The organism is Mesorhizobium captivum, assembly GCF_033977165.1.
GTDB classification, from domain to species: Bacteria; Pseudomonadota; Alphaproteobacteria; order Rhizobiales; family Rhizobiaceae; genus Mesorhizobium; species Mesorhizobium captivum.
Window position 1 is genome coordinate 1 of the sequence record NZ_JAVIJB010000050.1, and the last position, 44,399, is coordinate 44,399.

Below are 44,399 nucleotides of genomic sequence, written 5' to 3' on the forward strand. Positions count from 1 at the left end.
CTGCGCTGCAGCTGCGGAGGGTGGACCGGGCATTTCTCCCCGTATAGTGACGGGGAGAAAGGGCTGGCCGCAGCCTTGGCGCTGTTCTTGCAACGCTGGAGATTGGCGAAGTCGTCCATGAGAGCGCCCCTCTCCCCGTCACTATACGGGGAGAGGATGCCGGCAGGCAGGTGAGGGGCAGCGCAAGCGTCTAAAAAGATGCCAATCTCGCCCCGCTCTGAGTCACCCCCAAATGAACAACGCCACCAGTCCGAGCCCGCCGACCACCAGGCGCCACCAGCCGAACAGCGAGTAGCCCTTGCGCGAGACGAAATCGAGCAGGAAGCGCACCACGAACAGCGCGGTGACGAAGGCGGCGACGAAACCGACGGCGATGATCGGCAGATCGGCCGAGGTCAGCACGTTGCGGTTCTTGAACAGGTCGAAGGCGAAAGCGCCGACCATGGTCGGCATCGCCAGGAAGAAGGAGAACTCCGCCGCCGCGCGCTTGTCGACGCCTAGAAGCAGCGCGCCGACGATGGTCGAGCCGGAGCGCGAGGTGCCGGGGATCAGCGACAGGCACTGGAACAGTCCGATCTGCAGATAGAGCCTGGTCGGGAAGCGCTCGACATCGCGATAGACCGGCTTCAGGTTCATGCGGTCGACGGCGAGCAGCACCACGCCGCCGATGATCAGCATGATGCAGATCAGCCGCGGCGATTCGAACAGGAAGGTCTTGATGAAGTCATGCGCCAGCGCGCCGATGACCGCTGCCGGCAGGAAGGCGATCAGGATGCCGATGACGAAGTGCCTGGTCAGCCGGTCATAGGGCAGTTCGAGCACCATCTTCCACAGGCGGCGGAAATAGACGCTCAGAATCGCCAGGATCGCGCCGAGCTGGATCAGGATCTCGAAGGCCTTGCCGGTCGAATGGAAGCCGAGGAAATGGCCGGCGAGCAGGATGTGGCCGGTCGAGGAGACCGGGATGAACTCGGTCAGGCCCTCCAGCAGCCCAAGCAGCAGCGCTTCGACGATGGTCTGGCTTTCCATGGCAACCTCAGGATTTCGGGGACGACTGGAGACAACGGCTTGCTTGTCACGGCGCGGAAGTCCCCCTATAGGTCGCAACACCGTGACGGCCGCATGACGGGCCGCCAAGACTTACCGGCGCTGACACCGATTCGCCAGTGCGCCCTATCATCGCGGAACCATGCTGACGCTTTTCCACCATCCGATGTTCGCCACCTGCCGGTTCGTGCGTCTCGCTTTCGGCGAGTATGGCGAGGAATTGGCGCTGATCGAGGAAAAGCCGTGGACGCGGCGTAAGGAGTTTTTGGCGCTGAACCCGGCCGGCACGCTGCCGATCCTGCTTGCCGAGGGCGACGTGCCGATCGTCGGCGCCATGGTGATCGCCGAATATCTCGATGAGACCCGCGGGGTGCTCAAGCGCGACAAGCGGCTGTTCGCCGAGGACCCGATGCAGCGCGCCGAAATCCGCCGGCTGACCGACTGGTATCTCAGCAAGGCCGAAAGCGAGGTCACCCGCCACCTGGTGCGCGAGCGCGTGCTGAAGCCGGTCATGCCGGAGACGGCAGGCGGCGGCTCGCCCGATTCGGCGGCGATCCGCGCCGCGCGCGCCAATATCCGCCAGCACATGAAATACACCAACTGGCTCGCCGGCACGCGCCATTGGCTGGCCGGCAACAAGGTGACCTATGCCGACCTCGCCGCAGCGGCGACGCTTTCGGTGCTCGACTATCTCGGTGAGATCGACTGGCGCGAGCACTCGGCAGCCCGCGAATGGTACACACGCGTGAAATCACGGCCGTCGTTCCGGCCGCTGCTCACCGACCGGGTACGCGGCCTGTCGCCGGTATCACATTATGCGGACCTCGACTTCTGAAAACTTACGCGCGCTGATCGACGCGGAGGCGCGGCGCGCCGGCTTCGATGCGGTCGCCGTGACCAGGCCCGGCGCGATCCCGCTGGCGCCCGCACGCCTGGCGGAATTCGTCGCCGACGGTTTTCACGGCTCGATGGACTGGATCGCCGAGACCATCGAGCGGCGAGCCGAGCCCTCGACGCTGTGGCCGGAGGTGCGCTCGATCATCGTTCTGGCGATGAATTACGGCCCGGATCGCGATCCGCGCGACGTCCTCGAAAAGCGCGATCGCGGCGCGATCTCGGTCTATGCGCAAAATCGCGACTATCACGACGTGATGAAGGGCCGGCTGAAGGAGATCGCCGGCAAGATCGTCGCGCGCGCCGGGGGCGACGTCAAAGTGTTTGTCGATACGGCGCCGGTGATGGAAAAGCCGCTGGCCGAAGCCGCCGGCCTCGGCTGGCAGGGCAAGCATACCAATCTGGTCAGCCGCGCGCACGGCTCGTGGCTGTTCCTCGGCACGATCTTCACGACGGCCGAGCTCGAGCCGGACAAAGCTGAAATCGACCATTGCGGCTCCTGCCGCGCCTGTCTCGATGTGTGCCCGACCGATGCTTTCCCCGCGCCCTACCGGCTCGATGCGCGGCGCTGCATCTCCTACCTCACCATCGAGAACAAGGGGCCGATCCCGCACGAATTCCGCGAGAAGATCGGCAACCGCATCTATGGCTGCGACGATTGCCTCGCCGTCTGTCCATGGAACAAGTTCGCCAGCGTTGCCTCGGAAGCCAAGCTTGCCGCGCGCGCCGATCTGCGCGAGCCGTCGCTTTCGGAACTCTTGCTCCTCGACGACGCGGCGTTCCGCGCCTTCTTCTCGGGCTCGCCGATCAAGCGCATCGGCCGCGACCGTTTCGTCCGCAACGTGCTGATCGCCGCCGGCAATTCGAGCGATGCCTCGCTGACGCCGATCGTGCAAGGCCTGCTCGACGACGGCTCGCCGCTGGTGCGGGGTGCGGCGGTATGGGCACTTTCGCGACTGATGCCTCGGCGCGATCTTGCCAAGCTCGCGGCATCGGCCTTGAAGGCCGAAGGCAATGCTGCGGTGCGCAACGAATGGTTTTTGGCGCTGCCGGATTCTGCGAAGGAGCGTTGAAGAGGTTCATTGATGGGCGAAAGACGCTTCTTCATTTTCGGCGCCGGCTATTCCGGCAGGGCCTTCGCGCAGGCCAACGGGCAGGGCGCGCCGATCCTGGGCACGACCCGCGCGCCGGAGAAGTTCGAGGTGTTGCGGCAGGCGGGCATCGGGCCGTTGCGCTTTGATGGTTCGCTGACGCCCGAAATCAGCGACGTGCTTCGGCAAACGACGCATCTCATCGTCTCGGTCGCCCCGGGCGAGGCCGGCGATCCGGTGCTCAACGCCGCCGGCGAGACGATCCGGGCAAGGATGCCGGCGCTGGAATGGATCGGCTATCTCTCCACCGTCGGCGTCTATGGCGACCATGGCGGCGCCTGGGTGGATGAGGGCGCCGAATGCAGACCGGTATCGAAGCGCTCGATGATGCGGGTGGCGGCCGAAAAGGACTGGCTGAGGCTCGGCCGGGAGATCGGAAAACCGGTGGCGATCCTGCGGCTCTCCGGCATTTACGGCCCGGGCCGCAACGCATTGGTCAATCTCGAGGACGGCACCGCGAGGCGGCTGGTCAAGAAGGATCAGGTGTTCAACCGCATCCATTGCGACGATATCGCCGGCGCTCTGTGGCACCTGGCCGGGAACAATCTCGGCGGCATCTTCAACGTCACCGACGACGAGCCGGCGCCGCCGCAGGATGTCGTCGTCTATGCCGCCCAATTGATGGGCGTGGAGGCGCCGCCGGAAATTCCCTTCGAGACCGCCCAACTTTCGCCCATGGCGCGTTCCTTCTATGGCGAGAACAAGCGCGTCGCCAACACGGCGATCAAGGCGGCCGGCTACAGCTTCCGCTTCCCGAATTACCGGGTGGCGCTGGAGCGGATGTGGGCCGACGGCAACTGGCGGGACGGAGAACCGCGCAGCCCGATGAAACGCTCGTGATCGAAGGATGACGTGCGCCGTGCTATGATTCGCCTGAGCGCCGCATGGGTGACTGGAGAGGGACCCTGATGACGATCCGATCGCTGCCCGACAGGAAGCCGTTCCTGACCGCCGCGTTTGCGCTGGTGACTTTAGCCGCGCTGGCGGCGGCCGCGATCTCGGCAGAACCCCGTGCAAAAGACCTGTTCGGCGCCAGGAAACTTCCGGCGGTGGCGCCGGCGCAATCCTTCGGCTTCTATTCCAAAGGCTGCTTCACCGGCGGCGTCGCTCTGCCGATGGACGGTCCGAACTGGGAAGTGATGCGGCCCTCGCGCAACCGCCGCTGGGGCCATCCGGCGATGATCGCGCTGATCGAGAAGCTCGCCCGCGATGCTCGCGCGGATGGCTGGCCGGGTCTTTTGATCGGCGACGTTTCGCAGCCGCGCGGCGGTCCGATGATGACCGGGCATGCCTCGCACCAGATCGGCCTCGATGCCGACATCTGGCTGACGCCGATGCCGAGGCGCCCGCTGACGTTTGCCGAGCGCGAGACCATGAGCGCGACGCTGATGGTCGACGAGAAGACGCATCTGGTGAAGGAGGCGCTTTGGACGCCGGCGCATACGCGGCTGTTGAAGCGCGCGGCGAGCTACGCGGAAGTCGAGCGCATCCTCGTCAATCCGGGCATCAAGAAGAAGCTTTGCGACACGGTCACCGGCGACCGTTCCTGGCTGCGCAAGATCCGCCCGTTCTGGGGCCACGACTATCATTTCCACATGCGCATCGGCTGCCAGCCTGGGTCGCCAGACTGCAAGGCACAGGAGGCGACGCCTGACGACGACGGCTGCGGCAAGCCGCTTGCCTGGTGGTTCACCGAGGAGCCCTGGCGACCGAACAAGAACCCGGATGCGCCGAAGGCCCGCGACCTGATGACCATGGCCACCCTGCCGAGGGAGTGCCAGGCGGTGCTTGCCGCGCCGGATGCGCCTTCGCTGGAGGCGGTCACCTATCAGAGCGGCGGCGCGGCAGCGGTGGCGGCCGCGAAGCAGGAACCGACCGAGCCGGCCGAGACGATCTCCAGCGGCAATGCTGTGCTTCCCGCAGCAGCCAGCGCCTTCGCGCCGACGCCGAAAATTGGCATTCCGCTGCCAAGGCCAAGGCCGGGGAACTGAGGCCGGGGGCAATTGCTTCCGCGCTAGGGACAGCCAATTGTCGAGGTCGGCGCTGCCCCTCATCGCCCTGCCGGGCACTTCTCCCCGTATAGTGACGGGGAGAAGGGGCTGACTGCGACGCCGGCTCCCTTCTTGCAATGTCGGCGATTAGCGAAACCGCCGATGAGAGCACCCCTCTCCCCGTCACTATACGGGGAGAGGATGCCGGCAGGCAGGTGAGGGGCAGCGCAAAGGCTGAAAGGTGAGCGAGGGCGACCTCAACGCTGAAGCAAATGCCATGAACCTGAGGCCAAACCGGCTTTCCCTTTGCAAGTCCATGCGCTAGTTCAACGAACAGACAACGGCATATTCGCCCGAACGGGGACGAACAAAGAGCATGGCAGGCGAAGACGACACAGCGCTGCGGTTTCCGGTCCTGATCGGCGATATCGGCGGCACCAATGCGCGCTTCTCGATCGTGCTCGACGCCAATTCGGAAGCGACCGAGCCGCAGATCGTCCAGACGGCCAATTTCGCCACCATCGACGAGGCTATCCAGGCGGCGGTGCTCGATCGCTCGTCGATCCAGCCGCATTCGGCGGTGCTGGCGGTTGCCGGCCCGGTCGACGGCGACGAGATCCGGCTCACCAACTGCCCCTGGGTGGTCAAGCCGCGCCAGATGTTTGCCAATCTCGGCTTGAGCGAGATCGTCGTGCTCAACGATTTCGAGGCGCAGGCGCTGGCGGTCGTGGCGCTCGGCGAAGAGCATATGGAAAAGATCGGCGGCGGCACGCCGGAGCCGAGCGCCGGCCGGGTCGTCCTCGGCCCCGGGACCGGGCTCGGCGTCGCCGGGCTGATCTATGCGCTGCGCCACTGGATACCGGTGCCGGGCGAGGGCGGGCACATGGACATCGGCCCGCGCACGGCGCGCGACTTCGAAGTCTTCCCGCATATCGAAAAGCTCGAGGGCCGCATCTCCGGCGAGCAGATCCTGTGCGGCCGCGGGCTGGTCAACCTCTATCGCGCGGTGGCCAAGGCCGACGCGAAGCCGGCGCCCTTCACCACGCCGGCAGAGGTCACCGCGGCAGCGCTCACCAAATCCGACGCGGTGGCGGAAGAAGCGCTGTCGCTGTTCGTCACCTGCCTCGGCCGCACCGCCGGCGACGTGGCGCTGGTGTTCATGAGCCGGGGCGGCGTGTTTTTGACCGGCGGCATCGCGCAAAAAATCGTGCCGGCGCTGAAAGCCGGCAATTTCCGCGCCGCTTTCGAGGACAAGGCGCCGCATAGCGCGCTGATGCGCGCGATGCCGGTCTATGTCATCACGCACCCGCTGGCCGCGCTTCTCGGCCTCGCCGCCTATGCCAGGACCCCAGCGCTGTTCGGCGTCCAGACCGTGGGACGGCACTGGCGGGCGGCCGTTTGAGGCTACGGGTCCGTGACCTGTTATGAGCCGCGACGAAGTTTCGCCATAGGCAAGCCACGACCGGAGCGCTAAGAGGGGTGCCAAATTGCGGCCCTGCTGCGAAGGCAACCGAAAAATCACGGAACAAACCCCGATTTGAACCAGTCGCTTCAACCTCAAGCGAAGGCCCTGCCGGGCGAGACCTGGGCGATCCTGCGCCGCATCATCGCCGAGAACGGCCGCGAATACCGCTGGGCCTATGTGGTGGCCATCACCTGCTCGCTGGTCGTTTCGGGCACGACGGCCTTCGCCGCCTGGATCATGAGCCCGGTCGTCAACGAGATCTTCTATCAGCGGCGCGGCGATCTGATCTTGCTGATCTGCGCGGGCATCATGGCTTCTTTCGTGTTGCGCGGACTTGCCACCTACGGCCAGGCGGTGACGCTGGCCAGGATCGGCAATAATCTGGTGGCGCGCTACCAGCGCCGAATCTTCGACCATCTTATGAAGCTCGGGGTCGGCTTCTTCACCGACACGCGTTCGGGTCAGCTCGCGGCGCGGGTCAACGAAAACATCAACGGCATCCGCGATCTTCTGTCGATGACGCTGACCTCGATCGCGCGCGACGGGGTGTCGCTGATAGGCCTGATCGGCGTCATGATCTATCAGGACCCGCTGTTGTCGCTGTCCTCGCTGCTGATCGGGCCGCCGTTGATCTGGGCCGTCGTCTACCTGCAGCGCCGGGTGCGGCGCATCTCGCGCGAATCCGTGCAGATCAATTCGCGGCTGATCGGCGCCATGCAGGAAGCGACGCAAGGCATTGCCATCGTCAAGGCCTTCACCATGGAGGAAGAGCTCGCGCGCCGCATCGGCAGTCTTTCCGAGAGCGCCGAGCAGCGTGGCAACAAGATCGCCCGCGTCTCTGAGCGGCTGACGCCGATCTCCGACTTGCTGGCCGGCCTCGCCGTCACCGGCGTCATCGCCTATTCCGGCTACCGCGCGCTGGTGCTCGGTCAGCCGCCGGGCGCGGTCTTCTCCTTCATCACCGCGCTGATCCTCGCCTATGATCCAGCACGGCGGCTGGCGCGCATGCAGGTCGGCATGGAGCGGGCCTTGGTCAATGCGCGCATGATCTACGAGCTGCTCGACCTCGAGCCGCAGCAGGGCGACGCGCCCGGCGCGGCCGAGGCCAGGATCGCCAGCGGCGAGGTGCGCTTCGACAATGTCACATTCAGCTATACCGAAGACATGCCGGTGCTCAGGAACCTGAGCTTCACCGCCGCCGCCGGCAAGGTGACGGCGATCGTCGGCGCCTCCGGTGCCGGCAAGTCGACGCTGGTGGCACTCTTGCAGCGCTTCTACGACGTCGACAGCGGCAGCGTCGTGGTCGACGGCCAGGACATTTCCAAGGTGACCAAGCAGTCGCTGCGCCAATCGATCGCCTATGTTTCGCAGGCGCCCTATCTGTTCGAAGGCACAATCCGCGACAACATTCGCTACGGACGGCTTTCCGCCTCGGACGCCGAGATCGAGCTGGCGGCGAGCCAGGCGGCGGCCGACGACTTCATCCGCCAGCAGCCGCAGGGCTACGACACGCCGGTCGGCGAAAACGGCGTGACGCTGTCGGGCGGCCAGCGCCAGCGCGTCTCGATTGCCCGCGCCATCGTGCGCCAGGCGCCGATCCTTTTGCTCGACGAGGCGACGTCGGCGCTCGACAACGAGGCGGAAGCGCGCGTCCAGGAAGCGCTGACCCATGTCATGGAAGGGCGAACCACCATCGTGATCGCGCACCGGCTGTCGACGGTGGTCAATGCCGACCACATCATCGTGCTGGAAGAAGGGCGGCTGGTCGAGGAAGGTACTCATGCCGCACTGATGGCCGACCCGCACAGCGTCTATGCCCGCTTCCACCGTGTGCAGGGCAAGAAGGGGCTGGGGCTTGTCGACGACGCCAAGCCAATCCAAACTCCGGTCCCGCGCAGTCGCGCGAAGAAGGCCGTCGGGAGAAGCGCATGAGCGAAACGGGCGACATGGGCCTGGTGGTGGTTGGTGCGGCCGGCCGGATGGGCCAGACGCTGATCCGCGCCATCCACACGATTCCGGGTGCAAGAGTAGCCGGCGCCGTTGAACGGCCAGGTTCGCCCTATCTCGGCAAGGATGCCGGCGAGCTCGCCGGCATCGGCATCATCAACGTGCCGATCGTCGACGATCCGCTGCCGGCCTTCGCCAAGGCCGATGGCGTGCTCGATTTCACCGCGCCCAAGGCAAGCGTCGAATTCGCCGGCTACGCCGCGCAGGCGCGCATCGTCCATGTGATCGGCACGACCGGCTGCTCGGCCGACGACGACGCCAAGATCGCGGCTGCGGCGCGCCATGCGACGATCGTCAAATCCGGCAATATGAGCTTAGGCGTCAACCTTCTGGCGGTGCTGGTGGAGCAGGCGGCCCGCGCGCTCGAGCCGCAAGATTTCGACATCGAGATCCTGGAGATGCACCACAAGCACAAGGTCGACGCGCCGTCGGGCACGGCGCTGCTGCTCGGCGAGGCGGCGGCGAAGGGCAGGGAGATCGCGCTCAAGGACAACAGCGTGCGGGTGCGCGACGGCCATACCGGCGTGCGCAAGACCGGCACGATCGGCTTCGCCACGCTGCGCGGCGGCTCGGTGGTCGGCGAGCACAGCGTGATCCTGGCCGGCACCGGCGAGCGCATCACGCTCTCCCACCAGGCCGAGGACCGGGCGATCTTTGCCCGCGGCGCAGTCAAGGCGGCGCTTTGGGCCCGCGCGAAGAAGCCCGGGCTTTATTCCATGCGGGACGTGCTCGGCCTGAGCTGAGGCGGCTCTTATCCAAACCACGTTATCAGGAGCAAACATGTCGGGAACTCTCGTGCTCGTGCGCCACGGCCAGAGCGAATGGAACCTGAAGAACCTGTTCACCGGCTGGCGCGACGTCGACCTGACCGAGCAGGGCAATGCGGAGGCTCTTGCCGCCGGCGAGAAGCTCAAGGCGCGCGGGTTGCAGTTCGATATCGCCTACACTTCGGCGCTGAAGCGGGCGCAGAAGACCTGCCAGCACATCCTCGACGTGGTCGGCCAGAGCAGTCTGAAGACCATCCGCGATCAGGCGCTCAACGAGCGCGACTATGGCGACCTCTCAGGCCTCAACAAGGACGACGCGCGCAAGAAATGGGGCGAGGAGCAGGTGCATATCTGGCGCCGCTCCTACGACGTCGCGCCGCCCGGCGGCGAAAGCCTGAAGGACACCGGCGCGCGCGTGTGGCCCTATTACCTGCACGATGTGCAGCCGCATGTGCTGCGCGGCGAAACGGTGCTGGTCGCCGCCCACGGCAATTCGCTGCGTGCGCTGATCATGGCGCTGGACGGCAAGAGCGGCGAGGAGATCGTCAAGCTGGAGCTCGGCACCGGCGTACCGGTCATCTACAAGCTCAATGCCGATTCGACGGTGGCGAAGAAGGAAGTGCTGGAGGGGTGAGGCAAGCCGGCTCAACCAACGCGCTCCGCAAAAAAGCGCGTTGACACGCTTCGATTGCCCGCTTACATGAGCGCCCACCAGCCCAGATGGCGGAATTGGTAGACGCGCACGGTTCAGGTCCGTGTTCCGCAAGGAGTGGAGGTTCGAGTCCTCTTCTGGGCACCAAATTCCCGTTTCAGACGTTCTGACGCGATGAGCAAAAAGCCCGGATTTTCCGGGCTTTTTTGTGCCCGGCAACTCGTCTCGGGTTGAACCGTTCCTATCTTGTCGCGTTAACCCGAGGTTCCGTGATGCCCAAGCCATTCAAGGAATGGAAGGTTCTGCCGCATGGCAGGCTCACCCCTGTCGACGACAATATTCTGACGGTGACCGGCGACATACCGATGCCCGTCGGCAACATGAAACGGCGCATGACCGTGGTGCGATTGCGCGACCAACGGCTCGTTATATTCAGCGCCATCGCGCTCGACGACGAACAGATGCGCGCGATCGAGGCCTTCGGCCAGCTGGCCTTCCTGATCGTCCCCAATGATCACCACCGGCTCGATGCAAAGCCATGGAAGAACCGCTATCCCGCTCTTCAGGTGATTGCACCGCCGGGCGCGCTTAACAGTGTCGAGAAGGCGGTACATATCGATGCGACACGCGGCGACTTTGGCGATCCCGACGTCAAGCTCATCACCGTCCCCGGAACCCGCGATCGCGAAGCGGCGCTGCAAGTCGACGGACCAAACGGCACGACGCTCGTTCTCAATGACATCGTCGGCAACATCCGCGATGCATCCGGCTTTGCAGGCTGGGCATTGCGCATGATGGGATTTGCCGGTGATGAGCCGCATATACCCTGGCCGGTCAAGCTGGCGATGGTCGGCGACAAGGCGGCACTCGCAGCGCAATTGAGTCGATGGGCGGAACAGCCGGCGCTGAAGCGCATCCTTGTCTCGCATGGCTCCGTCATCGCAGATGACCCGCAGGGGGCGCTGCGCAAGCTGGCAGCGTCGCTCGGATAGCGGTTGGAATTGCGTCAAAAAGTGATGCGCGCCTCTCCTGGGCACCATCCTTCGCTCTTCGAGCTTCGGATGGCAGGCCACCCGGAGTTTTAAGAGCGAAGGGGGGTGTCCTCCGAAGCCTTGGCGAGGGAAGACCGCACGATATGAGCGCCTGATTTCCAGGCTTCGCCAGCTATCCGACCGCACGGCGGGCGGTGATGATCCAGGCACGCGAGTCGAACAGAACGCCCTCGGCCGTCATGTGCGCCTCTAACATATCGCGCAGCCGCCGCGACACCTTACCGGGCGGCTCGGCCGTACGGGCAAGCGCTTCCTTCACCATTTGGAAGCTGCCGAGAGCATCAAACGCGGCCGCGACATTCGGCCCGTAGAAGACCGGCTCATTCACCTCAGTGAAGTCGATGGATATAAATCCGGCCGCGCTGAGAAGATCTGCAGCGACGGCAGGATCCCCGAGTGAGAACGCCATGGGGACATCCCCGGACGGCGTGCTTTCCGGGTTCAGGGCCTGCTGAATGGCTCCTGACCACTCGTTGCGCTCCTGACTCTGCCAGACCATGCACACAAGGCGCGCGCCCGGCCGCATCGCCCGGCCGATATTGGCGAATGCCGCCGCCGGATCGGCAAAGAACATCACTCCGAACCGGCTGATGCAAAGATCGAAACTGGCAGCAGGGAACGGATGGGATTGCGCGTCTCCCTGCTCAAAGGCCACGTTGCGCAGCCCGGCTTCGGCGCAACGCCGCCGCGCAACTTCGAGCATCTCGCCGGACGTATCCACGCCGACCACCTCTCCGTCGACGGCGACGCGTGCCGCCTCGCGGGTCGTTTGTCCCGCACCGCAACCGATGTCCAGCACCCGGTCACGTATCGCGACACCGGCAGCCGCCCCAAGGTGCCGATTGTACCGTGCCAGTTCCAAGTCATAGAAGTCAGCGCATTCCAATGCCATCACCCCGCTTTATCTTGGCTGCCGAAGGACGTTGGCTGCTCTGCCGTTTCCACGACAGCCTTGTAAGCCGTCGCGGCACTGAATTGCACTCTTGGCCGCGGCATCCGATTGTAGCAAGAGCGAAGGGTGAAAAGGGCGAGCCCCTCTTCCGGCCAGGCGTCGAACAAACCGCTTCAAACCTAGCAACCCTGGCGCTACGGTCGCGGCATGGCCGCTTCCGTGAATCGGCGAGGAGACCGTGATGGACGAATGCAGGCATACGGACGGCATCAAGGACGTGACGCCGAGCGCGCTCGGCTGCGAGGAATGCCTGAAGAGCGGATCCTGGTGGGTGCATCTCAGGCTCTGCCGCACCTGCGGCCATGTCGGCTGCTGCGACGACTCGCCCAACCGCCACGCCACCAAGCATTTTCATGCCACCCGGCACCCGGTGATCGAGGGCTACGACCCACCGGAGGGCTGGGGCTGGTGCTACGTCGATGAGGTGTTCATCGACCTCGGCGAGCGCACGACCCCGCAGAACGGCCCGATCCCAAAGTCTGTTTGAGACCGCCTAGTGCAATTCCAGGAAAAGTATGAACGGTTTTCCGCCCGGAATTGCGTAAAAACAAAGAGTTAGCGCGGTTCGGCGTTTCCGTGAAACGGTGACCCGTTCTAGGTTCCTGGCGCGCAAAAAAAGGGTCGCCCGAGGGCGACCCAAAAAGCCCGTGCTGTAACACGTGGGCGGAACTTATTGCGGACATCCAGCGGCTTTCGGGTCCGCAACGCAGTCGGCTATGAGCGAGAACTTGGAGTTCAACGCCGAGCCGAGCGAGGTTGCTCCGACCATGATCGCCAGTGCGATCAGTGCCGCGATCAGGCCGTATTCGATCGCGGTCGCACCGGATTCGTCGTTCTTGAAACGCTTGATTAGATTGAGCATTGGAGGATTCCCTTGTTGCCCGTTAGTGACCTCCGCAACCTATAAAGGAACGATTTTGAATACCTTAATGGAAGCAGTTAAGATTCTGTTACAATCGCTATTTCTGCAATAATGACCGAGTCATATCGAGCACCTATGGCATATTGTAATTAAGTAATGTCTAATATGCAACGCAAACGGTGTCTAGATAGAATGATCGATGACTGACTTTCAGTGAAAGATTTGGTCCTGGCGAATTGCTCTGCACGCAGCCTTTGTCTATACCGCCCTAAAGGCACGTTTGTCGGCATCTACATTCGTTACGGCGCAAATAACGCCCACTATCACTATAATGACAACGTCATTACAGGCACCTACTTTGGACCAATGAAGCACGAAACTCCGGACACGTCGAAGAGAAGCACGCTGAACATGCGCATCAAGCCCGAGGAGCGCGGCTTGATCGACGAAGCCGCGCGGACGCTTGGCAAGACCCGAACGGATTTCATCCTCGATGCCGCCCGGCGCGTGGCCGAGGACACGCTGCTCGACCGCACGCTTATCAAGGTTTCGCCGGAAGCCTATGCGGAATTTCGTGCTCTGCTCGATGTGCCGGCCAAGTCGAACGAGCGACTCTCCGAACTGATGAACGCGTCCTTGCCATGGGAAATTAAGTGACGGTTCAGGCGCCGGTACCGCTGGACCGTACCCACGATCTGTCTTCCTTTTCATCCGGCATTCCGGTGTCGGATGACTGGCTCAAACGCCGGGCGCTCACCAATCAAGACAGCGGCACAACACGCACCTTTGTTGCTTGTCATGGCGACAAGGTCATCGGCTATTACGCGCTCGCCTCGGGCGGCGTCATTGCCGGCAATGTGCCTGGCCGGTTCCGGCGCAATATGCCCGATTCGATTCCAGTCGCCATTCTTGCCCGCCTTGCCATCGACATATCCCGTCAACGCCAGGGCTTGGGCCGAGCGCTGGTTCAGAATGCAGCCCGCCGGGTGATGAATGCGGCCGGGTCGCTCGGCATTCGCGGCATCCTGGTCCATGCGATCTCGGATGAAGCGCGAAGCTTCTACTCGGCAATGGGCTTCGACCCCTCGCCCCTCGATCCTATGACGCTGGTGATCTCCCTCGCCGATCTGCGGGAGGCGATCAGACCAAAGGAATAACCTGCCAGCGAAAGTAGCTGAAGTGGGCAGAGGCCCAACGGCCGACTGCCTATTTCACCGAGCTCGTCACGGTCCGGTCTATTGCCGCGGGATCGCGGTCGTTGCCGGCAAGCGCGCCGATAATCAGAAGGCTGACGATGATCGGGACAAACAAAATGGCGACGCGCGCCTGCACGTAGAAAATGGCGCGCCATTCATTGCGCTTTTCGGGGCTGTCGTTCATCGCGCTCACTCTGTCCTGCCTCCCCGGGGCGGGACATAGTAGCGAAGCGTTAAGCAACCTTTTCCGGAACCGTTAACCCCGACGTATTCGAACGCTCCGAATCCGAAAAATGTTCAGTTTGCGGGCAGCGCGAACAGCCTTCCACCCGCCGGCACGACGTCGTCGACGCCGGCAAGGCGCAGGCAGTGCCAGGCCATGGCGTGGTTGGAGGAGGTGACGGGAATGCCGATCTTCCGTTCCAGCCCCGCCACCGCCTCGGCGACGCGCAGGCTGGTGCAGGAGATGAAGATCGCGTCCACGCCCGGCGCCGCCGCCATGCGCTCGGCCGCCGCCTCGATCGAGGCAAGCGAGATGCGAGCCGCCTCGCGATCATCGCGCCGGTCGAAGGTGGCGACGGCTGATATATCGAGGCCCCGACCGGTGAAGTAACTGACGAGGCCCCGGTTGATCTCGGGCGCGTAGGGCGTGAGCAGCCCGATGCCCCTGGCGCCGAGCGCCTTGAACGCCGCAAGCGCGCCGGTGACCGGCGTGGTGCAGGCAACGCCCGGCCGCGCCTTCCTGATCTCGGCGAAGACGGCTTCCTCGCCGAGCGTCATGGTCGCCGAGGTGCAGCCGAAGCCGACGACGTCGAGCGGAATGCTGGGCAGGATGAGGTCGACGGTCGGCGCGATCCGCGGACCGATGGCGCGCAGCGTTTCCGGCGTGATGTCGTTGTCGTTGAAGAGACGGGCCTCGTAGAAGGCGACGCCCGGGATGCGCACCAGCGCGCGGAATTCATGCTCCAGCGTCTGGTCGGTGGCGAGGATCGCAAGCCCGATCGCCGCGCGCGAGGCGAGGCCGCGGTCGAGCTCCGACGGCAATATGCCGAGGTCGACTGGCTTGGGGTCGACAGGTCCCGAAGCTTGAAGGCGGGTAGCGGCTGCGCTGACGGACATGGCATTCCCTTTCTCGTCGATCCCCGTTCGAATCCCGTCCGGGACCCTGCGTTCAGTTCAAAAGCCCATCCATGGAAATGGCCGGCCGGCGGCCGGCGATCAGATCGGCGGTGATGCGGGCCGAGCCATGCGACATGGTCCAGCCGATATGGCCGTGCCCGGTGTTGAGATAGAGGTTGCGCAGGCGCCGCCGTCCGAACTCGGGCAGGTTGTTCGGCGTCATCGGCCTCAGGCCCGCCCACATCTCGGCGCGGTCATAGTCGGCGCCTTCGGGATAAAGCTCCCGCGTTACGCCTTTCATGAAGGCGAAATCGGCCGGCTTGTGGCTGGTGTCGTAGCCGGCGAATTCGGCCGTGGCGGTGACGCGGATGCGGTCGCCGAAGCGCGAGACGGCGACCAGATTGTGCTCGTCGACCGAAGCGATGGTCGGCGGATGCGGCCGGTTGCCGACGGGAATGGTCAGCGAATAGCCCTTGATCGGATAGATCGGCAGGCCGATGCCGATCGTCCTGGCGATCAGCGGGCTGTAGGAGCCGAGCGCCAGCACATAGGCGTCCCCTTTGAAATTCCCCTTGTCGGTCAGCACCTGGGTTACGCCATCACCCGATGTCTCGATGCCGCTGATGGTGGTGCCGGTACGGATTTCGCCGCCGCGTTCGACGACTTTCGTTGCCAGCGCCCGGGTGAACTTCGCCGGGTCGCCGGTCTCGTCGGTCGGGCAATGGATGCCGCCGGCGATTTTGTCTTTCGCGGAAGCCAGCGACGGATCGAGCGCGACGACACCGTCGCGGTCGAGCACCCTGATCTCCTGTCCGTCCGACTCCAAGAGCTTCATGTGCTCGATGCCCTTGTCGAGCGCCTGCTGGCTGCGGTGGAAATAGAGGATGCCGCGGCCGTTGCGGTCGTATTCTATTTGCTCGCCGGCGATGACCTCGTGCAGGACCGATTGCGAATAGGCGGCAAGGCGGTGCTTGAGCAGTGTGTTGCGCCTGGCCTTCTCGGCCGTGCATTCCATCAGGAACAGCCAGGACCAGCTGTAGAGCCTGGGATCGGCCGACAGCTTGAAGCGCAGCGCCTGGTCCTTCAGCACCAGCGATTTCAACAGGATCATCGGCGCCTTGGGCGACGACCAGACAAAGGAATGTCCGGGCGCGATCATGCCGGCATTGCCCCAGCTGGTCTCGGCGGCGACTTGGGCCTGGCGCTCGAGGATGACGACCTCGTGCCCGTCCTTCTGCAGCTGATAGGCGGTGGTGACGCCGACAACGCCGCCACCCAACACGATCACGCGCATGACGCCTCCGGAGATCGCAGGTGGGGAGGCAGTTTAGAGTGTGAATTGCGGTCTGCAATGGCACACATACCGAGATGTCTGCGGGACAGCGCCCCTTCCGGCCTGAACGATCGAAAATGGCGCTTCGTCATTCTAGGGCGGAGCAAGGAGCGAAGCGACGCGCGCAGACCCTAGAATCCATGCCGTGACCCCGGCCGAGAACGCAACGGTCCAGAATAGCGGCTGGCGACAGTGCCAGCTAAGATCGCAGCATGACAGGCTACGTTTACATGACCGCAAGCCAGAAAGGCGGCACAATCTATATCGGTGTCACCAACGACCTTGCCCGTCGAATGCCCGAGCACAAGACCGGCCAAGGCTCCAGCTTCACCAGCCGCTACGGCGTGCAGCGTTTGGTCTGGTACGAGGAGTATTTCGACATAGCCGATGCTATTCAGCGTGAGACATCGCTGAAGCGCTGGCCACGCCGATGGAAGGTTGAGCTGATCGAGAAGACCAATCCGGAATGGTTCGAGCTATTTCGCGGAATTGGGTGGTGAACGTTCTGCATCGCTGCGGTGCTCCTGCGTCACGGCATGGATTCTAGGGTCTGCGCGCGTCGCTTCGCTCCTTGCTCCGCCCTAGAATGACGAAGGATACGCCCGCAGGACAGAGGGGGCGCGAAGGTTCACCACGAAACCAATTCAGCCCTGCAACGCCTGATCCAGATCCGCAATCAAATCATCGCCATCCTCGATGCCGGCCGAGAGCCGCACCAGCGAATCGGAGATGCCGATCGCGCCGCGTTTTTCGGCGGGGATCGAGCCATGCGTCATCAAAGCCGGATGCTCGATCAGGCTTTCGACGCCGCCGAGGCTTTCGGCCAGCGTGAAGAGCTGCGTGCGTTCGAGGAAGCGCTTTGTGCCGGCAAGGTCGCGGTCGAGGTCGACGGAAATCATGCCGCCGAAGGCGTGCATCTGGCGCTTGGCGATCTCGTGCTGCGGATGGCTGGCCAGCCCCGGATAGATGACGCGGCGCACGTCGCTTCGGCCTTCCAGCCATTGCGCGATCTTCAGGCCGTTGGCGGAATGGCGCTCCATCCTCAGCGCCAGCGTCTTGATGCCGCGCAGCGCCAGAAAACTGTCGAACGGGCCGGAAATGGCGCCGATGGCGTTCTGCAGGAATTTCAGCCGGTCAGCGAGGTCCTTGTCGTCGCCGACGACCGCGACGCCGCCGACCATGTCGGAATGGCCGTTCAAGTATTTCGTCGTCGAATGGACGACGATGTCGATGCCGAGCTCTAGCGGCCGCTGGATGTAGGGGCTGGCAAAAGTGTTGTCGGCGACGGTGAGCAGGCCTTTGCGCCTGGCGAGCGCGGCGACAGCCTCGAGATCGACGATGCGCAGCAGCGGATTGGTCGGCGTCTCGACCCAGAGCAGTTTTGTTTCCGGGCGGATCGCGGCTTCGACGGCTGCAAGGTCGGTGAAGTCGGCGAAACTCACCTGCAGGCCCGCCGAGCGTTTGCGCACGCGCTCCATCAGCCGGAACGAACCGCCATAGATATCGTCGGTGGCGACGACATGGACGCCGGCGTCGAACAGCTCCAGCACCGTGGCGATCGCCGCCAGTCCGGAGGCGAAGGCGAAGGCGGCCGTGCCGCTTTCGAGGTCGGCGACCGCGCGCTCGAAGGCAAAGCGCGTCGGGTTCTGGCTGCGCGCGTATTCAAAACCCTTGTGCACGCCGGGCGACTGCTGGCCATAGGTCGACGTGGCGTAGATCGGCACCATCACCGCGCCGGTCAGGGGATCGTGGCTCTGGCCGCCATGGATGGTGCGGGTGGAAAAGGCCAGGCGGTTCCTGCCCAGTGGCGATCTTGCTGTGGTCATTTTGCGCGGCGCCTCAGATGGTTGATCAGGTCGATACGGGTTATCAGGCCGATGAACTCCTCGCCATCGAAGATGATGGCGACCTCGTTGCGGTCGAACACGGGCAGCAGCGCATCGAGCGTCTGGCTGGCCTGCAGCGTATGCAAGGTGGAGGTCATGGCCGTGCGCACCGGGGCGTTGAAACGGTCCCAGCGGCCGTCATAGGGACCTTCGACCTTGGCCAGGATATCGCTCTCGTCGACGATGCCGACCAGCTTGCCGTCGTCCAGCACCGGCAGCTGCGAGACATCGGAGCGGCGCATGCGGCCATAGGCGTTGAGCAGGCTTTCGTCCGGGCCGATATAGACGATGTCGCCGGTGCGGGGCGAGCGCATCACCAGATCGCGCAAATCGCCGTGCTGTTGGTGGTCGTCAAGCCCCTGCTCGGCCAGCCAGATGTCATCAAAGACCTTCGACAGATATTTGTTGCCGCTGTCGCAGACGAGCGTGACGACACGTTTGGGCGATGTCTGCTCGCGGCAGTAGCGAAGTGCTGCCGACAACAGCGTGCCGGAGGACGAGCCGGCAAGAATGCCTTCCTTCGACAGCAGATCGCGCACCGCCAGCATGCTCTGCTTGTCGGGGATGGAATAGGCCTTCTTGACCAACGACAGATCGGCGTTGGGCGGCACGAAATCCTCGCCGATGCCTTCGACGGTCCAGCTACCGGCCTCTTGCATCTTGCCGGTCTTGATCAGCGGCGCCAGCACCGAGCCGACGGGATCGGCAAGCACCATCTCGGTCTTCGGCGAATGCTTCGCGAAGTAGCGGCCGACACCGGTGAGGGTGCCGCCGGAGCCGACGCCGACCACCACCGCGTCGACATCGCCGTCGAGCTGGGTAAAGATTTCAGGGCCGGTGGTGGTTTCGTGCGCCAGCGGATTGGCCGGGTTGGCGAACTGGTTGGCGTAGAAGGCGCCGGCCAATTCGGCGGCGATCTTCTCGGCCATGTCCTGGTAATATTCGGGATGGCCCTTGCCGACATCGGAGCGGGTCATGCGCACCTCGGCGCCCAAAGCGCGCAGATGCTGGATCTTTTCGCGCGACATCTTGTCGGGCACGACCAGGATGATGCGGTATCCCTTGGGTATGCCGACCTGGGCGAGGCCGAGGCCGGTGTTGCCGGCGGTAGCCTCGACGATAGTGCCGCCGCGCTTCAGCTGGCCCGCCTTCTCGGCAGCCGCGATCATCGACAGTGCGATGCGGTCCTTGATCGAGCCGCCGGGATTCTGGCTTTCGAGCTTGATGAACAGCCGGCATTTGCCGGTATCGAATTTGGTGAGCTCGACGACCGGCGTCTGGCCGATCAGGTCGAGCACCGAGGCATAAGGCGGGCGCAACCGCGACAAACTGCTTTCCGCGCCGTCGGGCGCCGCTTTCCTGTGCACGCTCATCTCGGATCCTCCATGGCAGCAAGCTCGACGCCGGTGGCCAGTCTTTACGACCTTGCGCATGATGCCGGCCGGAATCCATTCCGGATTCGCGGATCACGCACGAGCATCTTTTCCAGCCCTTTTCGCTTGGAAAGAAGATAGATCGTGCCAATCCGGCGGCGAGTGGGGGAATGGAATTTCGCGGCTGACGGAGTCAGCCCGCTGCACCGGCCCTCAATGTTGCAGGCCCGGCGGGACAGCGCCCTCCTCTGTCCTGCCGGACATCTCCCCCGCTTGGGGGGAGATCAGCAGTTCCGCCCTTTGCGGCACGAAAGGGCAATCGACCGGCCGTTTCAACGAACCATGTCGTTCGTTGCCGCCGCCGATTTCGCCATGCTAGCCGAACGCAGCGCGGGGCGAACAGCAATGCAAGGAACGGCCGATGAAGATTCTTGCCTTTGACAATTTCAAGCCCGGCGTCACGCTCGACGACCTGCGGCCCTATCTGCGCGACGAGGTCTCGAATGTCTGGCGGCTGTGGAAGGCAGGCATCGTGCGCGAGAACTATGCGCGCGCCGACGTCGGCGGCGTCATCATCGTCTTCGAGCTCGACGGCGTCGAGGAAGCCAGGCGCTACACCGATGACTTCCCGCTGTCCAAGGCCGGGCTGCTGGAATGGCACTTCATCGCGTTCGACGCGCCGCTTCCGCTCGAATCCCTGTTCGACCCGACCGTCGATATCGCCACGCCCTGGGACCGGACGGCGGCATGATCCGGTCAAGCGAAGGCATCGAGATCGGGGCCAGCCTGGCCGAATGGTGCGACCCGCGCCACATGGCGCTGGTCGTCTACGACATGCAAATCGGCATCTGCCGGCAAGTCGCGGGTGCCGCAGCGATCATCGAGCGCACCGGCACAGTGCTGGAAGCGGCGCGCGCGGCCGGAATGCGAGTAGCGTTCACGCGGCACCTGTCGCTGCCGTTGAAATGGATGGGCGCCACGCAGTTGCGCACCGCCATGGCCTGGCAGCGGCGCGACGATCCCGATGCGATCGAGCCCTGGTTCCCGCGCGACGCCGAAGCGACAGCGATCGTACCCGAGCTCGAGCCGCGCCCGGACGAGGCGGTGTTCGACAAACTGACAATGTCGGCTTTCGATTCCACCGCGCTCGGCTTTGCGCTGCGCGATTGCGGCGTGCGCGCCGTGGCGCTTGCCGGCATCGCCATGGAGATCGGCATCGAGCCGACCGTGCGCCAGGCGACCGACAATGGCTTTGTCGCTGTGGTGATCGAGGACGCATGCGGCTTCGGCAACAGGGAGGCTCGCGACCGCTCGATGGCAACGCTCCGCTTCCTTGGCGAAGCCGTCATCACCGATGTCGCGGGCTTTCGCGGCGCGCTTGCCGATGCGGGTTGAGAAGATCGTCCCGCTAAGCCGCCGCCTCGATATCGCCTCGGAAGCGCACGCCTTCGGCGCGGCCATGCAGGGAGCCCCAGTCGTAGAGCGCCTGAAGGGCCGCGGCGAGGTCGCGGCCGCGCTCGGTCAACGTATAGCGCGCCTTGCCGTCGGGCGACGTCTCGAGCACGACGAAGCCGATCTCGACGAGATCGGCGAGGCGCTGGGTCAGCATCTTGTCGGAAAGCGAGGGGATCATCCGGCGCAATTCGGAATAACGCAGCGGCCGTTCCTTGATCCGCGCCAGGATCACCGTCTTCCACTTGCCGCCGAGCGCATCGAGCGCGAACTCGACCGGACAGCCATAGAGTCTACCGCGTTGGGACATGCGCCGATCGTAGGCAGGGCCGAGCTGCGACGGAAGCGAAATCTGCCCGGCCATGTGGCCAGATTGCAGTGTCCGGATTTGTCGGTGAAAGTTTCATGAAGGGAGAGCGACGATGAGCGTGCGAGATGCCAATCCGGTCAACGTGCGAAAGCCCAGGCGCGTGGCGATCGTCATCGCCAATCCCGCCGTCTCGAACACGACCGGATGGCCGGTCGGCTTCTGGTGGAGCGAGCTTACGCATCCCTGGTTCGCCTTCACCGAACGCGGCTATCAAGTCGAGATCTTTTCGCCGGATGGCGGCAAATGCGAGGCCGATGCGCTGAGCGACCCGCGCGATCCATCGGGCTACTCTGAGACCGACCTCATCTCGCTCGGCTTCATTTCGAGCCCGAAGCTCTTGGCCCTCGTCGACAACACGCGGCCGGTGGCCGAGATCGACGTCGAGCGCTTCGACGCGATCGTCGTCGCCGGCGGCCAGTCGCCGATGTTCACCTACGAACACGCCGCCGGTCTGCAGCGGACATTCGTCGCCTTCCATGAGGCCGGCAAGGTGACGGCCGCGCTCTGCCATGGCACCGCCATCCTGCGCTATGCCAGACGCGCCGACGGATCGCTGCTTGCCGCTGGCAAGACCGTGACCGGCTTTGCCAATGCAGAAGAGGATTTCGCCGACAAGGCGACCTGGGAGATGGGCGCGCTCGAGCGCGGCAAGCATCTGATGCCGTGGCGGATCGAGGACGAGCTCAGGGCGATCGGCGCCAACTATGTTCAGGCCGGCTTGTGGCGCGGCTTTGCCGTGCGCGACGGCAATTTGATCACCGGCCAGCAGAATTTTTCCGGCGCCGAGACCGCACGGGTGGTGTGCGAGGCGCTTGGCGGTTGAAACCTAGCCCAGCAACTGCTTGCTGAGCTTGGCACTCTGCACGCGGATATCCGGGATGGCGTCGATCTCGAAGAAGGTGCCGCGGGTCAGCGGCCCGACGGCGAGGATCTTGGATGACACCGTTCCGTCGGTCGCGATCAGCTCGCATCTGGCGGTGACGTCGAGGCCGAGGCGAAGCGGGTCCGGCCGCGCCAGGCCGCGCTCGACAAGCGAGCGCACGACGCCGTTGGACGTCTTCGAGATGTCGCGGGCAATGCCCATGCAGTCATAGATGCGGGCGACCTCGAGCGTTTCCAGCGCCTGCGTGCCGCGCTGCTGGATTTTTACGACAAAGCCATCGTTCGGTTCGATGTCCACCACCCGGCCGGCGACGAGACGGATGCGGCCCGAGCGGACCGCTTCGGTGACGCGTTGATAGACCTGTGGCGCCATGCGGTGGCGATGGATGTCCCACCAGGCCTTGGTGTGCTCGACGAAGCGGCGTTTTGCCGAGGAGGGCCAGTTCTGCCAGATCTTCTGGTTGAAGGGCCTCAAGCCGTCGACGACGTCGCGCCAGTCGCCGCCAGCCTTCTGGTTCTCGCGGATCAGGTTGCGGAACCAGCCGACGAAATAGGAAAGCTGGGTGCCGAGCGGGATGTCGGCGACGTCGAGCTTTATCGGGTTGCCCTTGCGGTGCGGTGAGGGCAGCAGGCCGCGCCGCGACACCGCTATGATCCCGCCGCGGTGGCCGCGCTGCTCGAGCGAGAGGAAAGCGTCGACCATGCTCAAGCCGGTGCCGAGCACCAGGACCGGAGCTTGCGCGTCGAGCACGGTGTCGGCGTCCGAGCCCATCCGGATGGCGCGGCCCTGGAAGGCGCCCGGCTGCTCGTCATGGCCGGTGGCTAAAACGGCGAGATGACCGACGACGCTGGTGCCGTTGGCCAAGGCCACCTCGACGCCCGCCGAGGTCGGCGAGATCGACAGGCTCTCCTCGCGGATCAGGCGTAGCCTTCCGGACTCGCGCTCGCGTTCCTCGAGATCGTCGAGCAATTCCTTCAGATAGCGGGCATAGAGGCTGCGCGGTGCGTAGAACGGTCCCTGGTCCGGCTTGGCGAGACCGCGCTCCAGCACCCAGCGCGCGAAATTCGTGGGATCGTCGGCGTAGGCGCTCATGCCGGAGGCGTTGACATTCAACACATGCGCGGAGAGCAGCGTCGAGTAGGCCATGCCCTGGCCGAAATGCGGCCGCTTCTCGATCAGCGTGACGCGAAGATCTGGGTTCGGCGATTTCAAGAGATGCGCCGCCAGCACGACGCCGCTGGCGCCGCCGCCGACAATGATGATGGAATTGCCGCGTCCAACCATGACTTTGGATTCGGAAGCTACCGAGGAGCCGCGATCAAGCCTAAGCCGCCGTCAGGCTGGCATCACGAACGACTGGCGGTATGCGGTTCAGGTGGTCGCGCATCGTTCTCTCTCCCTAATGTTGATAAGATTACTATACTAAACCATTCGCACACGGAACCTGGTTTCAATTCCGCCGCTATCTGGGGCACGGATTTACCTGGGAAAGGTGACGGGAGGATTTTCGTTCGCTGGGGGCTCCATGACTTCGTCATATGGGAAGGGGCGAGAACGAAGTGACCTTGCGAATACCATGGAATTCGAGCGTCGCGCAGCGCAGGGAAATTCGAAACGTTGGCGGGCCAGCACCCCCCTCTGGCCTGCCGGCCATCTCCCCGCAAGGGGGAGATCGGACGTCGCTGCCGCCTTCGCCAATCGCCAACGTTGGAGGAAGAGCGCCGTCGACGAGGCTGCCAATCTCCCCCTTTTGCGGGGAGATGTCCGGCAGGACAGAGGGGGTGTGAAGGAACGCGGCGTCTAGCGGGTCTAGTATAGTCTCCGACAGAACATCGCGACCATCCTTTTGCGCCCTCGCAACCAATCCCGGGCGACTTTTTTCCACCAAGGTCGCTCGGTTGGAAGGATTTAACTCTACAAACTCGATAGAATTAACCGACTATGGAAAGGCAAATCCGGTTTTCTCCTGAACGGAGCCTTTCATGTCAGCCATTTCCAGACGCATTCTGCTTCTATCCTCGGCAACCCTTGCCGGCGCCGCCTATCTCGGTCCGGCCGCGGCCGAAGACCTCAAGATCACCATCGGCTACCAGACGGTGGTCGAGCCCTCAAAAGTGCCGCAGGCCGACGGCGCCTACGAAAAAGCCACCAAGGCTGCGATCGATTGGCGCAAATTCGATTCCGGCGCCGACGTCATCGCGGCGATAGCTTCCGGCTCGGTCGACATCGGCTATGTCGGCTCGAGCCCGCTGGCCGCCGGGGCGAGCCGCGAGTTGCCGATCCAGACCATCCTCGTCGTCGGCCTGATCGGCCCATCGGAAGCGCTGGTCGCCCGCGACGGCGCCGTCATCGAGAAGGTCGCCGACCTCGCCGGCAAGAAGGTGGCGGTGCCTTTCGTGTCGACTACGCATTACAGCCTGCTTGCGGCGCTGAAGCATGAGGGCGTCGATCCGAAGTCGGTCGAGATCCTCAACCTCAGGCCGCCGGAAATCGCCGCCGCCTTCGCGCGCGGCGACATCGACGCGGCCTATGTCTGGGACCCGGCGCTCGGCCAGGTCAAGACCTCCGGCAAGGTGGTGTTGGACTCATCACAGGTGGCGGCCTGGGGCGCGCCGACCTTCGACGCCTGGATCGTGCGCACCGACTTCGCCGACAAGCATCCGGAAGCCGTGCGCGACTTCGTCAAGGTGACAGGCGAAGCCTACGCCCAATTCCTGGCCAGGCCGGACGCCTGGTCGGCGTCTTCGCCCGAAGCCGGCAAGATCGCCAAGCTCACCGGCGCCAAGCTGGAAGAGGTGCCGGAACTGCTCAAGGGCTATGTCTTCCCGACGCTGGACGAGCAGGCCTCCGACAAGTTCCTCGGCGGCGCCACGGTCAAGGCGATCGCGGCGACGTCGGCCTTCCTCAAGGAGCAGGGCAAGATCGACGCCGTGCTGCCCGACTATTCGAAATACGTCACGACCAAATATGCCAGCGAGGCGCTTGCCTCGAACTGAGGCACTGAAAATTCGCGCGGCCTCTCTTCCCTGCCGCGCGTGCCTGTCCCGGGACCGCTGACGAGGAGCGGCTTCGGGGCAGGCACCCCTTCGACCCGGTACGGAGGCTCGAACCCAATGCCGCATCTCACCCTAGACAAGGTCACCGTCCACTATGACCGCCAGGCCGCGCCGGCGGTCGAACGCGTCTCGCTCGACGTCGGCAAAAGCGATTCCGGTAGGGGTGATTTCGTCGTGCTGGTCGGCCGCTCGGGCTGCGGCAAGACCTCGCTGCTCAACGTTGCCGCCGGACTGGTGGAACCGGCGCGCGGCGGGGCCACGATCGGTGGCCGGCCGATCACCGCGCCGGGGCCGGACCGCGTCGTCGTCTTCCAGAATGATGCGCTGTTTCCCTGGCTGACCGCGCGCGAAAACGTCGCTTTCGCGCTCAGGCTGCGCGGCGTACCGGCCGACAAGCGGGCGCGCCGCGCCGATGAATTGCTCAAGCTGGTCAAACTCGACGATGCCGGCGACAAGCGCATATGGGAGCTTTCCGGCGGCATGCGCCAGCGCGTCGGCCTTGCCCGCGCTTTGGCCGCCGAGCCGGAATTCCTTCTGCTCGACGAGCCGCTCGGCGCGCTCGACGCGCTGACGCGCGAGCGCATGCAGACGACGCTGCTCGATCTGTGGGCGGCTGCCCAAGTCGGCGTGCTGATGGTCACGCATGGCATCGAGGAAGCACTGGTGCTCGCCACCCGCATCGTCGTGCTGGCGCCGGGACCCGGCCGTGTGGTGCGGACCTTCGAAACGCATTTCGGCCGCCGCTACGCGGCCGGCGAGCCGATCCGCGCGATCAAGGCGGATCCAGCCTTTGCCGCGGCCCGCGCGGATCTGACCGATGCGATCTTCGAGGGAGAGGCGGCATGAGCGTCATCAGCTATACGGAGCGCCCGGCTGCCAAGACTGGCGAGAATGACAGGCTATCGGTGCCGTGGTCGCGGCCGCGGCCGAAACGCTCCGGCGTTTCGGCGCACCTGATCAGCGCTCTCACCATTCTCGCGCTTTTGGCGGCATGGGCGCTATCGGCCGAACTAAAGCTGGTGTCACCGGTCTTCCTGCCCTCGCCCGTCGCCGTCTGGACGAAGTTCGTCGTGGTCGCCAGCGACGGTTTCGTCGATGCGACGCTTCTCCAGCACATTGCCGCGAGCCTCTGGCGGGTGTTCGCCGCGCTGATCGTGGCGATCGCCGTCGGCGTTCCGGTCGGGCTCGCCATCGGCATCAGCAGGATCGGGCGCGGCGTGTTCGATCCGCTGCTCGAATTCCTGAGGCCGCTCCCACCGCTCGCCTACCTGCCGCTGATCGTCATCTGGTTCGGCATCGGCGAACCGTCGAAGATCCTGGTGATTTCGATTGCCATGCTGGCGCCGGTGGCGCTGTCGACCGCCGCCGGCGTGCGCGGCGTCTCGCGCGAGCGCATCGATGCGGCGCGTTCGCTGGGCGCGACGCGCGGGCAAGTCGTGCGCCATGTCGTGCTGCCCAGCGCGCTGCCCTCGATCCTCACCGGCCTGCGCATCGCGCTCGGCGCCGGTTGGTCGACGCTGGTGGCGGCCGAGCTGGTGGCCGCGACGCGCGGGCTCGGCTTCATGATCCAGTCGGCGGCCCAGTTCCTGGTCACCGACGTGGTGGTGATGGGCATCCTGGTGATCGCGACGATCGCCTTCGCGCTGGAGTTCGTCATCCGCAGGGTCGAGCGGACGCTGGTGCCATGGGCGGGCAAGGATTGAGCGAAACAAGGAGAATGACGATGACGCATTCCACCGCGGTGCTTTTCGCTGAGGTCGGCAACTGGCTGCTTGCCAGGACAAAAGAGCCCGAGACGCAGCAGGACAGGCCGAAATCGCCGGCGCCGGTGCGGCTGGATTCCGAGCGCGACCGCCTGCCGCCGCGTGACGAGAGTTTCTACTGGGCCTGGCAGTACTGGTCGCAGTGATCAGCCTGCGCAGACCTCCCCCTCCCTCCGCAAGCAACCAGGAGATTCCCATGAGCAACCCGTCCGCTATGAACAACCCATCCGTTGTCGACCAGATCATTCCAGCGACCGATGTCCTTCCGCTGACCGCCCGGGTCGGGGCGGAGATCAGAGGCATCCGCCTCGGCGCAAACCTGTCGGACGCTACCATAGCGTCGATCAATCAGCTTCTCTTGAAGCACAAGGTCGTCTTCTTCCGCGGCCAGGACCATCTCGACGATTCCGAGCATGAACTGTTCGCTCGGCGCCTGGGCGATCTTGTGCCGCATCCCACCCAAGGGCCGGTGGCGGGCACCGCCTCGATCCTCAACCTGGATTCGAGCCGCGGCGGCGGCCGCGCCGACCAGTGGCACACGGACGTCACATTCGTGGACGCCTACCCGAAATTCTCCGTCCTGCGCGGGGTCGTCATTCCGGCGGCCGGAGGCGATACCATCTGGTCCAACACGCATGCCGCCTATGAAAGCCTGCCGGCAGCGCTCAAACTGTTGGCGGACAATCTCTGGGCCATTCATAGCAATGCCTATGACTACGCCGCCGTGCGGCCTCGCGCTTCGGCAGAGGAACGGAAACATTTCGAGGAGGTGTTCACCTCGACCGTCTACGAAACCGAGCACCCCGTGGTGCGCGTGCATCCGGAAACCGGGGAGCGTTCGCTGCTTTTGGGCAACTTCGTCCAGCGCTTCGTCGGCCTGTCGAGGAGCGACTCCGCAAAACTCTACGAGCTGTTCCAAAGCTATGTGACGACGCCTGAGAACACCGTGCGCTGGCGCTGGCAGGCCGGCGACGTCGCGATCTGGGACAATCGAGCCACCCAGCATTACGCGGTGAACGACTATGGCGACCAGCATCGGATCGTGCGCCGCGCCACCGTCGACGGCGATGTGCCGGTCAGCGTCGACGGACGCCACAGCGTGACCCACGCCAAGACGGCCAAGCCGGCGGCAAAGGCCGCTTGACGTTCTGGGCGCCGTTCGTCCGACCGGACGCGCGGCCCCTGCCGATCTCCAGAGCGGATTGGCAGTTCCAACCCGACCGGCGGAGCGGCAGGCTTGGCCGGTCAGATGCGGAAGCGGTTCGCCCAGCGGAGGCCGAGCAGGCCGACCAGCATGGTGATGAGCCCGATATAGAGCCACTGCCTCTGGCCGGTCATGAAGCTGCCCTGGATCAGCCCGAGGCCCTGCAGCGACCACAGCACGCCGATCGCCAGCACGAGCAGCGCCAGCAAATTCCTGATCAGTCGCATCAGAAAAATCCCCCCGGAAAGTCGATTTTCCACCAGAATGAGGACGCAACAAAAGAGAGTAAGGAAGCGAGGCAGTCGCTCCCTCTTCTACTTGCGGACTGAGGGCCGATCCTACTCAAGACTTCCCGCAAATCGGCGCGATCATCACAAAGAGTACGCCCGTGCACACTGGAAATGTCATGACAAACTGTTTCGCGGCGACTCCAAACGTGTGCATTTGCCATGGAACCGCCAGATCGCTGCCGCATTTCCCGCCTCATTCGGCACATACGGCAGGTTGTCTATAAACGGAGCCCACCCCTAAAAGATGAAGAAAACCAACCGCACCGCGCTTGTCGCGGTAACGATCGCGGCTGGCCTGATGGCTGGCGCCTCGACCGCCTCCTCGGCCGCCGCGCAATGCGGCCGCGCCTCCTGGTACGCGCTGCATTCGAGAACAGCTTCCGGCGAGCGCATGAACCCCGCCGCGCTGACCGCAGCCCACCGCTCCTTGCCGTTCGGCACCAAGCTCAGGGTCACCAACAAGAACAACGGCCGCAGCGTCGTCGTGCGCATCAACGATCGCGGACCGTTCGTCAGGGGCCGCGTGCTCGACCTCTCCCGCGGCGCCGCCAGCCAGCTCGGCTTCATCGGCTCGGGCCACACCGCGGTCTGCATGGCGCGGGTCTGAGTTTTCCTTGGACCATGATCATGGTCTGAGTGTCCGGCAGAGGGGGCCGGACACATTTCCTACATATTTCGGCACCGCACAGTGAGCCGGCTCTACCGGTAGACGCCGGTTTTCAACAGTTTAGACGAAAGCAGCATTCGTCACGCCAAGTGACGTGTTGCATCGCAACAATATCTTGCTAACCTCGCTGCGAGACATTCGAGGCTCGGCGCTGCTCGTCGGCCCTTTGGTCGTCAGGCAGCAGCGGGGTTCCCGATGTTCTACCAGCTCTACGAATTGAACCATGCGGCGCTGCAGCCCGCCCGCCTCTACGCCGACGCGGTGCGGTTCTTCTACTCCAACCCGCTCAATCCAATCTCGCACACGCCGCTCGGCCGCTCGGTCGCGGCGGCCGCCGAACTCTTCGAACGAACGACGCGCCGCTACGGCAAACCGGAATTCGGCCTGACCAAGACGGTGGTCGACTGGAAGACCGTCGACGTCACCGAAAGAACCGTCTGGTCGAAGCCGTTCTGCAACCTCATCCGCTTCGAGCGTTCTCTTCCCGCCGGGCGCAAGCCCGATCCGAAGCTGCTGATCGTGGCGCCGATGTCCGGCCACTACGCGACGCTGCTGCGCGGCACGGTCGAGGCGATGCTTCCTCACGCCGACGTGCACATCACCGACTGGGTCGACGCCCGCATGGTGCCGCTGTCGAAGGGCAGCTTCGATCTCGACGATTATATCGACTATGTCATCGACATGTTCCACGCGCTGGGTCCGGACACCCATGTGATGGGCGTGTGCCAGCCTTCGGTGCCGGTGCTGGCGGCGGTGGCGCTGATGGAAAAGCGCGGCGATCCTTTCGTGCCGTCGACCATGACGCTGATGGGCGGCCCGATCGACACCCGCCGCAATCCGACCGCGGTCAATCTTCTGGCCGAGGAAAAGGGCATCGACTGGTTCCGCGACAACGTCATCATGCAGGCGCCGTGGCCGGTGCCGGGCTTCGGCCGCGAGGTCTATCCCGGCTTCCTGCAGCTTTCGGGCTTCATGAGCATGAATCTCGACCGCCACATCATCGCCCACAAGGACTTCTTCATGCACCTTGTGAAGAATGACGGCGACAGCGCCGAGAAGCACCGCGATTTCTACGACGAATATCTGGCGGTAATGGACCTGACGGCGGAATTCTACCTGCAGACCGTCGACACGGTGTTCGTGCGGCACGCCTTGCCGAAAGGCGAGATGAAGCATCGCGGCGAGGCCGTCGATCCGAGCGCCATCCGCAACGTCGCGCTGTTTACTGTCGAGGGCGAGAACGACGACATTTCCGGCCTCGGCCAGACCCAGGCCGCGCACGACCTTTGCGTGAACATCCCGGCCGACAGGCAAGCCCACTACCTGCAGCCGGCCGTCGGCCACTATGGCGTCTTCAACGGCTCGCGGTTCCGCTCCGAGATCGTGCCGCGGATCGTCGACTTCATCATCAGCTATGGCCGCCAGACCCGGGTGGCCGCGAAGCCGAAGCTGGTCCGCTCCGCCAAGAGCTGAGCCAGGCGCCGAAACGCTTGCTCGGCGGCTATGTTTGCGCTGGCAGGTCGCATACCTTGGCCGTTGGCCGAGACGCCATCCCGTCGTCATCCTTGGGCGGAGCGGGAAGCGAAGCGTACCGCGTAGACCCAAGGATCCATTCCGTTACACATGAGCGGTGCAGCGGTGCAGAATTCTGCTCCGCCGCTCGCTTCGATCAAGGTAACGGAATGGATCCCAGGGTCTCCGCGACGGAGCTTCGCTCCTGCGCCGCCCTGGGATGACGAGGTTGGGGAGGCTTCAGCTAATCCCCAGCGTCTGCGCTGATTTACGGAAGCGGACGGCCGGCGGCTTCCGGCGTTTGCCGCCGCTGCTGTTGCGAAAGTGCCGCTGTCAGGATCGCGCAGGTAACCATGCCGTCAAACTAGCCGTTGTCTCTAATTGACACGGACTGTAAATCCCCTTTAACGTTTCGTTAATAAAAGAACAGGGTGGACACGGGGGACAATGAACTCCTCACCGATGGCGCGGATGCTGCGTTTGTGTGCAGTCGCAGGGCTGGCGATCTCGGCCCATTGGGCGGTGCCGGCATGGGCGGCGGGCGCCATGACGACAGGCGGCCTGACCTCGCAGCCGATCGGACATTATGATTTCTGCAGGTCGCACCCGAACGAATGCAACATTCGCCCGGCCAACCTCGCGCCGGCCAAGATGACCGACGGGCTCTGGCGCAAGCTGGCCAACGTGACCGCCAGGGTCAACGCCGCCGTCAAGCCGTTGAGCGACCTCGACAATTACGGCAAGGACGAGGTCTGGACCTTTCCGGACAACGGCTATGGCGATTGCGAGGACTATGTGCTGGAGAAGCGGCGCCAGCTCTACCGCATGGGCATGTCGCTCGCCGATCTTCTGATCACCGTCGTGCGCAAGCCCGACGGCGAAGGCCATTCGGTGCTGACGGTGCGTACCGACAAGGGCGACTACGTCCTCGACAACCTGACCGACAAGGTCAAAGCCTGGGACGCGACCGGCTACCGCTACCTCAAGCGGCAGGCGATCGACAACACCGGCCGCTGGGTCTCGATCCGCGACGGCCAGCAGGTGCTGGTGGGGTCGGTGCAGTAGGCTTCAGGCTCGGCTTACGCGGCGCAAAGGCAGCTTCATCGTATTCGCCAGTTCGCGGGACGTCGGCGCTGCCCCTCACTGCTCTGCCGGGCATTTCTCCCCGTGAACGCGGAGAAAGAGGCTGGCCGCAATGCTGGCGCTCCTTCCTGCAACGTCGGCGATTGGCGAAATCATCGGCGACAGCGCCCTTCTCCCCGTTCTACGGGGAGAAGGGCGGCAGCCAGATGAGGGGCGGCGCCGACGTTGCCGATTGCCGCTTGTTAGCCGCGCCGACCCAACGCCGCTCGTATTGATGCGCTAAGACGGCGAAGCTCCGCTTCGTCCAGCTTCTCGATGCTCTCGGCCAGGAGATTCGCCAGCTCGGTCGCGGCGGGCGACAGGCCGGACGTGTCGATCCTGACCCTTGGATGCGAATTTTCGGCAAGGCGGGCGAGATCCTCGGCATCGTCCCAGATGATGTTGAAATAGCCGATGATCTTCTGGATCAGCGTCCAGGTCGGGGCGCCGCGGCGGCCATGCTCCAGCGCCGACAGATAGGCGGCGCTGACGCCGATCGCCTGCGCCATCGCCTTCTGGCTGACGCCGCGCTCGGCGCGCAGCGCCCGCAGCCTTTCACCGAACGGGGTCACTGTTGCGTCCTCATGGCCGGCACCCTCATGCGCGTGTCCGCCTGAGGCGAATATAGAGCGCGCCTGAGCCGCCATGGTTGCGGGCGGCATGATCGTGGCTGGAGACCAGATGGCGGAAGGCCGGCGTCGACAGCCAATGCGGCACCGAGCGCCGCAAGATGCCGTCGCCGCCGGAGGACGAGCCCTTGCCGGTGATGACCAGCACATAGCGGATGCCGCCGGCATGCGCGCGGTGCAGGAAGGTGAGCAGCAGAGAATAGGCCTCGTCCTGCGTCATGCCGTGCAGGTCGACGCGGCCCTCGATCGGCAGCCGGCCTTTTTTCAGCTTCTCATGCGTCTGGTCGTCCAGCGAATGCGAGACATGCTGGGCCTTCGGTTTCGCGGCGGCGGCCTCAACACCGTTGACCGGCGCGGGTGCCGGCTGGGGCTTGGGCTCGACGATGTCGGGGATCTCGACCGCGGCCTTGCCTTTCAACTTGCCTTTCAGGGGCCGCGTCGACCGCGCCACCAGGTTCCAGAGGATGCGGTCGTCCTCGCTGAGCTCGTCGTCGCGGCGGATCATCGACGCCTCCTGTCGACCAGCCCGCGCGGGATCAGCGCATGGAAATCGGCGGCGTTGCGGACGACGCCGGCGATTTCGCCTGCGGCGTCACCCGAGCCCGCGAAGAGGTCGCCCCGCGCGGATCCGGTGATGGCCGAGCCGGTGTCCTGCGCGATCATCAGCCGCCGGAACGGTTTTTGCTCGAAGGCAGTGAGCGTCGGCGCATCGATATAAAAAGGCGTGCCGAACGTGTGCAGCAGCCGGTCGACGGCGACAGAGCGACCAGGAGTCAGCGGCACCTTGGCGGCGGCGATGGGTCCAAGTTCTGCATCCTCGACCGGTGCTTCACGGAAGAAGATGTAGGAGCGGTTCTGCCAGAGGATCTCGTCGACGCGATCCGGATGCGCCTTGAACCAGGCGCGGATCGACTGCATCGTCACTTTTTCCAGCGGAATTTCGCCGAGCTCGCTCAAGATCTTGCCGGGGCCGGTGAAGCGCTGGCCGGATTTGGCGGCGTAGGTGACGCGGCAGAGCCGGCCGTCCGTCATCTTCAGCCGTGCCGCGCCCTGCACATGGATGAAGAAGGCATCGACCTTGTCGGCGACCCAGGCGATCTCAAGCTTGCGGCCGGAGAGCGCGCCGCGCTCGATTGCGCCGCGATCGAAATATTCGACCGGACCTGCCGGGGTCTCGCGCGCGAAGGCGAGATAGGGATCCATACCGGCGGGACGATTTTTCTCGTCGATGTCGATCAGGTCGGCGGGGCGGGAAAGCAGCGGCACGACGAACCACTCCGTCTTGACCTGCGAGGCCTCGACCTCTGGCTCATAGAAGCCGGTGACGAGGCCGGCGCCGCCGTTTTCCGCCGCCACCAAAGCGGGAACGAAATGGCGCTCGAAGAAGGACCGCGCCTCCAACCGATTCGCCGGCGAAACGGAGCGCGCTTCGGCATAGGCCTCGGCAAAGGCGTTGAAATCAACGCCGAGCGCACCCGTGCGATAAGGCTTGGTCAGCACATGGAGGGCGGACCGTTTAAAGGCCGCGAAGGCCGTAAGGTGATTATCCTCGGCCCAGCCGGGCAGGTCGCCGAAGGTTTTTTCGCTGAATGTGGAAGAGAGCGGCACGACCGAGCCCCGCCGCCTGAATCTAGTCTTCTTCTTCCGTGGCGACGAGCTTCCAGTTTGGATCGCGCGAGCGGGTATCGCGGAAGAAGGTCCAGACATCCTTGACCTCGGCGACCTTCTCAGGATCGCCGTCGATCACGGCGCCGACCTTGTCGCGGGTCGCCGAAATCAGCTCGCTGACGATGCGCAGCGTGATATGCGCTTCGGTGCCCTTCATCTCGGCGGCGACGACGTCGACCTTGTCGATGCCGACGAAGGAAGACTGGATCTTTTCCGATTTCGCCTCGCGCTCGCCGATCGCGGCGACGAAGCTGTCATAGACCTCGCGCGACAACAGGTTCTTCAGCGTCTTGCGGTCGCCGTCGGCAAAGGCCATGACGATCATCTCATAGGCCATCTTGGCGCCGTCGACGAAGGTTTTTGGGTCGAAGGACGGATCGTTGTCCTTGATCGCGCGCAGGCCCTTGTTGAGATCGCTGTCGGGCTTGGCGAAGGCGTCGATCGCGGCATAGGTCTCGGCCGCCGTCTCGCCCGGCATGCGCTTGCGCGGCAGCGACACCACATTCTCGGATTTCTGCGCCGCGTCCTGCTCGCGCGTGCGGCTTGCCGAATAGGGATCGAAGGGCGGGCGCTCGTTTCCGGTGCGACGCCCAAGCACGTTGCGCAGCTGGAAAAAGATCACAACCGCCGCAATCAAGAAGAAAATCGTGCCGAAGTCGAAGAAACCCATATCTTCCGCCAATTCGATCCCTGTCCTGGCCGGACCACCAGAGCCTCACCCGGAGTCTCACAATGGCGGCGGTCGCATAGCATTCAACACCCAAAGCATATAGAACGGCGGGCGCAATCATTCAAATCAAAGGCAGCCATACCTATCTAATGGCCCCAGTGCCAGCGGCGATTGCCCGCGGGCCCGCAAAACAAGAAAGCGATCGGTCAAGACTTGCGCGTTTCACTGTTCCCGTTGTTCCTGCTCCTGCTGCCGCTGCTGGAAATCGCCGGCTTCGTCATCGTCGGCCGCGAAGTTGGCGCTTTGGCGACGGTCGGGCTGGTTATTCTCTCGACGATTGCCGGCAGCCTGCTGCTTCGGCACCAGGGTTTTGGGGTGTTGGCGCGGGTGCGGGCGGAAATGGATGCGGGACGCGACCCCAGCCGCCAGCTTGCGCATGGCGCAATGATCGTGCTGGCGGCGATCCTTTTGATCATTCCGGGCTTCATCACCGACATTTTCGCCATTCTGCTTCTCCTGCCGCCGGTGCGCGATCTGGCCTGGCGGCTGCTCAAGAACCGCATCGTGATGGCGACGAGCTTCAGCGGCGGCTTTCGCGCCCGCGGCCGCGACAAGGTGATCGATCTCGACGACAGCGATTATTCGCGCGGCGACGATTATAAGCGCGGGCCGGACCACAATTCCCCTTGGCGGCGGCTGAAAGACGACTAGGTCTGAATCCGGGGCCGGTCCTCTATCCAATGCGTGTCATTGCCCCGGAATCGCTGCGCCAGTTTTGGGCGACATGCAGTTTGCCTGATGCATGTCGTTATCCCAAAACCGCCACGCAGTTTTGGGCGACATGCATAAAGGCGGCAAAACTTGTCTTGTCCTGCCGAGCGTGGTAGCGAACCCCCCGATTTCAATCCGGTCAGCAATGCTGCCGAGGCAAAAGGACAAAGGCTCATGGCCAGCAACGATGACGCCGCGGCAGGCGCCGCCAACGGCAACGGCAACCAGGCACAGCCCTCGCTCAACGTGCTTGCCCAATATGTGAAGGACCTGTCCTTCGAAAGTCCCGGCGCGCCGAACTCGCTGCGCGGCCGCGACAAGGCTCCGGGCATCGCCATCAATGTCAACGTCAACGCCAACCCGCTCTCGGACAAGCAGTTCGACGTCAACCTGACCTTGAACGCCAAGGCCTCCTTCGACCAGGAAGTGCTGTTCAATGTCGAGCTGGTCTATGGCGGCGTCTTCGCCATCAGCGGCTTCCCGCAGGAGCACATGCTGCCGATCCTGTTCATCGAATGCCCGCGGCTTCTGTTCCCCTTCGCCCGCCAGATCATCGCGGACGCCACCCGCAACGGCGGCTTCCCGCCGCTGATGCTCGACCCGATCGATTTCGCGCAGATGTTCCAGCAGCGCATCGCCGAGGACCAGGCGGCGAGCAAGGTGCAGGTGAGCTGAGGCGGTTCGGCGCCGTAGAACGAAGAGCCCGGCCGCGTGCCGGGCTTTTTTTTGTTGCCTCCGACCTTGGCGACTTGCCGCTACGACAGCTCGGTCGTCATCCTAGGGCGGAGCAAGGAGCGAAGCGACGCGCGCAGACCCTAGGATCCATGCCGTTACGCTAAGGCGTTGCAACGGTTACAGAATTCCGCACCGTTGCACTCTACGACAGAGGTCACGGCATGGATACTCGGGTCAAGCCCGAGTATGACGACGTCATGAGCGTTTCGGCTAATCTCCCGACGTGGCGCCAGAGACGGCCGCTCAACCTGCGGCCGCCACCTTCAGCCACAGCGCCTTTTCACCCAGCGTTGCGACCAGCCCGGCGTGCGCCGACCGATCCGCCTCGGTGAGGCGCGGCGGCAGGGCGATCGGCCTTGCGCCGATCGAGATATCGATGTCGGCCACCTCGCCGGCGCCGTTCACCTGCACCGCCACGGCATCGAGGATAAGGGCTGCCTGCTTGCCGCCGATGAGCTCGATATAGACCTCGGCCAGCAATTCGGAGTCGAGCAACGCGCCGTGCTTGGTGCGGCGGGTGTTGTCGATGCCGTAGCGCCGGCAGAGCGCGTCCAGCGAATTCGGGCCCATCGGATGCTTGCGGCGCGCCAGCGCCAGCGTGTCGACGACGCGGCCGATATCGATGGCCGGATGGCCGAGCCGGCTGAATTCGAGGTTGAGGAAGCCGATATCGAAGGTGGCGTTGTGGGCGATCAGCTTGGCGCCATCGGTGAAGGCCAGCCACTCCTCCACGACTTCCGTGAAGGTCGGCTTGCCGACCAGGTCGGCGGCGCTGATGCCGTGCACGGCCTGCGCCTCGGCATGGATGGCGCGGCCTTGCGGATTGATGAATTTGTGGAAGGTGCGGCCGGTCGGGAAGCGGTTGACCAGCTCGACGCCGCCGAGCTCGATGATGCGATCGTCGCGCAAATCGAGGCCGGTGGTTTCCGTATCGAAGATGATCTCACGCATTCGAATCAGTCCGCTCCAACGAGCAGAATCACAAACCAGAACAAAATGGCAATGGGGACTGCTGACAACAGGCGTCAGGAAGCGTCCTTGCCCGACTTATCCCCGTCAATTCTTATCCCCCGTCAATTCACCGACGATGGCTTCGACGGCCCGGCGCGCTGCGTCGAAACCCTGGCCGGTGTCGACGATGAAGTCGGCTTGGCGGCGTTTTTCGGCGTCCGGCACCTGCTTGGCGAGGATAGCGGCGAGCTTTTCCTCGCTCATGCCGGGCCGCGCCAGCACGCGGGCGCGCTGGATATCGGCGGGCGCGGTGACGACCACCACCTTGTCGACGCGGTTGCGGCCGCCGGTTTCGAACAAGAGCGGGATATCGAGCACGGCGATCGGTGCGCCGGCGGCGCGATGCCCGGCAAGAAATGCATCGGCGTCGGCGCGCACCAGAGGGTGGATGATCGCCTCCAGCTTCTTCAGCGCGGCGGAATCGCCCAGCACCTTTTCGGCCAGCCTGGCGCGATCGACCACGCCCGCTTTTGTCGTGCCGGGAAACGCCGCTTCGACCAAAGGCGCGGCTTTGCCTGAATAGAGCCGGTGCACCGTCTCGTCGGAATCATGCACCGGCACGCCGGCATCAGTGAACATCTTTGCCGTGGTCGACTTACCCATGCCGATCGATCCGGTGAGGCCGAGCACGATCATGGCTTTGCCCGTCATCTCAATGGGCTTCGATGTCGGCGACGATCATACGCCGCAATTCCGGCGTCACTTCCGGCCGCTTGCCGAACCAGCGCTCGAAACCGGGCACCGCCTGATGCAGCAGCATGCCGAGGCCGTCGACCGTCTTCAGGCCGCGGGCGCTCGCCGCTGCCAGAAGCGGCGTTTCCAGCGGCACATAGACGATGTCGGTGACGATGGCGTGGCCGGGCAGACCGGCCGGATCGGCGGCGAGGGTTTCGTTGCCATGCATGCCGAGCGCGGTGGTGTTGATGAGCAGGCCGGCATCGGCAAGCAATTCGCCGACCGCGCCGGCGCCATGCGCGGAAACCCCGGCGCCAAAGTGGTGGCCGAGTTCCTCGGCTCTCGCGAGCGTTCGATTGACAACGCGGATATCCTTGATCCCACGTTCTTTCAGCGCATGGATCACCGCGCGGGAAGCGCCGCCTGCTCCCAGCACCACGGCCGGGCCGTTTTTCGTCCAACCCGGTGCATGGTCATCGAGGTTGGCGGCAAAGCCGTAGCCGTCCGTATTGCCGCCCCAGAGAACGCCATCCTCAAACCACAGCGTATTGACGGCGCCGATTTCATCGGCCGCATGGTCGCGGCGGGCTACTCCGGCGAAAGCAGATTCCTTGTGCGGGATCGTGACATTGCCGCCGCGATAGCCCTTCTCGGCCAGCGATTTCAGGAACGCCGCGAAATCCTCCGGCGCGACATCGATCGCCTGGTAGTTGCCGTCGATGCCGTATTTCGCCAGCCAATGGCCATGGATCTTCGGCGAGCGCGAATGCGCGATCGGATGTCCAGCGACGAAGGCCTTTTTTTCAACCATCGATCGCTCCCAATGTGCGCAGTTCCCCCAGCACCGGCAAAAGCGGCAGGCCGACTATCGTAAAATAATCACCCTCGATTTTTTCGAAGAGCTGGATGCCTTCGCCCTCGATCTGATAGGCGCCGACGCTGGAAAGCGCCTTGGCGCCGACGCGCGCCAGATGCCGGCCGATGAAGGCGGGATCGAGCTTGCGCATGGTGAGGCTGGCGACCCCGACATGGCGCCACAGCACCTCGCCATCGCGGCAAAGCACGGCGGCGCTGTTCAGCTGATGGGTCTTGCCCGACAAAGCCAGAAGATGCCTCCGCGCGCCTTCCATGTCGGCGGGCTTATGAAAAATCTCGTCGCCGAGCGACAGCGTCTGGTCGCAGCCCAGCACCAGCGCGCCCGGTCTGCGCTCGCTGACCTCGGTCGCCTTGGCCTCGGCCAAGATCGAAGCGACATCCTCGGGAGACACGCCGCTGTCCTGCAACGGCGCCTCGAGCGCGCGCTCGTCGACTTCCGCCGGCACCGCTTCGATGTCGAGCCCGGCATTGACGAGCATCGCCTTGCGGAACGGGCTGCCCGAAGCGAGGATGATTTTCTCGGCCATGCTGGTTCACCCAACGGTTGCGATCCGTCCAGCACCCCTCATCCGTCTCGGCGCTGCGCGCCGAGCCACCTTCTCCCACAAGGGGAGAAGGAAAGTCCTGCGCCGACGCCTCTGCAAATCGCCACCTGGTGATATCTGCGGGACGCTGGCGCCACGTTCTTCCTTCTCCCCTTGTGGGAGAAGGTGGCCGAGCGAAGCTCGGTCGGATGAGGGGTGTTGGACGGAGTGCTCACTTATACCGCCTGCCCTATCGCGTCTTTCCGCGCAGGGCAACGATGGCCGCCGCCGTTTCCTCGATCGAGCGGCGGCTGACGTCGATCATCGGCCAGCCATGCCTGGTGCAGAGCTGGCGCGCATAGGCAAGCTCCTCGTTGATCGCGGCGCGGTCGATATAGTCGGTTGATACATAGGGTGCGGTGTTGCCGAGGATGCGGTTCTGGCGGACATGCGAGATGCGCTCGGCGGTGGCGACCAGGCCGACGATCAGCGGCGTCTTGGCGTTAATCAGGCTTTCCGGCAGCGGCACGCCGAGCACGATCGGAATGTTGGCGGTCTTGATGCCGCGATTGGCGAGATAGATGCTGGTCGGCGTCTTCGACGTGCGCGAGATGCCGATCAGCACGATGTCGGCATCGTCCATATTGGCCGGCAGCTGGCCGTCGTCATGCTCCATGGTGAAATTCAGCGCATCGATGCGGCGGAAATATTCGGCGTCGAGCACATGCTGGGCGCCGACGCGCCGGCCGGCCGGCGTGCCCAGATAGGACTGGAAGACGCTGAGCACCGGCTCCAGCACCGAAACGCAGGGCAGGCCCATGGCGGCGCAGCGTTCGTCGATGCTGCGCGCCAGCTTCTGGTCGACGACGGTGTAGAGAATTATGCCTGGTTCCTCCTCGATGTCCTCGAACACCTTGGCCACCTGCTTTTCCGTGCGGATCAACGGATAGATATGCTCGATGGCGCGCGCGTCCTTGTATTGGGCGGACGCCGCGCGGCCGGCCGCCAGCAGCGTCTCGCCGGTGGCGTCGGAAATCAGATGCAGATGAAAGAAGCTCTGGGGTTTGTTCACAAGCGCGGTTCCAGGCTGTGGGCTGTTGTGGACAAGGCTGGATGAAAAAGCCGATCCGGTGAAAGCGACTGTATCAGATGGCACCTTGTCCACAATTCGCCCTGCTGTAGGCTTTGTCGGGGCGCTGGGGACAAAACCGGGGATCAACATTTCTTGGCCGATATCGTCCACAGCGCGAAGCCCGGAGCCAGGAAGCCAAGCTTTTGACTCGAAAGCCTGAATCCGGTTCTTCCCCAGATCCCTCCAATTTGCGAACGAGGCTGCGCGACAATATGCTGACTGGCCTTTTCGAGCGGCAAGCTGGACAGGTCGCAACCACCACAACCAACAGACTCTTAGAATCAGAAGACTCTTTTAAAATAGATATTTGATTTAAGAGACAGCGCATGACCCCGAACCGGAGGTTCGGAAAGGATCATGCGCCAGATGACAAGTGCTACAGCGTCCTTTGCGCGTCTTAGGACGCGCGGCGCTGTAGAGAGGGCGAGCGCTGGATGGCTGGGAAACGGATCATGCTGGACGTCCTCAAGGGCGAGACGGTTTCACCGCCGCCGCTCTGGATCATGCGCCAGGCAGGCCGCTATCTTCCGGAGTACCGCCAGACCCGGAAGCGGGCCGGATCCTTCCTCGATCTCTGCTACGATCCCGACCTTGCCGTCGAAGTGACGCTGCAGCCGATAGAACGCTTCGGCTTCGATGCTTCCATCCTGTTCTCCGACATCCTCGTGGTGCCCAACGCGCTGGGGCGGGAGGTTCGCTTCGAAGAGGGACACGGACCGATCCTGAAGCCGATCGCGGCGAGGGAGATTGCGGCCCTGAACAGGGAAACGTTTCACGTGAATCTCGAACCGGTCTACGAGACCGTTCGCCGGTTGCGCGCGAAACTGCCGGATGAAACGACGCTGATCGGCTTCTGCGGCGCGCCCTGGACGGTGGCGACCTATATGATTGCCGGCCACGGCACGCCGGACCAGGGGCCGGCGCGGCTCTTTGCCTATCGCGAGCCGGAGGCCTTCGCGCGGCTTTTGAAGATACTGGCCGATCATTCGGCCGCTTATCTCATCCGCCAGATCGAGGCTGGCGCCGATGTGGTACAGATTTTCGATTCCTGGTCGGGCGTTCTGGACGAGCCTTCTTTTGAAGCGTTCTGCGTCGAGCCGGTGGCCGATATCGTCCGGCAGGTGAAGGCGGTTCATCCCGACGTGCCGGTGATCGGATTTCCGAAAGGCGCCGGCGAGCGCTATCGCGACTACAGGAGGAAGACCGGGACCACCGGCCTCGGCCTCGACTGGACGGTGCCGTTGTCGATGGCGCGGGAGCTGCAACGCGAAGGCGCGGTGCAGGGCAATCTCGATCCACTGCGGCTGGTCGCCGGCGGCAAGGCGCTGGCCGATGGCGTCGACGCCATCCTTCGCATGCTGGGCGACGGGCCGCTGATCTTCAATCTCGGCCATGGCATCACGCCGGAAACGCCGGTGGCGCATGTCGAGGCCATGGTGAAAATGGTGAGGAGCCGCCGATGACCGGCGCGAGCAACGAGAACAGCATCGGCCCGGCGATGAAGCGCATGACGATCGGCATCGCCGCGTTGGTCGTGCTGACGACGCTGCTCTTCTTCGTAGCGCCCGACAGTTTTTATCCTTGGGCGAAGGCGATCCATGTGATTGCCGTCATCTCCTGGATGGCCGGCATGCTCTATCTGCCGCGGCTCCTCGTCTACCACGTCGACGCCGAGAAGGGTTCGGTGCAATCCGAGACCTTCAAGGTGATGGAGCGGCGACTGTTGAGAGCGATCATCAATCCGGCGATGATCGTGACCTGGGTATTCGGGCTTTGGCTCGCCTGGAAAGGCTTTGGATTCCAGGGCGGCTGGCTGCACGCCAAGATCCTCGCCGTGCTCCTGCTTTCAGGCCTGCATGGCTATCTCGCCGGCGCGGTGCGGAAATTTGCCGAGGACAAGAACGAAAAGCCGGCCAGGCACTGGCGGATGGTCAATGAAATCCCCACATTGCTGATGATCGTCATCGTCATCCTGGTCATTGTGAAGCCGTTCTGAGCCTCAAACGACCACGCAAAAGGCGGCTTGCTCTTTCAGGCGACCGACGATAAAAGACGGGTCTTCCTTCCCGTCATGCGCCGCCCCATTTCTCGCTTTCGGCCGCGCCCGGCATTTATCGCATCCAGCCGATTTTTCTCCCCAAAGCCTACCCAGAGTCTATCTAATGCAAGAAATGAAACTCACCGAGTTCAAGAACAAGAAGCCCCCAGAGCTGATCGCTTATGCCGAATCGCTCGAGGTCGAGAACGCCAGCGTCATGCGCAAGCAGGAGCTGATGTTCGCGATCCTGAAGAAGCTCGCCGCCCAGGACATCGAGATCATCGGCGACGGCGTTGTCGAGGTGCTGCAGGACGGTTTCGGCTTCCTGCGCTCGGCCAATGCCAACTACCTGCCAGGTCCCGACGACATCTATATTTCGCCGTCGCAGATCAGGCGGTTTTCGCTGAAGACCGGCGACACGGTCGAAGGGCCGATCCGCAGCCCGAAAGAGGGCGAGCGCTACTTCGCGCTGCTCAAGGTCAATACCATCAATTTCGACGATCCCGAAAAGATCCGGCACAAGATTCACTTCGACAATCTGACGCCGCTCTATCCGACCTCGCGGCTGAAGATGGAGATCGAGAATTCGACCAGCAAGGACATCTCACCGCGCGTGATCGATCTGGTCGCGCCGATCGGCAAGGGACAGCGCGCGTTGATCAACGCGCAGCCGCGTACCGGCAAGACGGTTCTTATGCAGAACATTGCCCACTCGATCACCGCCAACCATCCGGAATGCTATCTGATCGTGCTTCTGATCGACGAGCGTCCGGAGGAAGTGACCGACATGCAGCGCTCGGTGAAGGGCGAGGTGATCTCCTCGACCTTCGACGAGCCGGCGGCCCGCCACGTGCAGGTCGCCGAAATGGTGATCGAGAAGGCCAAGCGCCTGGTCGAGCATGGCCGTGACGTCGTGATCCTCCTGGATTCGATCACACGCCTCGGCCGCGCCTACAACACCGTCGTGCCGTCGTCCGGCAAGGTGCTGACCGGCGGTGTCGATGCCAACGCGCTGCAGCGCCCGAAGCGCTTCTTCGGTGCCGCCCGCAACATCGAGGAAGGTGGCTCGCTCACCATCATCGCGACCGCGCTGATCGATACCGGCAGCCGCATGGACGAAGTCATCTTCGAAGAGTTCAAGGGCACCGGCAACTGCGAAATCCAGCTCGACCGCAAGGTGGCCGACAAGCGCATCTATCCGGCGATGGACATCCTCAAGTCCGGCACCCGCAAGGAAGACCTTCTGGTGTCGCGCGCGGACCTGCAGAAGATCTTCGTGCTGCGCCGCATCCTAGCGCCGATGGGAACGACCGACGCGATCGAGTTCCTCATCGACAAGCTCAAGCAGACCAAGACCAACGCTGATTTCTTCGATTCGATGAATACGTGATCGGGTTACCCTCCCCCTTGTGGGGAGGGTCGGCTTGCGGTGTGCTCTCCCTTCTCCCCTTGTGGGAGAAGGTGGCCGAGCGAAGCTCGGACGGATGAGGGGTGTTCCAGGGAACGCCGACGCCTCATTTCTTCCAGCACCCCTCAACCGTCTCGGCGATGCGCGCCGATCCACCTTCTCCCACAAGGGGCTAGTGTGCGCACACATTTGCTTC

49 protein-coding genes and 1 tRNA gene are annotated in these 44,399 nt (G+C 64.0%); 30 read left to right on the forward strand and 20 right to left on the reverse strand.

The annotated features are described in order from the left end of the window. Positions 1-222: 222 nt before the first annotated feature. The gene (locus RFM40_RS28980) at positions 223-1,029 is read right to left on the reverse strand and encodes an undecaprenyl-diphosphate phosphatase (protein WP_320230186.1); all 807 of its coding nucleotides are present in this window, start codon (positions 1,027-1,029) and stop codon (positions 223-225) included. A 160-nt stretch (positions 1,030-1,189) separates the two neighbouring features. On the opposite strand from RFM40_RS28980, the gene RFM40_RS28985 reads away from it, so the two are divergent. From RFM40_RS28985 to RFM40_RS29030, 10 genes are all read left to right on the forward strand, one after another. Next, positions 1,190-1,882 carry a glutathione S-transferase family protein gene (locus RFM40_RS28985; RefSeq protein WP_278077066.1) on the forward strand — a complete coding sequence of 231 codons (693 nt, stop codon included), beginning with the start codon at positions 1,190-1,192 and terminating at the stop codon, positions 1,880-1,882. Continuing rightward, positions 1,863-3,014 (forward strand): tRNA epoxyqueuosine(34) reductase QueG, encoded by a 1,152-nt coding sequence (gene queG / locus RFM40_RS28990; RefSeq protein WP_320230185.1) that lies wholly within the window; start codon positions 1,863-1,865, stop codon positions 3,012-3,014. Before RFM40_RS28985 ends, queG begins: the two co-directional genes overlap by 20 nt. A 12-nt stretch (positions 3,015-3,026) precedes the next feature. After that, a complete protein-coding gene (locus RFM40_RS28995; RefSeq protein ID WP_320278700.1) occupies positions 3,027-3,932 on the forward strand; it encodes an SDR family oxidoreductase in 906 nt (301 codons plus the stop codon). Between the two features lie 68 nt (positions 3,933-4,000). Continuing rightward, positions 4,001-5,083, forward strand: coding sequence for a penicillin-insensitive murein endopeptidase (gene mepA, locus RFM40_RS29000; protein ID WP_320230183.1), 1,083 nt, complete (start codon positions 4,001-4,003; stop codon positions 5,081-5,083). Positions 5,084-5,459: 376 nt separating this feature from the next. After that, complete coding sequence (locus tag RFM40_RS29005) at positions 5,460-6,485, forward strand: glucokinase (protein ID WP_320230182.1); 1,026 nt, start codon at positions 5,460-5,462, stop codon at positions 6,483-6,485. A 135-nt stretch (positions 6,486-6,620) separates the two neighbouring features. After that, positions 6,621-8,480 carry an ABC transporter ATP-binding protein gene (locus RFM40_RS29010; RefSeq protein WP_320230181.1) on the forward strand — a complete coding sequence of 620 codons (1,860 nt, stop codon included), beginning with the start codon at positions 6,621-6,623 and terminating at the stop codon, positions 8,478-8,480. Further along, the gene (gene dapB / locus RFM40_RS29015; protein ID WP_320230180.1) at positions 8,477-9,298 is read left to right on the forward strand and encodes a 4-hydroxy-tetrahydrodipicolinate reductase; all 822 of its coding nucleotides are present in this window, start codon (positions 8,477-8,479) and stop codon (positions 9,296-9,298) included. Before RFM40_RS29010 ends, dapB begins: the two co-directional genes overlap by 4 nt. A gap of 37 nt (positions 9,299-9,335) precedes the next feature. Continuing rightward, a complete protein-coding gene (locus tag RFM40_RS29020; RefSeq protein WP_320278701.1) occupies positions 9,336-9,956 on the forward strand; it encodes a 2,3-bisphosphoglycerate-dependent phosphoglycerate mutase in 621 nt (206 codons plus the stop codon). A gap of 80 nt (positions 9,957-10,036) precedes the next feature. Then, positions 10,037-10,121, forward strand: a tRNA-Leu gene (locus tag RFM40_RS29025). A gap of 125 nt (positions 10,122-10,246) precedes the next feature. Beyond that, positions 10,247-10,966, forward strand: coding sequence for a hypothetical protein (locus RFM40_RS29030; RefSeq protein ID WP_320278702.1), 720 nt, complete (start codon positions 10,247-10,249; stop codon positions 10,964-10,966). A 172-nt stretch (positions 10,967-11,138) separates the two neighbouring features. Here RFM40_RS29030 and RFM40_RS29035 read toward each other — a convergent pair whose 3' ends face one another. Next, complete coding sequence (locus RFM40_RS29035; protein WP_320278703.1) at positions 11,139-11,918, reverse strand: class I SAM-dependent methyltransferase; 780 nt, start codon at positions 11,916-11,918, stop codon at positions 11,139-11,141. 241 nt (positions 11,919-12,159) lie between these two features. Here RFM40_RS29035 and RFM40_RS29040 point away from each other — a divergent pair, with 241 nt between their 5' ends. Then, on the forward strand, positions 12,160-12,465 hold the full coding sequence (locus RFM40_RS29040) for a UBP-type zinc finger domain-containing protein (RefSeq protein ID WP_320230176.1): 306 nt from the start codon (positions 12,160-12,162) through the stop codon (positions 12,463-12,465). Positions 12,466-12,648: 183 nt separating this feature from the next. On the opposite strand, the gene RFM40_RS29045 is transcribed toward RFM40_RS29040, so the two are convergent. After that, entirely contained in the window at positions 12,649-12,840 is a 192-nt protein-coding gene (locus tag RFM40_RS29045) for a Flp family type IVb pilin (protein ID WP_320230175.1), read from the reverse strand. Between the two features lie 213 nt (positions 12,841-13,053). Here RFM40_RS29045 and RFM40_RS29050 point away from each other — a divergent pair, with 213 nt between their 5' ends. Then, entirely contained in the window at positions 13,054-13,497 is a 444-nt protein-coding gene (locus RFM40_RS29050; RefSeq protein WP_430691745.1) for a type II toxin-antitoxin system TacA family antitoxin, read from the forward strand. Beyond that, positions 13,494-13,997, forward strand: coding sequence for a GNAT family N-acetyltransferase (locus RFM40_RS29055; RefSeq protein ID WP_320278704.1), 504 nt, complete (start codon positions 13,494-13,496; stop codon positions 13,995-13,997). Before RFM40_RS29050 ends, RFM40_RS29055 begins: the two co-directional genes overlap by 4 nt. Before the next feature lie 49 nt (positions 13,998-14,046). Here RFM40_RS29055 and RFM40_RS29060 read toward each other — a convergent pair whose 3' ends face one another. The 3 genes from RFM40_RS29060 to RFM40_RS29070 form a co-directional block, all read right to left on the reverse strand. Beyond that, positions 14,047-14,229 carry a hypothetical protein gene (locus RFM40_RS29060; protein ID WP_189510882.1) on the reverse strand — a complete coding sequence of 61 codons (183 nt, stop codon included), beginning with the start codon at positions 14,227-14,229 and terminating at the stop codon, positions 14,047-14,049. A 104-nt stretch (positions 14,230-14,333) separates the two neighbouring features. After that, positions 14,334-15,155, reverse strand: a complete 822-nt coding sequence (locus RFM40_RS29065; RefSeq protein ID WP_320230173.1) for a maleate cis-trans isomerase family protein — start codon at positions 15,153-15,155, stop codon at positions 14,334-14,336. 52 nt (positions 15,156-15,207) lie between these two features. Next, positions 15,208-16,449 (reverse strand): D-amino acid dehydrogenase, encoded by a 1,242-nt coding sequence (locus RFM40_RS29070; protein ID WP_320230172.1) that lies wholly within the window; start codon positions 16,447-16,449, stop codon positions 15,208-15,210. 251 nt (positions 16,450-16,700) lie between these two features. Between RFM40_RS29070 and RFM40_RS29075 the strand changes: the two genes are divergently transcribed. Further along, complete coding sequence (locus RFM40_RS29075) at positions 16,701-16,988, forward strand: GIY-YIG nuclease family protein (protein ID WP_320229658.1); 288 nt, start codon at positions 16,701-16,703, stop codon at positions 16,986-16,988. Between the two features lie 144 nt (positions 16,989-17,132). Here the strand turns inward: RFM40_RS29075 and RFM40_RS29080 are convergent, their stop codons facing one another. Beyond that, on the reverse strand, positions 17,133-18,314 hold the full coding sequence (locus tag RFM40_RS29080) for a cystathionine gamma-synthase (protein ID WP_320229657.1): 1,182 nt from the start codon (positions 18,312-18,314) through the stop codon (positions 17,133-17,135). Beyond that, positions 18,311-19,747: a pyridoxal-phosphate dependent enzyme gene (locus tag RFM40_RS29085; protein WP_320278705.1), complete on the reverse strand. Its 1,437-nt coding sequence runs from the start codon at positions 19,745-19,747 to the stop codon at positions 18,311-18,313. Before RFM40_RS29085 ends, RFM40_RS29080 begins: the two co-directional genes overlap by 4 nt. A 421-nt stretch (positions 19,748-20,168) precedes the next feature. Between RFM40_RS29085 and RFM40_RS29090 the strand changes: the two genes are divergently transcribed. Continuing rightward, positions 20,169-20,498, forward strand: coding sequence for a hypothetical protein (locus RFM40_RS29090; protein WP_320278706.1), 330 nt, complete (start codon positions 20,169-20,171; stop codon positions 20,496-20,498). After that, positions 20,495-21,142: a cysteine hydrolase family protein gene (locus RFM40_RS29095; RefSeq protein ID WP_320229654.1), complete on the forward strand. Its 648-nt coding sequence runs from the start codon at positions 20,495-20,497 to the stop codon at positions 21,140-21,142. The genes RFM40_RS29090 and RFM40_RS29095 overlap by 4 nt, the downstream gene beginning before the upstream one ends. A 13-nt stretch (positions 21,143-21,155) precedes the next feature. On the opposite strand, the gene RFM40_RS29100 is transcribed toward RFM40_RS29095, so the two are convergent. Then, positions 21,156-21,509, reverse strand: a complete 354-nt coding sequence (locus RFM40_RS29100; protein WP_320229653.1) for a winged helix-turn-helix transcriptional regulator — start codon at positions 21,507-21,509, stop codon at positions 21,156-21,158. Between the two features lie 112 nt (positions 21,510-21,621). Between RFM40_RS29100 and RFM40_RS29105 the strand changes: the two genes are divergently transcribed. After that, positions 21,622-22,392 carry a type 1 glutamine amidotransferase domain-containing protein gene (locus tag RFM40_RS29105; protein WP_320278707.1) on the forward strand — a complete coding sequence of 257 codons (771 nt, stop codon included), beginning with the start codon at positions 21,622-21,624 and terminating at the stop codon, positions 22,390-22,392. Between the two features lie 3 nt (positions 22,393-22,395). On the opposite strand, the gene RFM40_RS29110 is transcribed toward RFM40_RS29105, so the two are convergent. Beyond that, positions 22,396-23,736, reverse strand: a complete 1,341-nt coding sequence (locus RFM40_RS29110; RefSeq protein ID WP_320229651.1) for an FAD/NAD(P)-binding protein — start codon at positions 23,734-23,736, stop codon at positions 22,396-22,398. A gap of 698 nt (positions 23,737-24,434) precedes the next feature. Between RFM40_RS29110 and tauA the strand changes: the two genes are divergently transcribed. The 5 genes from tauA to RFM40_RS29135 all read left to right on the forward strand — a co-directional run bounded on the left by tauA (position 24,435) and on the right by RFM40_RS29135 (position 28,415). After that, on the forward strand, positions 24,435-25,448 hold the full coding sequence (gene tauA, locus RFM40_RS29115) for a taurine ABC transporter substrate-binding protein (RefSeq protein WP_320229650.1): 1,014 nt from the start codon (positions 24,435-24,437) through the stop codon (positions 25,446-25,448). A 117-nt stretch (positions 25,449-25,565) separates the two neighbouring features. After that, positions 25,566-26,354, forward strand: a complete 789-nt coding sequence (locus RFM40_RS29120) for a taurine ABC transporter ATP-binding protein (protein ID WP_320229649.1) — start codon at positions 25,566-25,568, stop codon at positions 26,352-26,354. Beyond that, positions 26,351-27,211 (forward strand): ABC transporter permease subunit, encoded by an 861-nt coding sequence (locus RFM40_RS29125; protein ID WP_320229648.1) that lies wholly within the window; start codon positions 26,351-26,353, stop codon positions 27,209-27,211. Before RFM40_RS29120 ends, RFM40_RS29125 begins: the two co-directional genes overlap by 4 nt. A gap of 20 nt (positions 27,212-27,231) precedes the next feature. Further along, positions 27,232-27,417, forward strand: a complete 186-nt coding sequence (locus RFM40_RS29130) for a hypothetical protein (protein WP_320229647.1) — start codon at positions 27,232-27,234, stop codon at positions 27,415-27,417. Positions 27,418-27,485: 68 nt separating this feature from the next. Continuing rightward, complete coding sequence (locus RFM40_RS29135) at positions 27,486-28,415, forward strand: TauD/TfdA dioxygenase family protein (protein WP_320229662.1); 930 nt, start codon at positions 27,486-27,488, stop codon at positions 28,413-28,415. Positions 28,416-28,516: 101 nt separating this feature from the next. Here RFM40_RS29135 and RFM40_RS29140 read toward each other — a convergent pair whose 3' ends face one another. Continuing rightward, positions 28,517-28,702: a hypothetical protein gene (locus RFM40_RS29140; protein WP_320278708.1), complete on the reverse strand. Its 186-nt coding sequence runs from the start codon at positions 28,700-28,702 to the stop codon at positions 28,517-28,519. Between the two features lie 307 nt (positions 28,703-29,009). On the opposite strand from RFM40_RS29140, the gene RFM40_RS29145 reads away from it, so the two are divergent. From RFM40_RS29145 to RFM40_RS29155, 3 genes are all read left to right on the forward strand, one after another. Next, on the forward strand, positions 29,010-29,372 hold the full coding sequence (locus RFM40_RS29145) for a septal ring lytic transglycosylase RlpA family protein (protein WP_292304736.1): 363 nt from the start codon (positions 29,010-29,012) through the stop codon (positions 29,370-29,372). 255 nt (positions 29,373-29,627) lie between these two features. Next, on the forward strand, positions 29,628-30,905 hold the full coding sequence (locus RFM40_RS29150) for a polyhydroxyalkanoate depolymerase (protein WP_320278709.1): 1,278 nt from the start codon (positions 29,628-29,630) through the stop codon (positions 30,903-30,905). 486 nt (positions 30,906-31,391) lie between these two features. After that, on the forward strand, positions 31,392-32,009 hold the full coding sequence (locus RFM40_RS29155) for a transglutaminase-like cysteine peptidase (RefSeq protein ID WP_320278710.1): 618 nt from the start codon (positions 31,392-31,394) through the stop codon (positions 32,007-32,009). Positions 32,010-32,269: 260 nt separating this feature from the next. Here RFM40_RS29155 and RFM40_RS29160 read toward each other — a convergent pair whose 3' ends face one another. From RFM40_RS29160 to RFM40_RS29175, 4 genes are read right to left on the reverse strand one after another with little or no spacing between them, the layout of a single operon-like run. Next, complete coding sequence (locus RFM40_RS29160) at positions 32,270-32,638, reverse strand: helix-turn-helix domain-containing protein (protein WP_320223604.1); 369 nt, start codon at positions 32,636-32,638, stop codon at positions 32,270-32,272. Positions 32,639-32,663: 25 nt separating this feature from the next. After that, positions 32,664-33,200 (reverse strand): Smr/MutS family protein, encoded by a 537-nt coding sequence (locus tag RFM40_RS29165; RefSeq protein WP_320273098.1) that lies wholly within the window; start codon positions 33,198-33,200, stop codon positions 32,664-32,666. Then, positions 33,197-34,303, reverse strand: coding sequence for a murein transglycosylase A (gene mltA, locus RFM40_RS29170; protein WP_320273099.1), 1,107 nt, complete (start codon positions 34,301-34,303; stop codon positions 33,197-33,199). Before mltA ends, RFM40_RS29165 begins: the two co-directional genes overlap by 4 nt. A gap of 22 nt (positions 34,304-34,325) precedes the next feature. Next, positions 34,326-35,033: a Tim44/TimA family putative adaptor protein gene (locus tag RFM40_RS29175; RefSeq protein ID WP_320223601.1), complete on the reverse strand. Its 708-nt coding sequence runs from the start codon at positions 35,031-35,033 to the stop codon at positions 34,326-34,328. A 213-nt stretch (positions 35,034-35,246) separates the two neighbouring features. Between RFM40_RS29175 and RFM40_RS29180 the strand changes: the two genes are divergently transcribed. Together RFM40_RS29180 and secB are read left to right on the forward strand one after the other, a co-directional pair. Continuing rightward, positions 35,247-35,744 (forward strand): FxsA family protein, encoded by a 498-nt coding sequence (locus tag RFM40_RS29180; protein ID WP_320278711.1) that lies wholly within the window; start codon positions 35,247-35,249, stop codon positions 35,742-35,744. 234 nt (positions 35,745-35,978) lie between these two features. Next, complete coding sequence (secB, locus tag RFM40_RS29185; protein WP_059189571.1) at positions 35,979-36,479, forward strand: protein-export chaperone SecB; 501 nt, start codon at positions 35,979-35,981, stop codon at positions 36,477-36,479. Positions 36,480-36,782: 303 nt separating this feature from the next. On the opposite strand, the gene dnaQ is transcribed toward secB, so the two are convergent. The 5 genes from dnaQ to RFM40_RS29210 form a co-directional block, all read right to left on the reverse strand. Beyond that, positions 36,783-37,490 (reverse strand): DNA polymerase III subunit epsilon, encoded by a 708-nt coding sequence (gene dnaQ / locus RFM40_RS29190; protein ID WP_320223599.1) that lies wholly within the window; start codon positions 37,488-37,490, stop codon positions 36,783-36,785. Positions 37,491-37,595: 105 nt separating this feature from the next. After that, complete coding sequence (gene coaE / locus RFM40_RS29195; protein WP_320278717.1) at positions 37,596-38,186, reverse strand: dephospho-CoA kinase; 591 nt, start codon at positions 38,184-38,186, stop codon at positions 37,596-37,598. A gap of 16 nt (positions 38,187-38,202) precedes the next feature. After that, positions 38,203-39,036: a shikimate dehydrogenase gene (locus tag RFM40_RS29200; protein ID WP_320278712.1), complete on the reverse strand. Its 834-nt coding sequence runs from the start codon at positions 39,034-39,036 to the stop codon at positions 38,203-38,205. Then, entirely contained in the window at positions 39,029-39,628 is a 600-nt protein-coding gene (locus RFM40_RS29205) for a Maf-like protein (RefSeq protein WP_320278713.1), read from the reverse strand. Before RFM40_RS29205 ends, RFM40_RS29200 begins: the two co-directional genes overlap by 8 nt. 247 nt (positions 39,629-39,875) lie before the next feature. Then, on the reverse strand, positions 39,876-40,697 hold the full coding sequence (locus RFM40_RS29210) for a pyruvate, water dikinase regulatory protein (protein WP_320223596.1): 822 nt from the start codon (positions 40,695-40,697) through the stop codon (positions 39,876-39,878). A gap of 494 nt (positions 40,698-41,191) precedes the next feature. Between RFM40_RS29210 and hemE the strand changes: the two genes are divergently transcribed. From hemE to rho, 3 genes are all read left to right on the forward strand, one after another. Next, positions 41,192-42,220, forward strand: a complete 1,029-nt coding sequence (gene hemE / locus RFM40_RS29215; RefSeq protein WP_320278714.1) for a uroporphyrinogen decarboxylase — start codon at positions 41,192-41,194, stop codon at positions 42,218-42,220. Then, a complete protein-coding gene (gene hemJ, locus RFM40_RS29220) occupies positions 42,217-42,753 on the forward strand; it encodes a protoporphyrinogen oxidase HemJ (protein WP_320278715.1) in 537 nt (178 codons plus the stop codon). The genes hemE and hemJ overlap by 4 nt, the downstream gene beginning before the upstream one ends. Before the next feature lie 166 nt (positions 42,754-42,919). Continuing rightward, positions 42,920-44,185 (forward strand): transcription termination factor Rho, encoded by a 1,266-nt coding sequence (rho, locus tag RFM40_RS29225; protein ID WP_320278716.1) that lies wholly within the window; start codon positions 42,920-42,922, stop codon positions 44,183-44,185. Positions 44,186-44,399: the final 214 nt, after the last annotated feature.

What these genes read in the sequence shown, in the direction of transcription:
- RFM40_RS28980 (WP_320230186.1), bottom strand. Translation starts at nt 1,029, where the DNA reads ATGGAAAGCCAGACCATCGTCGAAGCGCTGCTGCTTGGGCTGCTGGAG.
- RFM40_RS28985 (WP_278077066.1), top strand. Translation starts at nt 1,190, where the DNA reads ATGCTGACGCTTTTCCACCATCCGATGTTCGCCACCTGCCGGTTCGTG.
- queG (WP_320230185.1), top strand. Translation starts at nt 1,863, where the DNA reads ATGCGGACCTCGACTTCTGAAAACTTACGCGCGCTGATCGACGCGGAG.
- RFM40_RS28995 (WP_320278700.1), top strand. Translation starts at nt 3,027, where the DNA reads ATGGGCGAAAGACGCTTCTTCATTTTCGGCGCCGGCTATTCCGGCAGG.
- mepA (WP_320230183.1), top strand. Translation starts at nt 4,001, where the DNA reads ATGACGATCCGATCGCTGCCCGACAGGAAGCCGTTCCTGACCGCCGCG.
- RFM40_RS29005 (WP_320230182.1), top strand. Translation starts at nt 5,460, where the DNA reads ATGGCAGGCGAAGACGACACAGCGCTGCGGTTTCCGGTCCTGATCGGC.
- dapB (WP_320230180.1), top strand. Translation starts at nt 8,477, where the DNA reads ATGAGCGAAACGGGCGACATGGGCCTGGTGGTGGTTGGTGCGGCCGGC.
- RFM40_RS29020 (WP_320278701.1), top strand. Translation starts at nt 9,336, where the DNA reads ATGTCGGGAACTCTCGTGCTCGTGCGCCACGGCCAGAGCGAATGGAAC.
- RFM40_RS29030 (WP_320278702.1), top strand. Translation starts at nt 10,247, where the DNA reads ATGCCCAAGCCATTCAAGGAATGGAAGGTTCTGCCGCATGGCAGGCTC.
- RFM40_RS29035 (WP_320278703.1), bottom strand. Translation starts at nt 11,918, where the DNA reads ATGGCATTGGAATGCGCTGACTTCTATGACTTGGAACTGGCACGGTAC.
- RFM40_RS29040 (WP_320230176.1), top strand. Translation starts at nt 12,160, where the DNA reads ATGGACGAATGCAGGCATACGGACGGCATCAAGGACGTGACGCCGAGC.
- RFM40_RS29045 (WP_320230175.1), bottom strand. Translation starts at nt 12,840, where the DNA reads ATGCTCAATCTAATCAAGCGTTTCAAGAACGACGAATCCGGTGCGACC.
- RFM40_RS29065 (WP_320230173.1), bottom strand. Translation starts at nt 15,155, where the DNA reads ATGTCCGTCAGCGCAGCCGCTACCCGCCTTCAAGCTTCGGGACCTGTC.
- RFM40_RS29070 (WP_320230172.1), bottom strand. Translation starts at nt 16,449, where the DNA reads ATGCGCGTGATCGTGTTGGGTGGCGGCGTTGTCGGCGTCACCACCGCC.
- RFM40_RS29075 (WP_320229658.1), top strand. Translation starts at nt 16,701, where the DNA reads ATGACAGGCTACGTTTACATGACCGCAAGCCAGAAAGGCGGCACAATC.
- RFM40_RS29080 (WP_320229657.1), bottom strand. Translation starts at nt 18,314, where the DNA reads ATGACCACAGCAAGATCGCCACTGGGCAGGAACCGCCTGGCCTTTTCC.
- RFM40_RS29085 (WP_320278705.1), bottom strand. Translation starts at nt 19,747, where the DNA reads ATGAGCGTGCACAGGAAAGCGGCGCCCGACGGCGCGGAAAGCAGTTTG.
- RFM40_RS29090 (WP_320278706.1), top strand. Translation starts at nt 20,169, where the DNA reads ATGAAGATTCTTGCCTTTGACAATTTCAAGCCCGGCGTCACGCTCGAC.
- RFM40_RS29095 (WP_320229654.1), top strand. Translation starts at nt 20,495, where the DNA reads ATGATCCGGTCAAGCGAAGGCATCGAGATCGGGGCCAGCCTGGCCGAA.
- RFM40_RS29100 (WP_320229653.1), bottom strand. Translation starts at nt 21,509, where the DNA reads ATGTCCCAACGCGGTAGACTCTATGGCTGTCCGGTCGAGTTCGCGCTC.
- RFM40_RS29105 (WP_320278707.1), top strand. Translation starts at nt 21,622, where the DNA reads ATGAGCGTGCGAGATGCCAATCCGGTCAACGTGCGAAAGCCCAGGCGC.
- RFM40_RS29110 (WP_320229651.1), bottom strand. Translation starts at nt 23,736, where the DNA reads ATGGTTGGACGCGGCAATTCCATCATCATTGTCGGCGGCGGCGCCAGC.
- tauA (WP_320229650.1), top strand. Translation starts at nt 24,435, where the DNA reads ATGTCAGCCATTTCCAGACGCATTCTGCTTCTATCCTCGGCAACCCTT.
- RFM40_RS29120 (WP_320229649.1), top strand. Translation starts at nt 25,566, where the DNA reads ATGCCGCATCTCACCCTAGACAAGGTCACCGTCCACTATGACCGCCAG.
- RFM40_RS29125 (WP_320229648.1), top strand. Translation starts at nt 26,351, where the DNA reads ATGAGCGTCATCAGCTATACGGAGCGCCCGGCTGCCAAGACTGGCGAG.
- RFM40_RS29130 (WP_320229647.1), top strand. Translation starts at nt 27,232, where the DNA reads ATGACGCATTCCACCGCGGTGCTTTTCGCTGAGGTCGGCAACTGGCTG.
- RFM40_RS29135 (WP_320229662.1), top strand. Translation starts at nt 27,486, where the DNA reads ATGAACAACCCATCCGTTGTCGACCAGATCATTCCAGCGACCGATGTC.
- RFM40_RS29140 (WP_320278708.1), bottom strand. Translation starts at nt 28,702, where the DNA reads ATGCGACTGATCAGGAATTTGCTGGCGCTGCTCGTGCTGGCGATCGGC.
- RFM40_RS29145 (WP_292304736.1), top strand. Translation starts at nt 29,010, where the DNA reads ATGAAGAAAACCAACCGCACCGCGCTTGTCGCGGTAACGATCGCGGCT.
- RFM40_RS29150 (WP_320278709.1), top strand. Translation starts at nt 29,628, where the DNA reads ATGTTCTACCAGCTCTACGAATTGAACCATGCGGCGCTGCAGCCCGCC.
- RFM40_RS29155 (WP_320278710.1), top strand. Translation starts at nt 31,392, where the DNA reads ATGAACTCCTCACCGATGGCGCGGATGCTGCGTTTGTGTGCAGTCGCA.
- RFM40_RS29165 (WP_320273098.1), bottom strand. Translation starts at nt 33,200, where the DNA reads ATGATCCGCCGCGACGACGAGCTCAGCGAGGACGACCGCATCCTCTGG.
- RFM40_RS29175 (WP_320223601.1), bottom strand. Translation starts at nt 35,033, where the DNA reads ATGGGTTTCTTCGACTTCGGCACGATTTTCTTCTTGATTGCGGCGGTT.
- secB (WP_059189571.1), top strand. Translation starts at nt 35,979, where the DNA reads ATGGCCAGCAACGATGACGCCGCGGCAGGCGCCGCCAACGGCAACGGC.
- dnaQ (WP_320223599.1), bottom strand. Translation starts at nt 37,490, where the DNA reads ATGCGTGAGATCATCTTCGATACGGAAACCACCGGCCTCGATTTGCGC.
- coaE (WP_320278717.1), bottom strand. Translation starts at nt 38,186, where the DNA reads ATGATCGTGCTCGGCCTCACCGGATCGATCGGCATGGGTAAGTCGACC.
- RFM40_RS29200 (WP_320278712.1), bottom strand. Translation starts at nt 39,036, where the DNA reads ATGGTTGAAAAAAAGGCCTTCGTCGCTGGACATCCGATCGCGCATTCG.
- RFM40_RS29205 (WP_320278713.1), bottom strand. Translation starts at nt 39,628, where the DNA reads ATGGCCGAGAAAATCATCCTCGCTTCGGGCAGCCCGTTCCGCAAGGCG.
- hemE (WP_320278714.1), top strand. Translation starts at nt 41,192, where the DNA reads ATGGCTGGGAAACGGATCATGCTGGACGTCCTCAAGGGCGAGACGGTT.
- hemJ (WP_320278715.1), top strand. Translation starts at nt 42,217, where the DNA reads ATGACCGGCGCGAGCAACGAGAACAGCATCGGCCCGGCGATGAAGCGC.
- rho (WP_320278716.1), top strand. Translation starts at nt 42,920, where the DNA reads ATGCAAGAAATGAAACTCACCGAGTTCAAGAACAAGAAGCCCCCAGAG.